This is a genomic window from Candidatus Eisenbacteria bacterium (assembly GCA_018831195.1).
Taxonomy (GTDB): Bacteria; Eisenbacteria; RBG-16-71-46; order CAIMUX01; family JAHJDP01; genus JAHJDP01.
In genome coordinates, this window is record JAHJDP010000034.1 from 1 (window position 1) to 57,671 (window position 57,671).

At 57.0% G+C, this 57,671-nt stretch carries 41 protein-coding genes (1 of these 41 running past the window's edge); 11 read left to right on the forward strand and 30 right to left on the reverse strand.

Features of this window, described 5'->3' with window-relative positions:
* The 3 genes from KJ970_07010 to KJ970_07020 form a co-directional block, all read right to left on the reverse strand.
* Positions 1-609, reverse strand: a 609-nt coding sequence (locus tag KJ970_07010) for a hypothetical protein (protein MBU2690662.1), incomplete at its 3' end; no start/stop codon positions are given.
* The gene (locus KJ970_07015) at positions 606-1,040 is read right to left on the reverse strand and encodes a phospholipase D family protein (GenBank protein ID MBU2690663.1); all 435 of its coding nucleotides are present in this window, start codon (positions 1,038-1,040) and stop codon (positions 606-608) included. The genes KJ970_07010 and KJ970_07015, both read right to left, overlap by 4 nt.
* A 332-nt stretch (positions 1,041-1,372) precedes the next feature.
* Positions 1,373-3,103 (reverse strand): sodium:alanine symporter family protein, encoded by a 1,731-nt coding sequence (locus KJ970_07020; GenBank protein MBU2690664.1) that lies wholly within the window; start codon positions 3,101-3,103, stop codon positions 1,373-1,375.
* A 128-nt stretch (positions 3,104-3,231) separates the two neighbouring features.
* Here KJ970_07020 and KJ970_07025 point away from each other — a divergent pair, with 128 nt between their 5' ends.
* The gene (locus KJ970_07025) at positions 3,232-4,293 is read left to right on the forward strand and encodes a universal stress protein (protein MBU2690665.1); all 1,062 of its coding nucleotides are present in this window, start codon (positions 3,232-3,234) and stop codon (positions 4,291-4,293) included.
* Between the two features lie 128 nt (positions 4,294-4,421).
* Here KJ970_07025 and KJ970_07030 read toward each other — a convergent pair whose 3' ends face one another.
* Entirely contained in the window at positions 4,422-6,410 is a 1,989-nt protein-coding gene (locus KJ970_07030; GenBank protein ID MBU2690666.1) for a S9 family peptidase, read from the reverse strand.
* A 286-nt stretch (positions 6,411-6,696) separates the two neighbouring features.
* Here KJ970_07030 and thiH point away from each other — a divergent pair, with 286 nt between their 5' ends.
* Genes thiH through KJ970_07050 form a run of 4 tightly spaced genes read left to right on the forward strand, consistent with a single transcriptional unit; the run spans position 6,697 to position 11,646 of the window.
* Positions 6,697-8,067 carry a 2-iminoacetate synthase ThiH gene (gene thiH / locus KJ970_07035; GenBank protein MBU2690667.1) on the forward strand — a complete coding sequence of 457 codons (1,371 nt, stop codon included), beginning with the start codon at positions 6,697-6,699 and terminating at the stop codon, positions 8,065-8,067.
* A gap of 23 nt (positions 8,068-8,090) precedes the next feature.
* Positions 8,091-9,698, forward strand: coding sequence for a HAMP domain-containing protein (locus KJ970_07040; GenBank protein MBU2690668.1), 1,608 nt, complete (start codon positions 8,091-8,093; stop codon positions 9,696-9,698).
* A gap of 25 nt (positions 9,699-9,723) precedes the next feature.
* Positions 9,724-10,269 (forward strand): archaemetzincin family Zn-dependent metalloprotease, encoded by a 546-nt coding sequence (locus tag KJ970_07045; GenBank protein MBU2690669.1) that lies wholly within the window; start codon positions 9,724-9,726, stop codon positions 10,267-10,269.
* 18 nt (positions 10,270-10,287) lie between these two features.
* Positions 10,288-11,646 (forward strand): sigma-54 dependent transcriptional regulator, encoded by a 1,359-nt coding sequence (locus KJ970_07050; protein ID MBU2690670.1) that lies wholly within the window; start codon positions 10,288-10,290, stop codon positions 11,644-11,646.
* Positions 11,647-11,780: 134 nt separating this feature from the next.
* On the opposite strand, the gene nrfD is transcribed toward KJ970_07050, so the two are convergent.
* From nrfD to KJ970_07075, 5 genes are all read right to left on the reverse strand, one after another.
* Entirely contained in the window at positions 11,781-13,025 is a 1,245-nt protein-coding gene (gene nrfD, locus KJ970_07055; GenBank protein ID MBU2690671.1) for a polysulfide reductase NrfD, read from the reverse strand.
* A complete protein-coding gene (locus KJ970_07060; protein ID MBU2690672.1) occupies positions 13,018-13,773 on the reverse strand; it encodes a 4Fe-4S dicluster domain-containing protein in 756 nt (251 codons plus the stop codon). The genes nrfD and KJ970_07060 overlap by 8 nt, the downstream gene beginning before the upstream one ends.
* Before the next feature lie 38 nt (positions 13,774-13,811).
* Complete coding sequence (locus KJ970_07065) at positions 13,812-16,046, reverse strand: molybdopterin-dependent oxidoreductase (protein ID MBU2690673.1); 2,235 nt, start codon at positions 16,044-16,046, stop codon at positions 13,812-13,814.
* A 15-nt stretch (positions 16,047-16,061) separates the two neighbouring features.
* Complete coding sequence (locus tag KJ970_07070) at positions 16,062-16,631, reverse strand: cytochrome c family protein (protein ID MBU2690674.1); 570 nt, start codon at positions 16,629-16,631, stop codon at positions 16,062-16,064.
* 105 nt (positions 16,632-16,736) lie between these two features.
* The gene (locus tag KJ970_07075; GenBank protein ID MBU2690675.1) at positions 16,737-17,747 is read right to left on the reverse strand and encodes a hypothetical protein; all 1,011 of its coding nucleotides are present in this window, start codon (positions 17,745-17,747) and stop codon (positions 16,737-16,739) included.
* A gap of 374 nt (positions 17,748-18,121) precedes the next feature.
* Between KJ970_07075 and KJ970_07080 the strand changes: the two genes are divergently transcribed.
* Positions 18,122-18,391, forward strand: coding sequence for a hypothetical protein (locus KJ970_07080; protein MBU2690676.1), 270 nt, complete (start codon positions 18,122-18,124; stop codon positions 18,389-18,391).
* Between the two features lie 412 nt (positions 18,392-18,803).
* Positions 18,804-20,288: a hypothetical protein gene (locus KJ970_07085; protein MBU2690677.1), complete on the forward strand. Its 1,485-nt coding sequence runs from the start codon at positions 18,804-18,806 to the stop codon at positions 20,286-20,288.
* A gap of 95 nt (positions 20,289-20,383) precedes the next feature.
* On the opposite strand, the gene KJ970_07090 is transcribed toward KJ970_07085, so the two are convergent.
* The 3 genes from KJ970_07090 to proC form a co-directional block, all read right to left on the reverse strand.
* Positions 20,384-21,529, reverse strand: coding sequence for a right-handed parallel beta-helix repeat-containing protein (locus KJ970_07090; GenBank protein MBU2690678.1), 1,146 nt, complete (start codon positions 21,527-21,529; stop codon positions 20,384-20,386).
* Positions 21,530-21,646: 117 nt separating this feature from the next.
* A complete protein-coding gene (locus tag KJ970_07095; GenBank protein MBU2690679.1) occupies positions 21,647-22,786 on the reverse strand; it encodes a prephenate dehydrogenase/arogenate dehydrogenase family protein in 1,140 nt (379 codons plus the stop codon).
* A gap of 82 nt (positions 22,787-22,868) precedes the next feature.
* On the reverse strand, positions 22,869-23,690 hold the full coding sequence (gene proC, locus KJ970_07100) for a pyrroline-5-carboxylate reductase (protein ID MBU2690680.1): 822 nt from the start codon (positions 23,688-23,690) through the stop codon (positions 22,869-22,871).
* Positions 23,691-24,152: 462 nt separating this feature from the next.
* Here proC and KJ970_07105 point away from each other — a divergent pair, with 462 nt between their 5' ends.
* The gene (locus KJ970_07105) at positions 24,153-26,429 is read left to right on the forward strand and encodes a T9SS type A sorting domain-containing protein (protein ID MBU2690681.1); all 2,277 of its coding nucleotides are present in this window, start codon (positions 24,153-24,155) and stop codon (positions 26,427-26,429) included.
* Between the two features lie 185 nt (positions 26,430-26,614).
* Here the strand turns inward: KJ970_07105 and KJ970_07110 are convergent, their stop codons facing one another.
* The 14 genes from KJ970_07110 to KJ970_07175 all read right to left on the reverse strand — a co-directional run bounded on the left by KJ970_07110 (position 26,615) and on the right by KJ970_07175 (position 49,150).
* Positions 26,615-27,679, reverse strand: a complete 1,065-nt coding sequence (locus KJ970_07110; GenBank protein MBU2690682.1) for an FAD:protein FMN transferase — start codon at positions 27,677-27,679, stop codon at positions 26,615-26,617.
* A 95-nt stretch (positions 27,680-27,774) separates the two neighbouring features.
* On the reverse strand, positions 27,775-27,984 hold the full coding sequence (locus KJ970_07115) for a hypothetical protein (protein MBU2690683.1): 210 nt from the start codon (positions 27,982-27,984) through the stop codon (positions 27,775-27,777).
* Positions 27,985-28,076: 92 nt separating this feature from the next.
* Positions 28,077-28,655 (reverse strand): electron transport complex subunit RsxA, encoded by a 579-nt coding sequence (locus KJ970_07120; protein MBU2690684.1) that lies wholly within the window; start codon positions 28,653-28,655, stop codon positions 28,077-28,079.
* Positions 28,655-29,302, reverse strand: a complete 648-nt coding sequence (locus tag KJ970_07125; protein MBU2690685.1) for an electron transport complex subunit E — start codon at positions 29,300-29,302, stop codon at positions 28,655-28,657. Before KJ970_07125 ends, KJ970_07120 begins: the two co-directional genes overlap by 1 nt.
* A 3-nt stretch (positions 29,303-29,305) precedes the next feature.
* On the reverse strand, positions 29,306-30,046 hold the full coding sequence (locus tag KJ970_07130; GenBank protein ID MBU2690686.1) for an FMN-binding protein: 741 nt from the start codon (positions 30,044-30,046) through the stop codon (positions 29,306-29,308).
* The gene (locus KJ970_07135) at positions 30,043-31,062 is read right to left on the reverse strand and encodes an RnfABCDGE type electron transport complex subunit D (protein MBU2690687.1); all 1,020 of its coding nucleotides are present in this window, start codon (positions 31,060-31,062) and stop codon (positions 30,043-30,045) included. Before KJ970_07135 ends, KJ970_07130 begins: the two co-directional genes overlap by 4 nt.
* Positions 31,062-32,396, reverse strand: coding sequence for an electron transport complex subunit RsxC (gene rsxC, locus KJ970_07140; protein ID MBU2690688.1), 1,335 nt, complete (start codon positions 32,394-32,396; stop codon positions 31,062-31,064). Before rsxC ends, KJ970_07135 begins: the two co-directional genes overlap by 1 nt.
* Complete coding sequence (locus KJ970_07145) at positions 32,390-37,105, reverse strand: 4Fe-4S binding protein (GenBank protein ID MBU2690689.1); 4,716 nt, start codon at positions 37,103-37,105, stop codon at positions 32,390-32,392. The genes rsxC and KJ970_07145 overlap by 7 nt, the downstream gene beginning before the upstream one ends.
* Positions 37,089-37,919, reverse strand: a complete 831-nt coding sequence (locus tag KJ970_07150) for a 4Fe-4S binding protein (protein ID MBU2690690.1) — start codon at positions 37,917-37,919, stop codon at positions 37,089-37,091. Before KJ970_07150 ends, KJ970_07145 begins: the two co-directional genes overlap by 17 nt.
* 48 nt (positions 37,920-37,967) lie before the next feature.
* Entirely contained in the window at positions 37,968-40,511 is a 2,544-nt protein-coding gene (locus KJ970_07155) for a ferredoxin (protein MBU2690691.1), read from the reverse strand.
* 54 nt (positions 40,512-40,565) lie between these two features.
* Positions 40,566-41,519, reverse strand: coding sequence for a 2-oxoglutarate oxidoreductase (locus KJ970_07160; protein ID MBU2690692.1), 954 nt, complete (start codon positions 41,517-41,519; stop codon positions 40,566-40,568).
* Entirely contained in the window at positions 41,519-43,390 is a 1,872-nt protein-coding gene (locus KJ970_07165) for a 2-oxoacid:acceptor oxidoreductase subunit alpha (GenBank protein MBU2690693.1), read from the reverse strand. Before KJ970_07165 ends, KJ970_07160 begins: the two co-directional genes overlap by 1 nt.
* A 637-nt stretch (positions 43,391-44,027) precedes the next feature.
* On the reverse strand, positions 44,028-47,552 hold the full coding sequence (nifJ, locus tag KJ970_07170; GenBank protein MBU2690694.1) for a pyruvate:ferredoxin (flavodoxin) oxidoreductase: 3,525 nt from the start codon (positions 47,550-47,552) through the stop codon (positions 44,028-44,030).
* Positions 47,553-47,884: 332 nt separating this feature from the next.
* Positions 47,885-49,150 carry a hypothetical protein gene (locus KJ970_07175; protein ID MBU2690695.1) on the reverse strand — a complete coding sequence of 422 codons (1,266 nt, stop codon included), beginning with the start codon at positions 49,148-49,150 and terminating at the stop codon, positions 47,885-47,887.
* 259 nt (positions 49,151-49,409) lie between these two features.
* Here KJ970_07175 and KJ970_07180 point away from each other — a divergent pair, with 259 nt between their 5' ends.
* Together KJ970_07180 and KJ970_07185 are read left to right on the forward strand one after the other, a co-directional pair.
* Positions 49,410-50,006 carry a cytochrome c family protein gene (locus tag KJ970_07180; GenBank protein ID MBU2690696.1) on the forward strand — a complete coding sequence of 199 codons (597 nt, stop codon included), beginning with the start codon at positions 49,410-49,412 and terminating at the stop codon, positions 50,004-50,006.
* Positions 50,007-50,193: 187 nt separating this feature from the next.
* Positions 50,194-51,009, forward strand: a complete 816-nt coding sequence (locus KJ970_07185; GenBank protein ID MBU2690697.1) for a hypothetical protein — start codon at positions 50,194-50,196, stop codon at positions 51,007-51,009.
* On the opposite strand, the gene KJ970_07190 is transcribed toward KJ970_07185, so the two are convergent.
* A complete protein-coding gene (locus KJ970_07190) occupies positions 51,006-51,836 on the reverse strand; it encodes a site-specific DNA-methyltransferase (protein MBU2690698.1) in 831 nt (276 codons plus the stop codon). The genes KJ970_07185 and KJ970_07190 overlap by 4 nt on opposite strands.
* A 121-nt stretch (positions 51,837-51,957) precedes the next feature.
* On the opposite strand from KJ970_07190, the gene tadA reads away from it, so the two are divergent.
* Positions 51,958-53,955: a Flp pilus assembly complex ATPase component TadA gene (tadA, locus tag KJ970_07195; protein ID MBU2690699.1), complete on the forward strand. Its 1,998-nt coding sequence runs from the start codon at positions 51,958-51,960 to the stop codon at positions 53,953-53,955.
* A gap of 43 nt (positions 53,956-53,998) precedes the next feature.
* Here the strand turns inward: tadA and amrB are convergent, their stop codons facing one another.
* The 3 genes from amrB to KJ970_07210 form a co-directional block, all read right to left on the reverse strand.
* Positions 53,999-55,567, reverse strand: coding sequence for an AmmeMemoRadiSam system protein B (gene amrB / locus KJ970_07200; GenBank protein MBU2690700.1), 1,569 nt, complete (start codon positions 55,565-55,567; stop codon positions 53,999-54,001).
* A 287-nt stretch (positions 55,568-55,854) separates the two neighbouring features.
* Positions 55,855-56,913, reverse strand: a complete 1,059-nt coding sequence (locus tag KJ970_07205; GenBank protein ID MBU2690701.1) for a calcium/sodium antiporter — start codon at positions 56,911-56,913, stop codon at positions 55,855-55,857.
* Positions 56,914-56,959: 46 nt separating this feature from the next.
* A protein-coding gene (locus tag KJ970_07210; GenBank protein ID MBU2690702.1) for a glycosyltransferase crosses the window boundary here: on the reverse strand, positions 56,960-57,671 show its 3' portion. The gene runs 290 nt beyond the window's last position; the window shows 712 of its 1,002 coding nt (coding positions 291-1,002); its start codon lies off the right edge, out of view; it ends in the stop codon at positions 56,960-56,962.

Below are 57,671 nucleotides of genomic sequence, written 5' to 3' on the forward strand. Positions count from 1 at the left end.
TCCCGGAGCCGGTGGAACGGAGAGGACTTCAGCCTCTCTGCTTCCCGCAAGGCCGTCGATTTCAATATGGATCCGGCTGCCGGGCAGAAGGGTCATCGGTTCCCGCTGGGAAACGTAGATCCGGGCTACAAGATCATCGATCGTTTCCACTTGGCACATGGCTCCGTCGCCGAGACGCAGCCGGCCGGATATCGGCGTGGCGATATCATGCGCCAGACGGAAGAGACTCTCGACAGGCAAATTGAGGTCGCTCTCTTCAAGACCCGCGGGGGCGATGCGGGCGACGATTTGACCCGCTTCCACCTGCACGCCCATGGAGGCATTGGAATGGATCGCCGGCGGCAGATGCATCGGGACCGCGATGCTGACGCGCGCCGGTCCCCCCACATCATGGCTCTCCACTTGCAGGGTTCCGCCTTGACGGTGATCGATTATCCGGCTCTGCCACCCTGACCTTGCTTCGCGCAGCTCCCATTTTTGAGCCGGAAGAAGTTCACAGGGGGCCATAACCCTGGCTCGCCCGGGAACAAGAATCGCCAGCAGCACCAATCCCACAACGGACACAAAGATCAATAAGAGAGTTTCTCGTGTCGAACCCGCCCTTTTCACTTCTCATCCTCCCCCTGCAGGGGTTCAGCCGCCTGCCAAAGACTCCGGAATATTTCTTCGTAGGATGCCACAACAGAAGGTGTTCGGCTCCAGAGCAGAACTTCGAAATTCCCAACCATGCCGCTGGAGGTCCAGTTGCTCGAACCGGTAAGGAGATCCGAACCATCTGCCAGTGCGAATTTTGCATGCAGTTTGCCGGAGCGGGGCGGCCAGATCCTCAGCTGCATTCCCCGGGAGACGAGGGCCGCCCACGGTCTCTCATTCTCATCGACCGCTGCTTGTCCGTCCATAACCATTTCCACCACAACGCCTTGCTTGAGAAGAGTTTTAATCCACTGGGCCGTCTTCTTATCGGTGAACTTGTACATCACGATGCGCAGTGTATCCTGGCAACTTGCTAGAAAATGGCGGGTTACGGTTCTTGGATTCACGGCCTGGGAGTGAAATACAAGGGTCTCTCCCTCTCGGGGTTCCGAAAAGTCTGGATTAGATTCTGCTCGTATCATGCTTGACCCAAGAATGAGAAGGAAGGAACAAAGAAAAAGGTGCTGTCGCGGCACCCGGATTAAATCGATCATCTCGTATGGCAACTCCATCCGGCCTGCTGTGGTCTATCAGCCCATGTCATCTGATACACCTCAGTTTCCTAACAAATCATAGGACAACTCCGGGGGGATGGCAAGCGATCCCGGCCCAGGGTTGATCCATCGGCATCGAGGGATGTCGACTTATCTTGCATCACACCTTGATGTTACCGGAGAGGTTATCGGCTCACCAAGGGCCGGTGGGGCTTGTCCTGCCTTCCTTTGATGGGCAGATGCGTCCGGCTGAAGTAATCCTGTGTCATCGCCCGGACCTTGCCGTTGAGCGCGACCAATGCTATCAGATTCGGGACGGCCATGAGACCGAGCGCAAAATCGCCATAGGCCCAGACGATCTCGAGGGATTTCACGGCGCCGAGAAAAACAAATCCGACAAAGAAAAGTTTGTAGAATGGAACCCATCGGACACCAAAGAGATATTCGACACAACGATCGCCATAGTATGACCATGAGATGATGGTGGAGAGGGCGAAGAGAAAAACACAGAGGGTCACGACGAGATTGCCCCAGTTTCCAAAGGGGGCGAGACCCCGCTGGAAGGCCCATGCGGTAAGGGCCGAAGAGTTCTGCAACATGGCGCCTTTGAGCATTGGTATCGCGCCGGCCCAGGGTCCATCCGTCAGAACGATCGAACCATCCTCACTCACTTCAAGAGATCCGGAGACCTCCTCATCGCCGACGATAAGACGGATATTGTCAACGATGCCGTCGTTGGCGAAAAAGGCCAATCCCTCGGGAACGCCATCTTGTACATTAACGGAGCCAATGAAAGGCTCCTGCTGCCGGATTTCATCCTCGGTCATGGGATGGAGCCTGTGGACTTCAGGAAGGGCGCGAACCTGGATGCGGCTGAGCGGCGCGATCGAATCGGGTTTGCGGTTATCCCAGACGCCGGTGCTGAGGATGACGAGACCGGTAAATGTACAAATGACTATTGTATCTATGAAGGGGCCGATCATAGCGACGACGCCTTCACGCGCCGGCTCGGTCGTCTTCGCCGCGGCATGCGCGATCGGCGCGCTTCCCTGGCCCGCTTCGTTTGAGAAGAGCCCCCGTTTAACGCCCCAAAGCAGGGTAAGGCTGAAGATACCGGCGGCCGTCCCGCCGAGACTGGCCCGCGGTGAAAAAGCCTCGGTGAGGATTTGAGCGAAAACGCCCGGGATCTTACCCGCATTGATGACGAGGATGGCAAGCGCGCCGACGGAGTAGATAATGGCCATGCCGGGCGCAAGACGGCTGGTGACATTGCCGATCCGCCGGATGCCGCCGAGGATAACCAGGGCGACCAACGAAGCGAGGATAAGACCGACGATCCATGACGGCGCGCTGAAATCAGCGGCGGCGCTGACCGACACGGTATTGGCTTGATTCATATTGCCGCTGCCGAAGGAGGAGAAAACCCCGCAAACGGCAAAGAGGATGGCGAGGAATTTGAAGTTTTTGCCGAGGCCCTTCTCAATGAAATACATCGGCCCGCCGGAGGCTTTGCCGGCGCCATCGAAGGTGCGATAGCGCATCGCGAGGGTGCATTCGGCGTATTTTAGGGCCATCCCGAAGATGGCGGTGATCCACATCCAGAACATGGCGCCCGGTCCGCCGTAATGAATGGCGGTGGCGACGCCGGCGATATTTCCGACACCGACGGTGGCCGAAAGCGCGGTCGTGAGGGCTTGGAAGTGATTGATATCCCCCTCGTCATGGGGATCGTCATATTTCCCGCGGATGACATCAATACTGTGCCGGAATCCGCGGAACTGAATCCCACCCAAACGCACGGTGATAAAGATACCCGTCCCCACCAGAAGAACCACCAGCCAAGGAAGTTTCTCCGGCGTCGACCAAACAAGGGTGTTGCCATGTTCGACGATATCTTCGAGGATATTCCAGGTCATTCCGGCGAAGGATAATACATTGATCATGGGTTCGGTCCGTTTCTCTTTGTCCTATCCGAAGCCCCGCGCTCGAGGCGGCCGCCTGTTTCAAACATCCGTCGACCCCGGTCCTCCTCCTCGGGGGGACAGTGAACTTTATCGCGGCTTGGGGGGTGGCGAAAGGGGAAATTGCTTTTCATGCGGCCGCCGTGGCGGGGGAATTGTTTGTCTGTATCGAGCCTGAGGGGGCATACTGGTTCAGTTGGACGGAGATGGAAGGATTTACCGCTGGGATTCCAGCCATGGAAGAGAGGTATCGGATCATGTTTAAGAAAATCCTACACCCAACGGATTTCTCACCGGTCGCTATCCAGGCTTTCGAGCAGGCGGTTTCCTTGGCTCAGCGATTCGGAGCGGAAGTGCAGGTGGTGCACGCCCTTGTGTTGCATGGCTATGATCCTGCCCTCATTCGCAAAGGCCTCCCGCTGCTCGAGAAAGCCTATGAGGCGATCGAATCCGAATTGGTTCCCACCATGAATGAGTTGGCGGGAAAGGCAAAAGAGATACAAATTAACACGGTCTTTCAAAGGGGATTCTCTCCTTGGAATGCCATACTGAATCAGGCGGAAGAGTATAAGCCGGATCTGATTGTGATGGGCGCTCACGGCGCCGCTCCGGTCCGGCAATTCTTCCTGGGAAGCGTCGCCGAGAAAGTCGTTCGAAACGCTCCCTGTCCGGTCATGATTTTGAGGAAAGGACAACAGAGAATAAGCGCCTACCGGCGGATACTCCTGCCTGTCGATTTCTCCGAAGCTTCGAAACCGGCGATGGAATGCGCCATTAATCTCGCCCGTCATGACGGAGCGGAGGTCGCTCTCCTCCATGTTTTTCAGGAAGTGATGCCGCCATCTTTCTACGCGGCCGGTGGCGCCTTTCAATGGGACCCTGATCTAAAGGATCGATGCAAAGCTTCGATGAACGATCTACTCAGCGATTACCCATTGGAGGGATTGAGAATCAAGAAGCTCGTGCGCGAAGGGAAGACCTGCAAGACGATTGTTGATGTGGCTGAGGAGGAAGAAGTAGACCTCATTGTGATGGGAACCCACGGCCTCTCGGGGCTTCCCCATATCTTTCTGGGTAGTGTCGCGGAACGCGTCTTGAGAAGGGCCGATTGCCCCGTTCTCACGGTAAGGGGAAAGAAGATATAGTCTCTGCGCCGAAGGATCCTGCCGCTGAAACCAAAAGAAACCGGGGGTTCCCTGCAGAGGAAACCCCCGGGCGCCTATGATTGGGGCTTTTGCCGGGGAAGGCCCCGCCCTCAGGCCGTGGCCGGCGTCTACAGGTACCGCTGAAACCACGCGACGATACGGTTGAGCCGCTCCAACCGGTTCATCGGTTTTCCGCCCCGCGACAACCCGTGGAATTCACCCTCGAATTGTACAAGCTCCACTGTCTTCTTCTGCAACTTCAGTGAGGTAAATAGTTCCTGCGCATTGATGAGCGGGCACCTCAGATCATTTTCGCTGTGGATGATGAGAAGCGGGGTCTTCATCTTGCCTGCATAGAAATTCGGCGAGTCTTTCAAATACCGCATCGGATTTTCCCACGGATAAGCCTTGTATTTATACTTTCTGCTGTACCCGAAATCAGACGAACAATACATCGTGTACATATTTCCGGCCGATCGCTGTGTCACCGCCGCCTTGAACTTGTTGGTGTGTCCCACAACCCACGTGGTCATGAACCCGCCATAGCTGCCGCCGAGGATTCCCAGGCGCTTTGAATCGACATAACGCTTGCGGGTCATGGAGTTCACGACGGCCATACAGTCGTCGTAATCGACCGTTCCCCATTTACCGTCGATGCAACTGCGGAATTTCGTTCCGTAGCCATCGCTTCCCCTGGGATTACAGAAGGTGACAACATACCCTTTCGCCGCCAACAGATGCATCTCATGAAAGAATGTGTAACCATATTGGCACATCGGGCCGCCGTGAACCTCAAGCAGCATCGGATATTTGCGCTCCGGCTTGAATCCCGGCGGTTTCAGAACCCAGCCCTGAATTTTCGTCTGGCCGTTATGGAAGAGGATCTCTTCAGGTTCGGTCAGCCGGCACGAATTAAAGACGGCCTTATTGACATGCGTCAAACGCCGCGCCGCGCCGGAACCATTGAGCGGCAGGGTATAAATATCGCCGGCATCCATCATTCTGGCCATGGCGACAGCGGCCTGGTTGCCATCACGATGAACGGAGACGCCGATCACATTGGCATCCTCGACAAATTCCCGGCGGAGCTTGCCGGTTTTAGTGGAGAGGGAATAGAGGCGTGTGCCGCCGCGCTCACTTGAGTAGATCAGAAGGCGCTCTTCGCCGTCGTCGGTATAGGGAAGCAGGATCGCGCCGGCCGAGGCCGAGGCCGTGTCGGTGACCATCATATTGAGTGTCCAGTAATCAAGTTTGGGGGTGAGGTTCTTTTCCCTTCCGCCGGAAGCAGAAATCTGGAAGACCTGCATGGGGTGGGCATTCCACTCCCCGTCTTTGGCGTAATTGCCGAGATAGTAAATTGTTTTGCCGTCATTTGACCAGGTTGGAATCTCGCAGCTCCCGAACCGGGTCGTGAGTTTCCGCAGGCGCTTGCCATCGGCGTTGGCGAGATAGAGATCGCTGTTTTCGTAATGCCAATCAGCGTCTTCCAGCCGGTTCGAGATGAAGGCGATCCGCCGGCTGTCGGGACTCCAGGAGGCGCTGCTGTCATCATCCTCGCCAAAGGTGATCTGCCGCGCCTTGCCGCCGGCGACACCGATCGTCCAGAGATGCCACCGTTCAGCCGGCCAGTACCCATCCCCATCCAATTTGTGGGTGAGCCGGGTGATATGTTTGTAGGTCGCTTTGAGTTTCTTCTTCTCCGGATCCTCTTTGGGTTGGATCCGGTGGCCGAAAAGAATCTTCCGGCTGTCGGGGGACCAGGCCAGATCCCGCACCGGCCCGCCGGCCAGGTTGGTCAAGGGCCTCGCCTCACCGCCATCGGCGGGCAACAACCAAATTTGGCTCTTATCCTCGCGGTTTGAGATGAAGGCGATCCAACGGCCATTGGGACTCCAGGCCGGTGATCCGTCGATCTGTTCCCCGGTGGTCATTTGCCGGGGCCGCCCCCCCTTGGTCGATATGCTGTAGATGTGGGAGAGATACCGGTTCTTTTTGGCATCGGTCTTCTTGACGGCAAAGGCGATCTGTGACCCATCGGGCGACAGACTGGGGGAACCGGGCAGGGCGATACGGAATAGATCCTCTGCCTGGATAAGGCGCTGGCGTGGTTGCGGCATGCTGACCTCCATGATAAGTGGGCGATGATATTATCTCCCATAGGTTATCCCATAATATGAGGGGTCACAATCACCGGGTCGGGTGATGTCGCCGGCCGGGGAAGAGCCGGGACCGGGGCGGAACGAGGCTGAATGGGATGAAACGAGACCGGAATGAGATGAATGGGATAGGATGATGAACGAGAGAGGGCCCTCTTGGTTCGATGGACTAACTTGCGTACAATGGCGGGAGAGCCGCCCTTGTGACGGATCCCAAAATGATAGATCAGACCCGGATAGGGGAAGAATGATGGACGAGAGGGGTTCAAAAAATCCTGTGGATGATTCTTCGACCGGGCCGCCCGTCAGGTTGAAGGCGTCCTGGGCCGATACGCCATCACCGTGGGGTTTCCCGTGGGAGGAGCTTACCGAAAGACCCGAATGGTATACCCTCTTCCCCGACCAACCGCCGTTCAATGCGGGATCCCTTCTCAAGCTCCGTCTCCTCCGCAAAAAACCGGAAGATTGCCCGCGGGTTTTGAGGGGATCGGAGCCCTGGCCGGGGAATCTCCTGACATCGGCCCTGGCGCGGCATATGGATCAGGGGCCCGCGCTGTCAAAGGAACGCCGGGCGGCTGTTGGGGCGGATGAGGTCGAAGAGATTCTGGACGGGCTTGCCGCGGGCGAGACGCTTTCCAATGACGGATTGGAGAAGCTGCTGGCCTCCGCGGCTGATCCCTACCGCTCCCGGCTCGTGGAACAGGCCACGGCTATGACCCGCCGGGTTTTCCACAATGAGATTCTCCTTTACGCGCCCTTGTATCTTTCCAATAGCTGTACAAATTTGTGTGTTTACTGCGGCTTTAACTATAAAAACCCGCTGCCGCGCGTTACACTCTCTCCACAAGAAATCAAAAACGAAGCGATGGCTCTGGCCGCTTCCGGCATCCGTCATGTTCTTCTGCTGACAGGCGAAGCTCCAAAAGAAGTCCGCGTCGACTACATCGAAAATGCGGTACGCATTGTAAAACCCCACTTTGAAACGGTTTCGCTTGAAGTTTATCCCATGTCCACGGATGAATATGCCCGGGTGGTGCAGAGCGGCGCGACGGGTTTGACTCTCTATCAGGAGACATATGATCCGGAACTCTATCATGAAGTCCATCAGGGCGGCCGAAAGCGGAATCTTCTCTGGCGGCTCGAGGGGCCGGAGCGGGCGGCTCTCGGCGGCATGTCGAAGATCGGGATCGGCAGCCTGCTAGGGTTGGGTGACTGGCGGCATGAAGCCATGGCGTTGGGGCTTCACACCAGGGCGCTTCTGGATCTTTTCCCCGGCATCAGTATAACGGTCTCATTCCCGCGGTTGCGGCAGGCGCCGGGGGGGTACGAGCCCCCCCATCCGGTTGAAGATGAAGATCTCATCCATATGATGGCTGTGCTGCGTCTCTATCTTCCCCAGGTCGGATTAGTTCTCTCGACCCGCGAATCCGCGGCGTTCCGGGACGCCATAGCGCCGCTTCTCGCCACCCAGGTGAGCGCCGGTTCGATGACGCACCCCGGTGGATATGCCGCATCGCGGAAAGAAGAGGCTCCGGGGCGTCAATTTGACATTATAGATTCGCGGTCTCCATCGGAAGTTTCCGCCTATTTATTACGGCAAGGGACGAGGATTATTTGATGCCCACAAGAAAGAAATTTTCCATGTTTCGGGGACTCGCTCTGCGATTGATCATCTATCTGACCACGGTTGTTGTCATTGCCGAAGGGATTTTTGCTTTTGTTAATGTCGATACGCAAGCGAAGCAGCTTTTGGATGAAATGGTTCTGAGCGCCGATTTAGTCTCCGAGACGGTTGTCAGCAGCACCTGGCGCGCCATGCTGGAAGACCAGCGGGACAATGCCTATGAGATGATGAATAATGTCGGCCAGCAGAATAATATAGGCAAAGTCAGGATCTTTAACAAAGAAGGTCAAATCATGTTCTCCACCGGCCCCGACAGCGGGCAGGTGGTTGAGATGAATGCCGAAGCTTGCGATCTCTGTCATGCCGTCGAACAACCTCTGGTTCGTGTCGATATGCCGTCCCGGTCAAGGGTCTTTCACGAAGCCGGCGGCGGCCGGATGATGGGGATGGTGACCCCGATCTATAATGAGCCGGCCTGCAGCCAAGCCGATTGTCATGCCCATCCTGAGGATATCACTGTTTTGGGTGTCCTGGATGTGACGATGCCTTTGGATCGGATTGAAGAAAAGGTAGCTGATGTTCGTTTTCGAGCGGTCCTTCTTTCAGCGATTTCAGTCATCCTGCTGTCCTTCTTTATCATTTTCTTTACGCGCCGTCTTGTGGCGATGCCGGTGCGCCAACTCATCGCCGCGACGAAATCGGTCGGCGCGCTCGATCTTGACAAGCCGGTCACAATCGATACGGGGGATGAATTGGGCGCCCTCGTGCAATCGTTCAACCATATGAGGGAGCAACTCCAGGCTTCGCAGCAAGAGATCAACAATTTTACGCATACGCTCGAACGCAAAGTGGAGGAGAGAACAAAACAACTGCAGGCCACAGAGATGAAGCTGATTCAGAGCGATCGATTGGCCTCCTTGGGCCAGCTGGCCGCCAGTGTGGCCCACGAGATCAATAATCCCCTTTCCGGAGTCCTGAATTTCGCCAAACTTATGCAGCGAATCCTGACGGATGAGGGAATACCGCCGGACAGGGTCGCTGAATTCCGGACTTATCTCGATCATGTGGTCACCGAGACGGCCCGTTCCGGGCGGATTGTCACCGATCTGCTGGCTTTCTCGCGGAGATCGACCCCCCAGAGAACACCCCATGATCTGAATGAGATTATAAAAAAGACCATATCCGTCATCTCGCACCGGCTGGAACTGGGCGAGGTCGTACCGGAGCTTGATCTCAGCGATAGCCTGCCGCTGGTGACCTGTGATTCCTCGCAGGTCCAGCAGATCGTCATGAACCTCGTTCTCAACGGCGCCGAATCGATGATTGATCCCGGTGCCGTGATTATAAGAACAAGGCTCGATTCAGCCGGGGCCAATGTGATTTTGGAAGTGATAGATTCCGGTGTGGGCATCCCAAAGGAGCATCTCACGAAGATCTTTGATCCGTTTTTCAGCACAAAAGAGGAGGGCAAGGGAACCGGCCTCGGATTGGCCGTTGTTTACGGAATTGTGAATGCTCATGGAGGGCATATCGACGTCGAGAGCAGGGTAGGGGAAGGGACGACATTCCGTGTCACATTGCCGTTGGGCGACGTGCCACGCGAGAGATTCGGACCAGAAGCCTGAAAGCCCGGATCACGGCTTAATCCCCATGTTTTACCTGTTGCCAGTGGAACAAATCGAACCGGCCATCCAGGAGGAGATCGTCCGGTTCGTTGTGCGGATTTTCAGATGCGAGACAGCTGTTCTCGCCCCGATGGATATGCCGGAAGAGGCGTTTGATCCGGACAGAAAACAATATAATGCAACGCTCATTATGCGGGATATTATCGGAAGGTGCCCGGCGGATACGGTGAGATTGCTGGGGGTCACCGAGAAAGACATTTTTATCCCGATGCTGACATATATCTTTGGTCAGGCGCAGGTCGAGGGCCCGGTTGCATTTCTGTCGCTGGCCCGGCTCCGGCAGGAATTTTACGGCCTGCCGGCCTATCACGATCTGCTTCTTTCAAGGATTCTCAAGGAGACATTACATGAGCTGGGCCACACATTCGGATTGGTCCATTGTCTCGACCCCGAATGCGCCATGTCCCTCTCAATTAATGTCGGGGATATTGATAACAAGATGATCGAGCTTTGTGGAAGTTGCCATGTCCGTCTTCAAGATAAGCTTGATGATTTAGGCTGCAGTAAGTAGGACCAAGAGGAGCGAGTTATGAACAGCCAGTGGAAAATCCTGGTGGTGGATGACGAAATGGCCATGCGCGAATCCTTGGCGGCTTGGCTGAGAGAGGACGGCTATACCGTCGATGTCGCCGCCTCCGGCCGTGAGGCGTTGGAAATGGCCCGGGTGACTGAATATGATATCTCCTTTATTGATATGAAAATGCCGCCGGGGATCAATGGCATCGAGACAATGATTGAAATTCGCAAGGGGAATCCGGAAGCGACCGTGGTCATTGTGACCGCCTATGCGACCGTTGATACGGCCATCGCGGCCATAAAAGAGGGCGCCCGCGAGTATCTTGTTAAACCTTGCAATCCCGAAGAGATCTCGCTTCTTGTCGAGAGAATCATCCGGTTGAAAAACCTCCAAAAAGAAAATGTCTATCTTCGAAAAAAACTGACAAAGCAATACAGTTTTCAAGACATCATCAGCAAGAACGCGAAGATGCACGATATCTTCGAACTGATAGGGGAAGTCGCCGTTCAGAGAAGCACCGTCTTGATTCAGGGCGCCAGTGGCACAGGGAAGGAACTGATCGCCCGGGCGATCCACCAGGCGGGGAATAGGGCGGACAAACCGTTTGTCGGAGTTTCCTGCGCCGCCCTGGCTGAGACTCTGCTTGAGTCTGAGTTGTTTGGGCACGAAAAGGGATCTTTTACGGGAGCCATTGCACAGAGGATGGGGAAGTTCGAGTTGGCCGACGGCGGCACGATCTTTCTCGATGAGATAGGGGATATCTCGCCCAAACTGCAAATGGATTTGCTGCGGGTTCTGCAGGAGAGGAAGTTCTTCCGTATCGGCGGGACGGAAGAGATATCGGTTGATGTCAGGGTGATTGCTGCGACCAATAAAAATCTCCAGGAAGCGGTGGAAATGGGCACCTTCCGGGATGACCTCTACTATCGCCTCAATGTGATCAATATCCAAATTCCACGCTTGCGGGACCGCACAGAAGATATCCCCCTCCTCGCCCGTCATTTTATCGAACGGCTCGCGATCGAGACCGGCAAACCGGTTCGGGACATTTCCGCGAGCGCTCTAAAACTTCTGCTGGATCACAATTGGCCGGGGAATGTCCGGGAGCTCGAAAACGCGATCGAGCGGGCGATAGTGACTTGTCGGGGGACAATTCTCGAACCGGGCGATTTTGATTTCCTGCAGCTTACGGAAGTGAAAACGCAGAGGTGGGATGTTCCGACCGACATGCCGCTTGAACAGGTGGAGAAGCTTCTTTTTGAAGGTGTTTTGGAACGGACAAACGGCAATATAAAAGAAGCGTCGGATATCCTGGGTATCGATCGTTCAACACTCTATGCCAAGATCAAGCGGTACAATATACAGAGATAGCCATGCGGAGCGATGGCCATAAAAGAAATTTGTATAAAGATGGCTGTATAAAAAACGACTGTACAAAGATATCGGTACAAAGAAACCTTTGCAAAGATGACCGGTGGCGGCTATACCATCTTAATTTCCCGGGGTTAATCGTTTCGGCGCGGCGCCTGCAGATCCTTTTCTCTGGGAAAGAGGGGCAGGTACCGAAATGAAAGTGAGTAGAGGATGACCCCATAGGCGATGACGGCGCCGACGATCGCCCATTCCTGCCATGTCGGCCAGTAAATCATGAATCGATCGAATGACAAGACCGGCACCGATTGAGATTGCAGGGTCACGACGAATCGATTAAATGCGATTCCAAAACAGGTGAGAAACCCGCCGAGGACGAGCCATTTTGTCTGCCGTGTCCTATTGCGGTTCAGCAGGATCGTTGCGGGTAAAAGGCCGAAGATTGTCAGCTCGGCAAAGAGAACCCATGTGCCAAAGGGCTCATTCCGGTAGAATTCGGCGACATCGAATCCGCTCGACGGCGCGGTGACGACGATCCAGGCGATCGTGTCTATCAGTTTGGCAATGACATAAACCGACATGAGGATGCCCGAAATGCGGCCCAATCTCGAAAGGACATCCCTTGAGACCAGCCGCTTGTTCGACAATTTAGAGACGATCATTGATATCAGCATGATAAATGAAGGCCCGGAAGCGATGGCGGAGAGGATAAAAAGAAAGAAGGTTGTCGGCCAGATGGCGAATCCTTCGCGGAAGGCGAAAGGTTTTCCATTCAAGACGCCGAACATCCCGCCCAGTGATCCCTGGTGGAAAAATGAAAGGAAGGTTCCCAATCCGGCGAAAAGAAACATGATCCTATGAAGATTGAACTCGAGCACCAAGAATAAGGGGATCTGTTTCAACTTCCGGTTCCTGAGGATGATGGGAATATACTCTATAGCGAGCACCATTAGATATATCGAGATGCAAAAAGTCACCTCGGTGAGCATCGAGTGGACGTTTGCGTGCCAATAGGCATACCAAAACCGGATCGGTTGGCCGATATCGACGGCGAGCGTAATGATGGCGCCGCTATAGCAAATAAAACCGACGATCACCGCGGTATTCAGAACCTCTCTCATCTCTTTTTGCTTCATTAAATAGGTGAGAAATCCGAGGAAAAAGGCGCCGGCGCCGAGGGCAATAATGATGAGATCCAGAACGATCCACAGCCCGAAGGCGAAACGGTTGTCCATATTCGTGTGAAAGAGGCCTTGGCCGAGACAAAGTTTCATCGCCCAAATGCCGCATCCCAAAATTAAAACCCAGGGCAGGAGCCATGCGAGGAAGCGCGGAAGGGAGGTTCGTTCAACCTCACTCGATATAAGACCCTTATCCATTTGATTCACTCTCCGAATCACGATAGATATCTTTTCTGAGCATTTCCAGCCGGCTTTTTCCGACATCCTTTACCCAATCCTGGCGGGAGAGATAAAAGACTTTTGGAAAAGTCCGTAATGATTCCAGCAAGCGGAAGGCATGGGGGCTCTTTGACAGCTTGGCCACTGGATCCTCGCTATCCTGGAGATCGCCGAAGTGGATCGCGCGGGTTGGGCAGGCCTCGACGCAGGCGGGGATATATTCGCCCGGGTTCAGATCCCTGCGGCCCTCAGACGCTGCTTTTTCGCGCGCCCGGTGGAGCCTGCCATGACAAAAGTTGCATTTTTCCGCAGTGCCCCGCATGCGGGGGGAGACATCGGGATTCAAGCTCTTTTCCATCCCTTTGGGCCAAACCGGATCCCACCAGTTGAAGGTCCGGGCGTGATAGGGGCAGGCGGCCATACAATACCGGCACCCCATACACCGCTCGGGTATTTGGCCGACAATACCGGTCTCTGTGTCATAGTCGACAGCCGTTACCGGGCAGACATGGATGCAAGGCGCATGATCGCATTGCATACAGGGCACCGGAATGAAGACCGTTTTGAAATCGGGAAAGGTGCGGCCGTTGCCGCACTGATACACACGCAACCATGTCAGCCCGCGGTTGTCCTGAGCTTCAACCGGCGGTGTGGGGAGATTGTTCTCAACGGCGCAGGCGACCATGCAGGCGCCACAACCCGTGCAGCGATCGAGATCGATGACCATCCCATAACGTTTATCTTTTGGTTTCTTCTCACTCACAGCTAAATCATCCTCAGGGCTGCCCGGCTCACCCGCCGGACTGACCGTTCCGTGATGGCACAAAGTTGGAGAATATCCGGCCCTTTTCCGGATTTTAAATCTCCAAGGGAAACAGGATCAGGTCCGGTGGCGACCCTGACAACACCGGGCATCACCGATTCGTTAAACAATATCCACACCTGCAGGCTTCCGGCCGGTGTTGAGAGCTCCCCGGAACTTCTGTTTTTAAGTCCGAGTTTCCGCCCCGTGGCGGGATTGATCTGAGCCTGCGCCGGGAAGGGACGAAGATTCGATTCCCGATGGAGTTTTGTCAGGACCGGCGGCACGGCGCCCCCACCCGCGATGCCGGAGGAGCCGTGGGGCATGAGAATCAGCGGATACTCTTTCTCGGATACGGTCAGCAGCTCCAACCTTCCGTTGGTTACACATTCGATGGCGGGGCGCATCCGGCCCTCTTTCCCGAAAAATCGGAAGGATGTGACCGGGACCGGTTCCGCCTGATCAATCCAGCAGCCTCCGCGGTTCAGTATGGCGCGGAGTTCCTCGGCATCACGGAGTTCATTCGATGGTTTGATTTCCGTTGCTGCGGGATCGAAAATGCCGCCCCGGCCGCTGTTATAGAGCGCCTCAATACGATCTTGAATCCGGCGTTCCACCGCTTCATCACCCGACGCTCCCGGCGGCTGTAGACCGGCCGCAATGGCAATGTTTGCCAGGATCGTTCCCGGATGAAGGGCAAAGCTCGGGGCCGGATTGATGGAAGGTGCGAGGCCATAGGTATTTTTCATCGCCAGGATTTGGGGCGGGATATCCTCAAGCCATTCGCCCGGCGCCGGTGTCGGAAGGAGCAGGTCGGCCATTTCCGCAATGCCGGATAGGAACGGCGTCAAGCAGACGATGCGGGCGGAGGGGGCCAATTTTCTCTCAAGCAGTTGTTTCGGCCAGGCGAATCCGGGATTGGCGCCGTCAGCGATCAAGAGATGGATCGATTCATCGGGGAGATCCCAGATGGAGCGGGGTTCCAATGTCCATGGATGCTTTAACGCTGAATCCTTGCCGACGGATGCGGGCAACGCCGGACGCGTGAGGATACTGCCGCGTCGCCCTAATCCATTCAGGAGGCAATTAAGCCCCCAGATCGCCGCTTCTTCGCCGCTACCGAGCGGCCCGCCGCCGGCATCCCCTGCGCCGATCGCGATGGAGGGTTGCTGATGAGCTAAATCCCGCGCCGTTTGCGCAATCACCTGCGGCGCAAGTCCGGTGATGTCGCTGACCCTTTGCGGCGTGAAATGCCGGACATAACTTCTGAATCCGGGTTGTGGGCCGTCTTCAAGATCCAGAACGGCGGGTCCCGCATCCTTATTGTATAATTCCTCGTCAAGAATGACGTGAGCCAATCCCAAAGCGAGGGTCGTCTCCGTGCCCGGTTTGATCGCAAGCCAGCGGCCGGCCTTCGCCGCGGTGGGGGATTGATTCGGCTCCACTTGTATAACACCCGGCGGGTTGCCGGCCCGAATGCCGGTCAATCGAAGCGCCAGCTCGGGGACAGGACCCGCTCCTGTCCATCCGTCATAAAGCGGCGCGCCGAAACTGAGAATCATGCGGGAATGAAGAAGATCGTAACCGGGGGCGCCGGCAAGGTCATCCGCCATCTCTTTAAATACGGTTCCGGAGAGATCCCTGCCTGATGGAATGGTCAGGTATTGTCCGCCGCCGGCGAGTTTTAGAAAGTCAGTGTACAGATCCGAGATGGCTCTTCCGGGCCGCAAGTCCAAGACCGCGAGTCCGTCGCACTTGCCGGAAGCTCTCAATTCGGCGAGAATCTTCCCGGTTTCGGCGATGGCGGTTTCGGTCGCGATCGGAGTCCAGGCATTTCCACGGCCGGAGCCGTTCCTCTGAATCGCCCGTTCAATCCGCGCCGGATGAAACCGGAGCTGCGCCGCGCCGAGGCCGATGGGGCAAATTGTCCCGCGGCTGACCGGATGATTTTGTTGAGCCCACACTGAAACGGGATTCTCTCCGACCATCCGCACGCGTACACCGCATCCTTCCGGACAGAGTGTACAGGTTGTAAATTTGGTGCTGATCGGACCGCGCAGGGTCCTGGCCATCCAAGACCAATTTTGCGTCCAGATCGTCCCGTCAGCGATGAGTTTCCAAGGTAGCGGAGAGATGATTGATCCGGCGGCGACCCCGCCAAACATTTTCAGAATTGTCCGCCGTGTGATCGACATCATTCAGGCTCCAATAGATTACTTGTGGCAGTTGAGACAGCAGTCGTCGACGCCCTTGTCTTTATGGCAGTCTTCGCAATCGTCCATCTTCATTGAGCTCCATGGATCAGGCCCGCCGCCCGATATCCGATGGCCCCAAATATCGCGGCTGTAGGTGCTGAGCCGATTCCTTTCGAAGGGGCGGAGGGTTTCTGTCGTTCCATGATCTCCATGACAGCGCCGGCACTCGAGCTTGGCCAGATGGATATGGGGGGCGTGAGAGAAGTAGACATTTTCCGGCTGCCTCGAGTAGACAAGCCAGGGAATCTCCAATCCCTTGGAGATATAGGAACCCGCCAGCTCGATTTCATCTTTCGACTCACCGATGGGCGCTTCATGGCAGCCCATACAGTTTTCGATTCCGGGAATCCCCGTGAAGCTGCCATCATCGCGGAAGGAATGGCATTCCTCACAGGTGAGGCCAACATCTTCGCCCGTGTGCAAAGCATGATTGAATGATAGGGGTTGTTCGATACGCTCGTAGAGAACAGCGGGCAGCCAAAGCCATCCAAGGGCGAGGCCTCCCAGGAGTCCAAGTAGGAAGGCCATCTTGCCGAGGTGTCTTGTCACGAGTGACCGCCGCCCCCCGGAAGGTTGTGAGGAATCCTCTGGGACAGAAGTCTCGTCCATCTTCCCTGCCGCATTTCTAGTCGACTAATGTCGATAAGGCAGCGAGAAAAACTCGCTGTGTAATCTGACCAATCCGGCGCGATCCAATGTTCCAGCGAGGTTGCCGGCAATCCAACCACCGTCTTGCATTACATGTCCAACTTCCGGATGATGCTTGGAATGTTGATCCTGCATGAATTGTGCAATTCGGTTCGTCTCATTCCGCATCCAGCCTGTGGCCTCTGATCCGGTAAACATATTTTTGTCCGGGTCACCGCCAATACCTGGAAACTGGATACCTTCAAAGAGCCAGCCTCGCCCATAAGGATCTTGGATCAAATCCGACGGATCAACCGTCAGATGCGCGTTGATCTCCGTCACGTTGATAGAACTGGGGAAAACCAGATCAAAATCAACGCCCGATATACCGAACCTGACGACCGGCCGGCCTTCTCCTCGGTGTGAAGGGAAGGAAACCTGATCGACCCGGCCCAGTACCTTCACGAAAAAAGCATCCACTCCGACATAATACGATTGGCCGTCACTGGAATCCACCCACATATGATTGGGTGTGAAAGATAAATCGATCGGCACCGGGATATCCTCGACATACTCAACCCTGACCCCGACAGGTGCAGTGAGCGCCTGGGAAGATACGCGTCTTTGCGGTGAGGTGATCGATCGCGGCTGCAACCCATCGGAAGATCCGGAGTCCGTTCTCCGCGGGAGATCCTTCACTTGCGGTCGAGCCAGCGAGAGATACAACTGGCAGTAGCGATGACCGTCTCCTGTGCATCGGGATGTCCGATCTTCTTCACAGGGAATGAGTTTCGGGACCGAGGAAGCTGAGCAATACTGAACCTTTTGCTCGCAAAGGAACGGGCATCTCTCTTGAGGTTGCATCCCCTTATAATGTGATTGAGCCAATGTACATTTGGAATAATCTCTGCTGGAACATCTCTCATCTTCAGGCTGAGCATGGGTCTGGGGGATCATCTTCAGCCGACAGAGTTGACAGTATTTTACACTCATCTCTTTCAGGAATGGACATTTCATGACCTATCCTCCTCCAGATTCCAAAGTCCGCCTTATTCCACTGCAAGACTGATACCAAAGAGGGAGCACCGGCTGCTGTTCCCCAGGAAAGCTTATCCCGAGGTCCTTTCCGGCGTTTTTACCTATCCGGAAGATGTTGATGGGATCCCGGCATGATCTCGAATGTGTTGGATTCCCCGGCACCGTGTTGGGATTTCCTACACAAAAAAGAATGGATGCCTCTTTAAAAATTCAACGTGCGCCGGGGAGGAGGTCTCAATAGGCCTTCATACCGCATTAACTGATCCCTTCACTTTTTTTTCAGAATTTGGCAAGGCTTATGCATAACCTAGGGATCGTAAGTTTGGACAAGACCTGAAACGGAGGGTAGTAAAATGGATACCAACACAATGACATTCAGTGAGCTTCTCTTTCACGGCCGCTATCACATCATCGGCGGCGTTCTCCTTCTCGTCTTCCTTGGCGCTTTTCTCTGGGAAGGTGTGAAAGAGATCAGATCTTCTCTCGCGCAGCGGCGGTCCGTCACCCGCGAAGTCGGCTTCGGCGTTCTTCATGAGGATCTGCTGGTCGGTCAGACCATGACCGATGGCGGCGAGCCGGTTCAGAGTGAGAAGGCTCGGAAAGAGAAGAAGAAGAAGGCTTAGGTCTCTGATAGATGCACCCGTAGTTGCCTTTTGTAGCTGTCTTTTGTGGCCATTGAGAAGCCGCCGGGAATTCCCGACACTGTGAGAGCGATGAGTAAGGCGTTTATTCAGGTCTTGCCCAATCCCAGTGCGGGGTGTGCCGACGGCTTCTTTCGGCTTCCAGCGGTCTCAGGCAGTCTCTAGCGGCTTTTCATCCCCAGGCTCGTCCTTAAGCTCATTCCAGACACGTTCCCGGCTCGTTCTCAGGCTCATTCCAGACACGTTCCCGGCTCGTTCCCAGGCTCATTCCCCTCTCTATTCCAGACCCATCGAATATTCTAATTTTATACTCTTGATTTACTAATTTTGGTCGATTATTATCACACCAGTTAGGATATGCTGGATTCAGGATTCAGTCTATGGGGATCAAGCCATGATATACTACCACAACTACTTACGACGGATTCTCATTTCAGCGACCATACTCATCCTACTCGCCGGATGGGTGCCTTCGTCGATGGCCGCCGATCGATTGGGCGACCATGTCATCTTAAGTTGGAATGATCTGGGTATGCATTGCATGAACAAGGATCACCAGAATATCTCCATCCTGCCGCCGTACAATAACCTGTGGGCGCAGGTCATCCAGAGGGGCGACGAGCTGACCCTGCCTTCCCTAGTGACGCAAGATGTCACGGTAGAGTACTCAATCCCCGGAAACACCTATTCAGTTGGGAAGACCGATTTTTGGGACTACGCGTACAAACTCTTTGGCGTGAATCTGCCGGATGATATCGGTCTGACCGGCAAGGGCCTGAATGATGTGATGGATCCGCATGGAACCCACTTTTCCGCCGAAGGGATCCCCCTCACTCCCTTCACCGACGCCGACCCCACGAATGAAGATCCCTATCAGCAGGCCCTCGTGATCGCCAGGGACTTGCAGGGAGTTGAATTGGCCCGAAGTGAGCCGGTCATCCCCGTTTCCACTGAGGTGGGCTGCGTCAGCGCCAGCTGCCATAGCAGCGAAAGCAGCCTTCTGAACATGCATGAGGAAGAGGGCGGGTTTAATCCGAACAATACGCCGATCCTCTGCGCCAGCTGCCACGCCGATCCGGCCTTGGGAACGCAGGGGATACCCGATGCCGATTATTTCTCAAAGGCCATCCACAGCGCGCACAAGTTCATCGATGAGCTTTATTCCGGTATCGACGGTTGCTACAAATGCCACCCAGGTGAAGAAACCGGATGTCTGCGCGGAACGATGGCGAATGATTACAACATGATCTGCCAGGATTGCCACGGGGATATGGACCACGTTCAGCAAACGATCAGCAACGGCCGCACCCCCTGGGTCGACGAGCCCTCCTGCCGGGAATGTCATACGGCCACCTATGGTGAACCGGCCGGCCAGCTTTTCAGGAACAGCACCGGGCATGGCGGTGTGATGTGCTCCGCCTGCCATGGCAGCCCGCACGCGATTTATCCCAGCCGGGAGGCGCGGGATAACGCCAACAATATCACCTTGCAGGGGCATGCCGGCATACTCAGTGATTGCACCGTCTGTCATGGCCATGTCCCCGCCGGCCCGGGTCCTCACGGTCTCATCTCATCCGATGTCACCGCGTCCGAATTGACTGGATCGGTGCGTTCCCTGCAGGTGCATCCCAGCCCGATGCGATTCTCCTGCACGATTGAATTTGCCGCGGACAACGCCGAGTCGGGACGTTTGCTCGTTTTCGATGCGCAGGGCCGGACGCTACGGATGCTCAGACCCGTCGCAAAGGGGAATGGAATATTCAATGCGACATGGGATGGGATCGGCCGCGCGGGGCGCAGGGTGTCACCCGGTGTCTATTTCATCCGTTGGGAAAATGGGACGCAAAGCGCCGCCGGAAAGGTGACGGTGACCGGATAGGTCTTACGGCAGCCGCGCATGTCGCAATCGCCGGATGGATCCCGGCCTTGGTTCGGTAAGAATGAATCGACTCGGGGAGCTGAAGCTCGGGACGGCTATCGCCCAAGCTTCAGCCTCCCCCAGCTTATCGACAGGGTGGGGGAGGGGATGGTGCAGCCCGCGCCCAAGGCCCCGATGAGCCGGCCGCAGGGGCTCGATTCCGGAAGACAAGGAGAGCTGCCCGCGAGTGTATAATTCCCCAAAGGCGTCGGCGCTTCATCGCACGGCTCCGGTTCGCAAAAGAGGGGATCTTCCACGACCTGAAGACTGTTCACAATAAGCTGATGATTGGTTCCTTCGATCCCATCCCACCGCAGCGCGTTGCAGGTCAAGGAAAACCCGGACCATTTCAATTGAGCGTCTTGCCCGCCGACGGCGGCGCAATTCCCTCTTAGGATCACCCGTTCCAACTCCACCGGAGTACTGGTCAAGAAGCAGTAGAATCCTCCACCCCGATAGGTGGCCTCATTCCCGGAAATAGTGCAGCCAAGAAAGACCGAGGCGTCATAGGTTGTATAGATGCCGCCGCCCGACTCGCCCCGGTTCCCTGTGATGATACAATTCTCGAATGTCGGCTCCGAGGAAGAGATAAATATGCCCCCGCCCCTGTAGAGCGCTTCATTCGACATGAAGGTACAATTCAAGAACGAAGGCGCCGATCCATTGATACAGTAAAGCCCGCCGCCGTGATCGGCGACATTGCCCGTGATAACGCAATCCCTGAAGGCAGGGGATGAGGCGGAGCATAAGATGCCGCCGCCGAAGATATCGGGGTAATCTCCCGATGACTCTCCGCGGGCGATGGTAAATCCCTCGATGATCGTCGCTGCACCCACATCATTGGCGTAAAGAACGGTTCCCTCCCGCTCGCCATCCAAAACGGTGGCGGAGGGGCCGCCTTCACTCAGCAAGGTGATGCCGTTTTTCAAAATGTATTTCGCGGAGCCCAATTCGGTATCGTGATTCCTCTCCCGATAGGTCCCAGGTCCCACCAGAACGGTGTCCCCCCAAGCAGCGACCCCGATGGCGGATCCGATGGATGGATAATCTCCCGGAACGTGGTAGGTCTCGGCGATCGCTCCGGTGGACAGAAAGGCGGGAAGAAGCAAAGACGGAAGTGCGGATAGAAAGAAGGATGAAAATGCGCACGGAAATATCGCGACGGCGATAGGTCTCCGGGGGTTTTGTCTCACTCGCTTCATCGTAAACCACCCCAGTGCAAGAAAGGCTCTGCCAAGTTTCCTGCTTTTAAGTGTAAGGGGTCAGATCCGCCGGGAACAGAGCAGGCTGACCATTAGGTCAAGTTCAGCAGCCCGTAGCTATGGGAGTTTCGGTAGGGAGTTCATCGCCTCCAGGAGGGCGGTGGCAAATCCGTCGCGATCATCATTCTCAACGAGTCCGGTCAACCGCCTCAGCGTCTTCGAAAGTGCCTCGTAAACCTCTCCCCGGAAAGGGTTTAAACGCTGGATGGCGAAATAAAGGTGGGGATCTTCTTCGAGAACCGATCGCGCCGTGGCCACCTGGCGGATGAAGGTTGTGGAGGCGGCCCGCCCCAGCTCTTGGGGGTCGAGGCCCGATTGGGTGAGGGCTGAAGCAAAAAGCATCCCGGTCAGGTGAGCCATCCCGAGCAGCCATCCCATCAGCTGATCGTGGCGATCGAAGGGCAGGCTCACCAGATCGAGATAGGGATGGGCGAGAAGCTCCTGGATCATCCGTCTCTCTAACGCCTCGTTTTCCCCGACGGCATGAACCATTGTGAGGGGCTCATAGGGATTTTTTGAGGGGCCGAACATCGGATGCAGCGAGATGGTCATCGTTCCCGCCTTGCGAAGGGCGTCGAGATCTTTTTTAAGATGGGATTTAATCGAGGTGATTTCAAAAATAGGAGGACCGGGGGGGGCGCCTATCATTTCCTGCAGCACCGATGCCGTCGATTCCAAAGGAACCGAGACAAAGAGCGCATCAAAATCCGCGACCTGCTCTACATCTTGCAAGTTTCCATATCGGCCTTTGACCTTCGGCAGAGAACGCCACGCCGGATCAACACCCGTTGTTGTATGACCGATCCCCTCGAGAAAATGCCGCAGCCAGACACCCATCCCGCCGGCCGCCCCGAGAATCAAAATTTGCGCGCCGCCTTTGGCTCTTCGCTTAACGCCGACCCGGTGCTGCCGCTCAACCGAAGCATTGATAATGGCGGTGAAGATCGATTCCATCACCTCAATCGAGATACCGCAATGTTCCGCTGCTTGCCGCGCCCGGCTGAGGACCCGCTGCTCGACCTTGTGAACGACGACGGGTTGATTCATCTCCGCTTTGAGATTGCCGACTTCGGCGGCTAGATTGAAGCGCCGTTCAAGAAGCTCAAGCAAAGCCCCGTCGAGATCGGCGATCTCTTCCCGGAGGCGCCCCAGCGCCTTCTCGGGTGAGGGGCTGCTGTTCTGTTGGTCTTCACTCATCTCAAACTCATCTCCCGGTGGCGGATTCCGGTTCTTATCATTTCTCCGGTTGATCCCGCTTCTCGAAGCCGGACGCCTGCCTTCACTTTGCGGGGCGGCTGTAGAGCTGCGCCGCCTTCTCCGCGGAAAGGACAATACCGCGGATCATCGATGAGCTGAAACCTTCATGTTCCATCTTGTTCAACCCTGAAATTGTACAACCCCGTGGTGTTGTGACCTTGTCGATCTCCTGTTCGGGGTGTTTCTCGTGGCTCAACAGCAATGAGGCCGCCCCCTTCGCCGTCTGCGAGGCGATGAGCAGGGAATCATCGGGATGAAAACCAATCTCGATGCCGCCTTGGGAAGCGGCGCGGATCGCCCTCAAGAAGAAAGCAATACCGCAGGCGCAAAGCGCCGTCGCCGGGACGATCTGGTCTTCTGCCATGACAAGGGTTTTCCCAAGGGGATCAAAGATCTGCTTGGCGATTTCGATGGCGTGCTCGGAGCCGGGCAGGGCGGCCAGCGCCGTCATCGATTCCTGTATCGCGATGGCGGTATTCGGCATCGCCCGGACCACGGGGAGTTCCTTGCCGATGAGGGAGATGATCTCCACGATGCTGACACCCGAGACGATGGAGATGATGACATGCCGGGATGGATCGAGGGCCGGTGAGATCTCGTGAATCAGACCATCGAGATTCAGAGGGTCGACGGTGAGGAAGATGAGGGCGGCGCTTGTTACGGCTTCAACATTATCTCCCGTGACGTGAAATCCGCGATCAGCCAAAGCCTGCAACCGATCGAGTTTCCTGCGCGTGATGGTGATCTGCTCCGGTCGATACTGTCCCGATCCGACCAGACCCCTCGCGATCGCCGTCCCGATACTCCCGCCGCCCAGCACCGCAATCCTTTTAACGGTATTCATGCATCGTCTCCATTCATCAATTCCATTCTCCAGCTCCAGCCGGCGACTTCATCAATTATCGCTGGCCTCCCTCCATCGTCTCCGTCCTCTCAACTAAGGATTGATCGGCGGACCGACTTGTTTTCGTAACTCTTGAGGCGAGCCGAAGCGGAGGATACGGTCAAGGGTCGATCTCGTATCTTGTATTATAGAAACAAGTTATAGAGTCCAGCCGGCGAGACTTTTTCTGGAGGTGATCGGATGGCCCTCGCCCGGTTCAGGATCCCGAAGCGGATGAGTCATCATTGAATCCTATATCCGGACGCATCGATTCTTTGCTGGTATAATAACAGCGAGGAATTACGGGGGTTTTCAGGGTACTGGAGGGTTAATATGCCTCGCATTCTGCGCAAAAGGGGACTGACCTTCCCAAATCGGTATTTCAGAGACTCACTCTCCACGAGAAAGAGGCCGGTCCCGGATATGAGAAAAACATTCATCATTGGCCTCTTCATCATTCTCTGCCTTTGCTCCCCGGCTCTCGGATCTTATACAATCAACCTCGTTTCTGATACGCCATCTGAAGTCGTTCTGACCTTCTCCCTTGACGCGTATGACATCCACAGGGTAGAGACCGGGAGGGGCTCATTTCAGGTGATTGATTTGAAGGATGCCGCTTATCCACATGAAATCGGAATTCCTGATCTTCCCTATGTGACTCGAGACATCATCATTCCTGATCCCGCCGGCATCTCCTTGGACATTGTTCATGTTCAAGTTATCGAGAAACCGGGCGGCATCATCCTTCCTTCCGCCGGGCCGGTTCCGCGGACGGAAGATCAGATACTAAATCCCCCGGCGCCCGGGATAACGTACCAACGTGATGAGGAGAGTCCCGGCCGGTTTGCCCAACTCGGTGATCCCTATGTATTGCGGGATTTTCATGGGATTACCGTCATCTTCCGCCCTTTTCTCTATAATCCTGTTCAACAAACGTTAAGGATTGCCTCTGTCATCACGGTGAGGATCCGTATGGATGAAAAACTCCAGGGGATCACCCCAAACACCTGCCACCGAACCATACCGGGAGCCTTCGAGGGGGTTTATCAGACTCATTTCCTGAACTATGAAAATTATAGGAGCCGGTATCCGACTATCTCTGAAGAAGGACGGATGATTGTTATTACGACCGCGGCGATGGATCAGGAGGTTTTTCCCTTTATTGAGTGGAAGAATCGCAAGGGAATCCCGACCGCGCTTTATCTTTATCCGAACGACACCGGGAACACCCCGGCTCAGATAAAGACGTTTATTAAAAATCTCTATGATTCGGCTGAAAGCCTCTGTTACATCCTCATCGTGGGGGATGCCGAGGATGTCCCGCCCGCCATCGGTACCTCAGGATGGGCCAACGGGGCCGCCGCCGATCCCGTTTATACATTACTGGCGGGGGATGACCAGTATCCCGATGCTTTCATCGGCCGATTCTCCGTGGAGGATGCGGCTCAGGCCGGAACAGTCATTTATAAGAACCTTCAATATGAGATGGCGCCCGATCCTGCGGCCGATTGGTATCATAAGGCGGCCGGTATCGCCAGCAACGTGGCCTTTGATCCTTATCCCGAGGATTGGATTCTCATGGAAGGTCTCCGTGTGCTGATGCAGGCTTACAATTATTCTGAATTTACAACGATCTATGATCCGGGTGCGGCGGCCTACCAGGTCACCACGGCGATTAATGACGGCAGGGGATGGGTGAATTATCTGGGTCATGGCGGTCCCACCGGCTGGAATACCTCGGCTTTTTCGAACACGCATGCCGCGCAACTCCAAAACGATGCCATGACCCCGGTCATCATTTCCGTCGCTTGCAGCAATGGAGACTTCGAGGGGCAGACCTGCTTTGCTGAAGCGTGGCAGAGGGTGGGAACACCTGAAGCGGCGAGGGGATCGATCGTTTTCATGGGATCCTCCGTCGGACAGACGACGGCGGCTTGGGTGGGGCAGGAAGAGATCATTCATCGCTTGGTCGAGGATGTCCACCATACCATCGGAGGACTCACCTTTAACGGCGAGATGAAGGCGATCAGCGACCACCCCGGATTGGGTAATGGGACCGGATCGGAATGTGTTCAATCGTGGCATCTCTTCGGCGATCCCTCCCTCTTTTTCTACACCGATACGCCTGGAGCGATGACCGTCGCGCATGATGAAGCGATTCCGATCGGGGCGACGGGGGCGGAAGTTCTCGTGGAAGATGCCGAGGGGCCTATTGAAGGGGCTTTGGTGGCCTTCTATGGGGATGGGATTCTTTACGGCTCCGCCTATACCGATCTGACCGGCTTGGCCTATGTTGAGTTTGCCGAGGCGCCCAATAGCGCTGGTTTTCTGGAGGTCAATGCCACCGCCTTTAACAAGATCCCATCCTTTGGGTCGATTGAGGTCAGAGCATCGGATTCAATACCAACCCATTCCTCTCAGGTCATACAAAGGTTCGAGGTGCGTCCGAATCCGTTCCAGGATCAGATAACTCTCCGCTACGGATTAGCTGCGGAAGGAGATTTTCATATTGGTGTCTATGATATTTCAGGGCGCTTGATCCGAACCTTGTATCATCGTAACCAGACACAAGGTTCCCATGCGCTGAAATGGGATGGTTTGGATGAATTGGGAAATTCAATCCCGGCAGGGATTTACTTTATCAAAGCGAGTCATTCGGAGGGCGGAGCAGCAAAGATCAAGTGTCTGTATATCGAGTGATCATTTTGTCCAGCTCCGCTATTTTCAGTCAGCTGGTTCTTACAACCTCCGACTCAAAACAAGAAGGTGGGATCTGCCGCGGGCCGATCCTATAACTCCTTGTATGGCAGTATATTGCAGAGTCCAGCCGGCGAGACTTTTTCTGAGCGGGGCCAGGTGATTCCTCCCGCCGGCGATCCCGGCCCTTAGGGTGACAGGCGTGGTAGCTCATGCGTCACGATCAGCCGATTTTTCATCCCCGATGTCGTATGAACTTCATTCGATGCGTCAATCAGAACAGCTTCTACATCCGGAAGTGTCTCGGCCAGAGCCAGCGCCGGATCGACACCCATCACCATGAAGGCCGTCGAGAGGGCATCGGCGAGGGTGGCGTCGGAGCTGATGACGGTGGCGCTGCGGAGTCCGCGGGCCGGCCGGCCGGTTCGTGGATCCAGGATATGGTGATAGCGAATCCCATCCAAAATGAAGAAACGTTCGTAATCGCCGCTCGTCGATACTGAGGCGTCGCTGACTTCCATGGTAGCAAAATAATCGTCGATCTCTCCGCGCGGATTCCGGATCCCGACCCGCCACTTCCGGTCGCCCCGCATCCCGGAGGCATAGACCTGCCCGCCGGCTGAGAGAAGAAATGAGGTGACGCCCTTTTCCTTTAACAAAGCCGTCGCTCGATCGAGAGCATAACCCTTGGCGATGCCGCCCAGGCCGATCTTCATCCCCTCTGCGGGGAGACGGATTGTTCCCGCCGCGTCATCAACCTGGAGCTGTTTGTAATCGACCAGGGCGGTGCGGGCGCGGATAGCCTCCACATCGGGTACGAAGGGATGCTCCGCCTTGAAATCCCAAAGCCCCCACAGAGCGGCCCAGGTTATATCAAAGGCGCCGCCGGTGAGATCGCCCAATGCCAATCCCCTTTGGATCACGGCCAGTAGATCCTCAGGGATGGGGACGGGATCACCGCCGGCGTGCTGATTGACGACGGCAAGGGGAGATCCCTCGCGCCACTCACTCATCCGCAATTCGATATCGTTGAAAAGGGTAAAGACGGCCTGAGCCTGTGCCGCCGCCGCTTCGTTTTCCGGAACCATCACCTCGATGGTGGTTCCCATCATCGGTTCGGCGAAGATCTGATAGGGGGGGGCTTCAGATGTGTCGGTCCTCTCCGAGGTGCAGGAGAGGAGGAGGGTCGGCAGAGCGAGAATGATAAGAGCGATACGAGCTAATAGATGGGAATTCATAAGATCTTTCGACACATCCGGCCTCCGAGGGCCCTTTGATCGTAAAGGAAATGCTCAGCGGTTCTGATCCATAGGGCGTCGTCTGACGGCTCCAATGCACAGGGATTCGCTTAGCGGTTCTGATCCATCCGGCATGTCTTGCCGTCATCATCCACCGTGCAGTCCTCGCCGCAGCACCCGCAATTCCGCTCGATCGTGGGCGCTTCCGGATCATGGCGTGAAATGAAGCGTTGTACAATGATCCATCCAGAACAGAGGACGGCGAGACCGATGATGGCGAGAATATGAACCGGCATATCACCCTTCATTAGGACCGGCACCTCGCCGGACTCCTCAAAACCTCAAGCCCGCTGCTGAGCCTGATATTGTTAAAACCTCAGGCGCCGCTGCTGAGCCTGATAGTGTCAAAATCTCAAGCGCCGCTGAACAGGCCTGCGAATCCCATAAAGGCCAAAGAGAGAATACCGGCGATAAGGAGATTCATCGCCGTGCCCCGCACGACGGCGGGGATGTCGGAAAGCTCCGCTTCCTCCCGCAATCCGGCCATCAGAACCAGGGCGAGGGTCAAACCCGCGCCGGCGCCAAGGGCGAAGACCAATCCCTGCGCCAGGCCGTATCCCCGATTTGTCTGAAAGATGGCGAGACCCAGGATGGCGCAGTTTGTCGTAATCAGCGGCAGGAAGATACCCAGGGCGCGGAAGAGGGCCGGGCTCAGTTTTTTGATCACCATCTCCACAAACTGCACGGTACTGGCGATAACGACGATGTAGCTGATCAGCTGCAGATAGGGCGCGTGGACCAGAATGTAGGTGTTGAGGGTCCAGGCGCAGATCGAGGTGATCACCATGACGAAGATATTCGCCAGACCGAGCCGGAAGGCGACGATGAGGCGTCCCGAAACACCGAAGAAAGGACAGAGGCCGAGGAAATAGGTCAGCGTGAAATTGTTAATGATCATGGCGCTGATGAAGATCCAGAAGAGATATGCCATTAGGCCGTCCTCCTCGCCAGCGCCTTAGCCCGGTTCAGGCGCCGCTGTGTCATGGCGTTGAAGACAAGCAGGATCAGACCCAGCATGATGAAGCCTCCCGGCGGCAGGATCATGATGACCCACGGCTCAAAGCTGGGGCCGAAGAGATCAATGCCGAAGAGCGAGCCGCTGCCGAGGATCTCCCGGACGGAGCCGAGACAGAGCAGGGCGAAAGCAAATCCGATGGCCATCCCCAGAGCGTCCAGAACCGACATCCAGACGGTGTTTCGCGACGCAAAAGCCTCCTGCCGGCCCAGAATGATGCAGTTGACGACGATGAGGGCGATAAAGGCGCCCAGCGCGCGGTGCACATCGGGGACCAGCGCTTTCAACGCGAAGTCGGCGACGGTGACGAAGGTCGCGATAATAATGATATAAGTCGAGATCCGCACCTGTTTGGGAATATAGTTCCGCAGCAAGGAAACGAGGAAACTCGAGCCGACCAAAACAAAGAAGGTCGCCGCTCCCATGGCGAGGGCGTTGATGGCGCTGTTGGTGACGGCCAGCATGGGGCACATGCCAAGAACTTGCACAAAGATCGGGTTTTCCTTCCAGATCCCTTTAACAAATTCGGCGTAGGCCGCGCCCGGATCTTTAATTTCGGCCATGAATTATTGCCCCCCCTCGTTGGCTGGAGGATGGTCGTCGTTCATCGAAGGCGCTTGGCCCTCGGCCGGAGCCTCGCCACGGGCCGCCGGCGGTTCGCTTCCCGGTTCCGGCAGCAGCGGGACCCATGTGGCATTCCCCGCGTTGAGGATTTTGACGACCGCTTTGGATGAGATCGTGGCGCCGGTAATCGCATCAATCTCATTCGCGGCCGATTTTGCGCCCTTCTTGACGGCGCGGATCTCCGGCTCAACGCTGAGCCGCTGGAAGTTCTGTTTAAAATCGGCGTCCTTGATAATCTTGTCGCCCAGCCCGGGTGTCTCGCGGCTTTCGAGGATCTGAAGTCCGACGACTGTTTTTTCCGCCGGATTGTAGCCATAGATCAATTTGATCACATCCTGGAACCCCGAGCCTTCATGCGGGATGGCGTAGCCGAGGAATTGCGCGTCGGCATTATAAGCGGCATAGATCGCCGCCGCGCCTTTCGCCTCCTCCTCGCCGACAACGATGAGGCGTCCATCTTGTACAATAAGTTTCTGCATCGTGCTGGACCCTGGAACGACCTGAAAAACAGCCGCCCGCAGAGCCCGCGCCTGATTTTCCGTGATTCTCGGCAAGGTCCATTCATACATCCCGACAATCATCAGGCCGGAAAAGAGACCGGCCAGCCCCAGCGTCATGATCATCCGCAGCGAACTCACCTGGGACGCGGCGGGGGTGGCGTCGGTTTGGCCTGCCTGGCTCATGAAGATCTCCCCCGTCCAAAGGCCCGCGGTTGAATGGATCGTTCAATCAGCGGCGCGGCCGCATTCATAAGAAGGATCGCGTACATCACACCCTCGGGAAGACCGCCGAAGAGGCGGATCAGGACAACGAGCACACCGATCCCCGCGCCGAAAATCCAAGTCGCTTTCGGCGACAGGGGCGAGGTGACCGGATCGGTCGCCATATAAATAGTGCCGAAGAGCAAACCACCGGAGAGAAGCATGAACCACGGGGCCGGATACTGCTGCGGCGCAATGAGAAAAAGGAGCGTCGAGAAGACCGCCACCGACAGCAGAATCGAGACAGGGATGCGCCAGTCAAAAATCCGCCGGGCCAGCATAACAGCGCCGCAAAGGATAATGATGAGGGCGCTTGTTTCACCGAGCGAACCGCCGGTCTGGCCGATCAGCAGAGCCTGCCAATCGGTCGACTGATGCTGAAATTTCATGAGGGCGAGGGGCGTGGCGGTCGTGACGGCGTCGGCGGCGCCGTGAAGAAAGGGGAGGGCCAGATTCTGCCCGCGGATCGAGAGGAATTCGTTAAAGCCGCCGTGAACCGACCAGGAGGTCAGGGTTGTGGGAAAGGAAGCCTGAAGAAAGGCTCTTCCGACAAGGGCCGGATTGAAAAGGTTTTGCCCCAGTCCGCCCCAAATGAGTTTGCCGAGACCGATGCCGACAACGCCCCCGATAAAGGCCATCCAGAGCGGGATGCCGGGCGGCAATGTGAGCCCGAGGAGAAGGCCGGTGAGGATCGCGCTTCCATCACGCAGGGTGACCCAGCGCGGCCGCTGCGATCCCAATCCCCATTCGGTGGCGATCGCGCCGAGGATCGCGGCGAAAACGACCAGGAGCGCGCTGAGGCCGAAGAAATAGATGGCGGCGATGAGGACCGGCAGTACGGAAAGGATCACCTCGAGCATCAATCGGGGCGTCGATATTTCCCGTTTGAGGAAGGGGGATGTTTGTATAAGAAGCCTATGATCAAGAGAAGGGGCCATCACTTTGCCTTCCGCTCACGGAGGGCCCCCTTGGCCACTCGGATGAGTTGAATAATCGGAATATGCGAGGGACATGAAAACGAGCAGGATCCGCACTCCATGCAGTCCATAATGTGCATCTTCTCCATCTCTTCGTACCGGCCTGCTTTGGCAAGACGTCCCAGCAGTGACGCGTTTAGAAAGTTTGGACAGGCGTCCAGGCATCGCCCGCAGCGAACGCAAGCATATTCGGTCGGGAAATGAGTTTCCACCTCTGTGAAGGCGAGCAGGCCGGATGTTCCTTTTAAAACCGGAACATCGAGGCTCGCGAGGGGCATCCCCATCATCGGCCCGCCCATCACAACCAATTTTGTCTCGGGGAGGAGGCCGCCGCAATGATCGAGAACGTCCCGCACCAGCGTGCCGATCGGAATCATGAGATTCGCCGGCCGTTTGATACCCGGTCCGGAGACGGTCACCATCCGTTCGATCATGGGGATGCCGCGATCGAAATAATCAGCCAGCGCCGCCATCGTGCCCACATTGTTGACGACGATATTGACATCGAGCGGAAGCTTGCCCGCCGGCACCTCGACACCGAAAAGGGCCTTGATGAGCATCTTCTCCGCGCCTTGCGGATATTTAACTTTGAGGGGCACGACATGGACCGGCCGGCCGCCGGTGGCGGGGCGGCGCAGCGCCTCAACCGCATCGGGCTTGTTTTGTTCAATGCCGATCGTTGTCGATTTAACCCCGAGTTTTTCCGCGACGATCTCGATCCCGCGGAGGATCGCATCGGCCCGCTCCACCATGATCCGGTGGTCGCACGTGAGGAAGGGCTCGCATTCGCATCCGTTGATGACGAGCCGCTCGATCTGCTTTCCCTCCGGCACGGCATATTTGACATGCGTCGGAAAGGCCGCGCCTCCCAGCCCGACCAAGCCTGCCTTTTGCACATGATCGACAAATTCTTTTGAGCTCATCGAACGCCAATCCAAGGGAGGCTTTGCCGCGAGTTTCTGTGTTGCGAAGGGATCGGCTTCGATTTCGATCGCCGGCTGAAGTTGTCCGTTGGGATGGCGATGCACCGCGATCGACGTGACGGTTCCGGACACGGGGCTGTGCAGGGCCATCGAGACAAAAGCGCCCGGCTCGGCGATCAGCTGCCCCCGCCTGACCGTTTCACCCGGACGGACAATCGGCTTGACCGGTGCGCCGGTGTGCTGGCTCAGCGGCAGGATATACCGTTTTGTGAACGGCATCCGCTCGACCGGCATGCATTCGGTGGCCTTTTTGTATTCCTCGGGATGGATGCCGTGCCGGAAAGTCGGTAATGTTAAAGATAAACTCACGATGCCGCATCCTCATCCTGTCCGTTGCCGGGTGATCGCCGATGTCCGGCCAATGCCATCATCCGCTGCTGGAGGCGCTGGGCCATCTCGGCGCGGATTTCATCGCCGATGTCGTTGATCCGCCCTTCATAGTCATTGCGGAGAGCGGCCAGCTGCGCTTCATGATGAGCCTGAACTTCCGCTGCGGCCTCTTCCTTGACCCTCTGCGTGAAGGGCGTGACAAGACCCGCCCACTCCTGAAGCATCCGCCAGATATCGAGGCGCCATTGGGCAAAGGCCACCGCTGCGGGTGAACATTTTAAACGTCTTTCCGCGCTCTCACGGGTGGCATCTCTGTTTTTCCCCGCCGTCTTCACCACAACGAGGGGTGTTTTCCCGAAACGCTGAAGCGCCGGCAATCTGAGGTAATCGATGATGGGAGTCGGAGATGGATCGCTCGCTTGGAGATCGCTGAAATGGTGGACGAAACGGCGCTCCGTCACCATCCAATCGAAAACGGTGGTGAAGGATCCCTCTTTGCTCTGGATCCCATCACCCTGGACCCCCTCGGCCTGGGTCCAGTCGGCTTTCATATTCTGATTGCCGGAAAGATCAAGCCGGGCGCCGAAGACGCCTTCGGCGGCGGGATCATAGGTATAAAGCGGGAAGGCCCGCGAGCGTACCGCCAGGCCGGCGTGTTCCACCGCGATATCTTCCGCGAAGCCGTGCCGATCCGGTTTCGGCGCATGAATGTGAATCAAGGCCGGGCCGGGATGGCGGAGAGCCTTCAGGACCCCCTCGGTGAGATGGGCGCCGTGCGCGATCGATGATTGTACAATATAGGCGTTGCGCTGCATCAGTCCCAGGATCCCCGGGTCGCCGCCGGCGCCTCCAGTAGAGAGGCCCGGGTTGAGGGCATCCATGCCGGGATCCAGATTCTCAGCAAGATCGGACAATAGAACGACCTTGACCGGGAGATCCGAACCGAGCAGAGAAGCCAGTTGCGCCGCGCTTTCACCGCCCAGAACCCGTCCGTCGCCGACAAGGATCAAGGACGGGCATAACGACCTTTCTTCAGGTGTCAGATCGCGCCAGGTTAACTTTTCCAACCCCCGCACAGAGCGAATCGCCTCGAGCGGCTTGTCCAGCTCCAAGAGAGCCCGCCGAATGTCCCGGAAATCCTCGAGCACCTCATCGAGGAGCCCCTCGGCCAGCCCCTTGGCCAATTCCACTGTTTCGCCGCTGTCATCGAGGACGATCGGAAGGGCGTAGGGATTATAGGGGAACGATCCGGCCCATGAGGTTGTGGAGCCCTCCGCCACGGCCATCGCCGCGCGGGCGCGGCCCATCCCCGCCGGTCCCTTTTCCAAACGCCATCGATGATCAACCAGCCGCTGTGCTGAATCGACAAGCCGGCCCAGCCTTTCGCCGTCGACCTGCTTTGTTTTGCAGGCTTCGTTGATCTTTTCAGCAAAGGCGGCCAGATCGAGATCCTGCCGGCCCAGGGAATCCAATCCCGATGAGAGCAGCTGGAGATCTTCGGTGGGAAGGGCGTCGGCCAGTGTTTCCCGGATCTTCGCGGCGAGACGATCCTGCAAGGATGCGATCTTCTTAAGATGATCTTGAAGGAGGGGCTGAAGATGGTACTCCGCCGCCGCCAGCACCCATCGCAGGGCGGTCTTTTCGCCGGATCCGGCTTCGGCGCCGTCGCCGCCGGCGGGAGAGAGGCTGCAATGGCGTGATAACAACATCGCTGCGGGCTGCCCGACATCGGGATGATGCGACAGCCGGGAGATATTTTCACCGCTCGTATCGGGAAGCTCTTCCCACACTTTGCGGAGGGCCTGCGCCGCGGCCTGCCGATCCGGCGTTTGCGGTCCGGCGGTCATGGCGCCCGGCTCGCAGGATGTGATGCAGGCGGAGCAACCCTTGCACGTTTCCGGATTGATGACGACGGAAAGCAGACTCCCGCTTCCCGGCGCTTTCTTTTCAGGTTCCTCAAGGAAGGGAATTGTACAAGCCACGGGAAGTTTTCCGACAGCCGCGGCCACCGGTTTGAAGGCGCTCTCCAGCTCTTTCCGTCGCTCCGCGGAGGGGGCCATCTTTTCCATCAGCCAGTTGAAGGCCGTCGTGAGGGGTCCGCCCAGTGTTTCATCCGAAGGCGCCTCGGCCTTCCCCTTAAGTAGCAGGGAGTGGGTTCGCGCGGCCAGCTTTGCAACAACCGGCCGGAGGGCATCGGCCTGATCTCCCCGAGCCTTGGCCATTCTGATACCGGCCTCCAGCAGTTCGACGGCGCTCAGGGCGATCGGCCCGATAGCCCCTTCGGGGCACACGGACCAGCAGTTCCCGCAACCGGTGCAGGGCGCCGGATTGAAGTGGGGCATAATCTTGCGGTTTTTAGAGAGATCCCGGAATGTTGAAGAGAGGGGCGGAACGGTTCCCAGAGCGAGGTAGGGGTCGGGTGTGATCTGCTCTTCTTCGTCCTTTTGATAGAGAACCCCCACCTGATCCCAAAACCGGGAAAGGTTGTCATCATCGGCGTCGATCCGGCCGAGACGGCGCACCGACATCGGGATTTCGGGATCCGCCTCGACCGCGGCGGCCCTCTCCGCGATGCCCGGGTCTTGAATCAGTTGTACATTCTCCATGCCGCTCCGGAAGCTGTCGAGGCGACTGGCCCCTTCCGCGTCATCCTGCTCATGCAGAAATTCTTCATAGGACGAAAGAATTTTTCGCGGTTTTAAATCGCTGTCCCGTTTCGCCAACAATCCCGTCAAGGCTCCCAAAATCCGTTCTGAAATCCTTGAAGGGAAATCGCCGGATGCGGGATCAGCGGATAAGGAATCGCCCGATGCGGGTTCATTAGCCGGCACGGCATAAAGATCGAGTTGCCACTCTTCTCTCTTTTGGTGGAGAGCGGGGGCCAAACGGAGAGGCTCTTCTTCCCCTCCGCGGGTGACGACAAGCAACGCGCCGCCGACAGCCATTCTTGGAAGCGTGACGTTGAGATCAGAATCCGTCACGACCGCAACATCGATCGGGTGATCATCACCCGGCTCGAGGATCGAATCCTCCCCCAAAACGATGCGGTCTATGCAGACACGGTCCCGCCGGTCCCAGATCAATTCGGGCCGACACCGGGCCCCGCCGCCAAAGGATTTGTAAAGCAGGGCGGCCGCCTCTGCCGCGATGGCGCCGGTCTCTTCTCCTTCATTTCGTATAAAGGCCACCGAAAGCTTCGCACCGCAACCGGCGGCCTTATCCGCGGAGAGCACTGATGTGGAATGCACGCCGAGTTCAGCCACATCCGGGTAATCCCGCCGGACTCTTTCGAGGAGGATCTCTCGTTTCGGATAGGAGGAATGGGCGGGAAGAAAATCGATCCCCAAATAAACGCGGCTCCGCCCCCCCTTGGCTACTTCATGGATCCATTTCTCAAGGTCGGCTTCCCGGAGCGGGAAACCGCCGATCCCATAGATTGCGGAATGGAGATGCGGAGGGGGGCCGCTCCATGATGGGGCGCCCTCACGGGACGGCGCCGCGGATCCATTCTCGATTGCTTCATCGATGAGGGCTCGGAGTTCCCGCGTGAGCGGGGGATCGGTGGAGAGTGGGGTATCGACGCGTTCCAGAACAATCACCCTCTTCTTGCCGCGTAGGATCGCGGTCAGTTCCCTGGCGGGGAAAGGGCGAAGGGTTCGGATGCCCAGCACGCCGATCTTCATCTTTTCCCGGTCCCGGAGTCTTGACGCGACGCGCTCCAACGTTTCGACCGCCGCACCCTGGCCGACGAGAAGAATTTCCGCATCGCCCTCTCTAAAAACCGATATGGGATCCAAAAGGCGCCCGGTCTTTTTCGCAAAGGACGCCATCGCTTCGTCCAGGCAGCTTGAGAGATGATTGTAAAAGAAGGGCCGCCGGGCCGCCATGCCGAGTCCCCACATATCGGCTTTTTTATAAGCGCCTTGCAGGGCCGGGCGGTCGAGATTAAAACGGCGGGGGACGCGCCGGCGCATGGGGCCGAAGAGCATTTCCTGTGACGGCGTCGGCGCCGGGATTTCATCCTGCGGATTGCCGGTGAATTTGCGGATCGTTGCGGGACCCAGAAGTTGTACATTTTGAGGCGCCAGGGCCGTGAGATGTCCGTCCATGGCCACGAGTCCTGGAATGAGAGCCCGCTCGGCGACGCGCCGGGCGATAAGATTGAGATCGACGGCTTCTTGTACATTGCGGGCAAAGAGCAAAAAGAAACCGGTGTCGGCCGCGAGGTGATAAGCGTCATGTCCTGATCCGGCGGACGCTCCGTTGGCGGAGAGGACCCGGCAGGACATATTAATGACGAGGGGAAGGTGCCGGCCCGCGGCGAGGGTCATCAGGTCGAGGGCGGAGGCGACATCGGATCCGGCCATAAAGATCGCCGGGCGGACACCGGCGAGAGAGAGACCCATGCCGGTTGATAGGGATCCGCGGGAACGGCCGGACGCCATGGTTATCAGCGATCGGCCGAAGAGGTTCACCTCTTCCCGGTTTCTTTCGTTGTTCCACGCGCGAACAGCCCGCGCGGCGGGGAAGGAGGCGGCATTGGGAAGGGCGCCGGCCAGGCAGGCCTCGGTCATGGCGACGGCGGTGGCGCCGTCAAGCAGGGCCTCAATTCCTTCCTTGGGGTTCTCTGCGAGGTCTCTCTTTGGGCCGTCTCCACGAAATCGGCGCAGGAACTCAGTGAGACTTGGCATAACGTCTCCCGATCCCGGACAGAGGATCTTCGGTTATAAATTGTCGTCCGGTGACCCACTGGATCGCACCCGTGGGGCAGCGGAATGTGGCTTCAGGTTTCATCCGGATCGAACTATTGTAGCTGACCACCGGCAGGTTATTCACCGTCGCTATGAGACCGGCGGGCGCGTCCTGAACGCACCGGCCGCAGGCGTCGCAGGCGACACGGCATAGCGCCAAGGCCTCTTCTCCGGCCAGGGGCACGCTGCACTGCACCAGGAGAGGTTTATCCAAGGGCAGGATCTCGAAAAGATTCCTGGGGCAAACCTCAACGCAATCGCCGCAGGCGGTGCATTTTTCAATGTCTACTATCGGAAGTCCGTCGGCATTCATATGAATGGCGTCGAAAGTACAAGCCGTGTCGCAATCGCCCAAGCCCAGGCATCCCCAGGCGCACCCTTTGCCGCCGCCTGAAACGATCGCCGCCGCGCGGCAGGTGCCGTATCCCTCATAGGCGGCGATTTGAAGGGCCTGGGAACGTCCGCCCGCGCAATGCAGGCGGGCGACGCGCTTCTCCTGAGTGCCGGGATCGACGCCGAGGAACTCAGCGATCGCCTCGACGGCGTCAGGGCTCGAAACGGTGCATCCTCCGGGAAGCCGGCGTCCCTCGAGAAGGGCCTCGGCGAAGGCATGGCAGCCGGGTTCCCCGCAGGCGCCGCAATTGGTGCCGGGGAGCATCGCTTCGACACTCTCCAAACGGGGATCCTCCGGGACATTCAAAAAACGGTATGCGACAGCCAGGACTCCGGCAAAGAAGAAGCCAAGACCGGCCATGATCCCCGCGGCCATGATGACGCTGCTCAAGCGTCCTCCCTCCACTCGTTAAACGTTGAATGGCTCCGCGCGCCGGATCAAATCTTCGAGATTCGGCTCATCAGGATTTAATGGTTTTCCGGGATGGATGCAGCGACCCGGGCACTTTTCCGCGGCAGCCACCAGCTGAGCGAATGTGCCGGCATGTGGATCGCCGATACGAACCTGTTTATTTTCGTCATAAACGAAAAGCAGCGGATTGATAACAGTGCAATCATTGCAACTTGTACAAAGCGGTGTGCCGACCCAAGGCTCATCGAAGGATATATCCTCCTCCGCCTCCGCCGGTCCGGCCGCTTCCGCCCGCGTCTCAGCCTCTGCCGGATCAGAGGGAGCCGGCGCGGTGGGAGCTTTCGACCTCGCCGGCGCCGCCGGGGACGCCGCCCTCGGGGTCGATAGCGGCGCCGTCATGGCTCCGGCATCCAGATCCAGGAGCATGGCCGCCAGGCCGCCCATCGCCTCCGAGGCGGCTTCTTCTCTCATCCTCTTAAGTTCATCGGCATGCGTTGCCTGCAGTTGCTCCCGCTCGACGCGATACTTTGCTTCTGCTTCCGCTTGCGCCTTCCGCGTCGCCTCTCGGACATATTCGTTGCGGATCCCAGCCAGTTCTTGAAGGGTGCGCCAGTAATCCAGCCGGTCTTTGCAGGCCAAGGCCAGGCGCCGGGTGATGGCGAGGCGCTGCAAGCGCCCCTCGTGATCAACGCCCCAGACAAAGGGGATTCGGACAATAGCTTCATCCCGCTCAAGATCGAGGTAGTCGGCGATCGAAACGAGATCTTCGCTGACGATAGGTTCGGGGATAGCCTTAAAATGGCGGCGAAAATCGGGCTCCAACAGGGCGAAGTCGGCGAATGTGAAGGCCGCGGTGATGGAAATTTCTTCGCCACCGGATTTCCGGCAGGTGAGATTGTGGATGGACCAGTTCTCTTCAGCATTCGGGTTCCCGCTGAAATGCAAGCGGCTTGCCCAGCTGGATCCGGATTCAGGATTGTAACGGAACAGGGGATGAGCCCGGCTCTCAATGGCGGCGCCGGCATGAAGCCAGGCATCAAGCCGGCCTTGCATCCGGCTTGAATCAAAGCCGCAGGCGATGAGGTGCAACGAGGCGTGGGTTGCCGCGAGTCCGGCGAGATACCCTTCCATAAGATGATCGGGACGGGCGGCGGAGGATTGTTGAACCAGCGCTTCCCGGTGTCCGATTCCGAGGAATCCTAATTCCAAATGGTATCCGTGAAGGGCCTTTTGACCCCGGGCGGCGGGATTCTGTGCCGGGTCATGCGGGACCAGGACTTGAATCGGCTTTCCGGAAAGAATCAATTGTGAAAGTGAAAGCATTCCTTTTCCGGCAAGGCGCTCTGATGACTCCAGCGCTATAACAACCGGGAGCAGTAGGAACTCCTCTTTCGAAAAGGATTCCCAATCGAATTCCGCAAACCAGGGATCGTGATGCTCAGGATGGTAGGATCCCTCAATCTCCAAAGTAGCGATGCGAACGGCTCGGAATATTTCGGTAAATTGGGCCGCATGCCGCTGAAAATGTATCAGGGCGCCGGCGCAGGGGTCGGGCTCCTCAATCAGCCGTCCATTGCACTCATCCTCGGAAACCGGCAATGGCAGCGATCCGTCATGGACAATCGCGACGATCGGATCGGAGTCCTGGGCCAGATAGCTTTCAAGCAGCCCCAGGACATGCTCAATCCGCCGTTTTCGTTCCGGCGCCATGAGCGGCGCACCCCGCCAGGAACCAAGGACACTGGAGAGCTTTCGCGGATCCACAAAATCGGCGCCGGTACCGCCGAGCTCCCCGCGCAGAGCCTCCGGCATTCTGGAAGCAGGACCCTTATGCCGTTCAATAGTGAGAAGCTCCTTCAGATGATGGCGAAGCTGTTTTACATTATCTCTGAAGGCGGCGCGGCGGGGATTCAGTTTGTGATGCGCCGCGTGAATCAGAAGGCGCAGCGATGAAGAGTCCGTGAAGGAGAGAAACCATCCACCCTGGGGCGCTTGTTTGAGAAATGTTTCAAGATCGGCTCCGAGGTTTTCGGCGTTCTCTCCGGCCAGCGAAAGATTTCTTTTTAGCTGTTCCCCCGCCTGCGCCAGGACCTTTCCCGCCGGATGGAGACCCGGTTTCTTGTATAACGCCTCACGGATGTCGCGCTCGAGACGCAGCAGATTATCGCGCAGGATGCGGGCTTGGCCCGGATTCGGCGCGAAGGAATCAAGGGTTTCCGAAAGCAATTCGGAGAGGGGAAGAATCAATCGCTCTCCATCACCGCTCTTTGATGGGTAAAGATAAAGAGGGTAGTTTGTCCGGACCCGGGAAGCATCTTTGAAGCGATAGAGAAGAGCGGGGGAGAACTCCTCTGGTGATGAATCGCCGGAACCGGGTTCATCATTGAGGGAGAGATGAAAGTGGCGAAGCGCGTTCAGGCTCTCGGGGTCCGCCTCACGGCCGGAGTCGGACCCGGTGTCGGGCAGGAGGGGCCGTTCCTGCATTCCAGCCGGGGATCCGGCTGGTGGCGCTGATTCGACTTCGGGATAAGCAGGGTCCATTGAAGGTTCCTCTTTTTTTTCGGCGATTTTGGTCACGGTATCCTCGATAAAATGTTAAATGGCGAACCGGTCCAGTTCTTTTTCGAGGGCCGTCAATTTGTCTTCGACGGGCATGTCCATGCCGACCGCCGTGTGATCGTTGTAGCACGGCCGGTCCGGGTCGCAGAAGAGCAGCCCGATAGGCAGAGGGTCGTGTTCCAGAGCCAGTTTTTGGGCTCCCGCGAGATCGAGAGGGTTGTGTTCCTGCTGGGTTTTATACATTTTGGCGACGGCGGGGTCCACTTGGATGCCCTTGTCATGGGTCAGCAGGTTCAGATGTGAGGGGTCCTGCTGCATTTCATCGTACATTTTCCCGGTATAGGTCGGGCAGCGCTGCAGAATCCGGACAAAGCTGAATCCCTTATGCTTGTGGGCGGCCTGGAGAGTGGCCAACAGATGCGCCGGGTTCCAATCGACCGTCTGCGCCACGAAGGAGACATTGGTGACGCCCAGGGTGACGCCAAGAGGATTCAATGGCGGCAGCCAGGCGCCCTCGGGGTGCGTGTTCGTTGATAGCCCCTTGGGGCTGGTCGGCGAGGTTTGGTTTTTTGTCAGCCCGTAGACATGATTGTCAAAAAGCATCACCGTCATGTCCATGTTGTATCGGATGGCGTGAACCCAATGCGCCGTCCCGATCGAGCAACAATCCCCATCACCCGTCGCCACAAAGAGGGTCAGGTCGGGGCGTCGCGACTTGATCCCGCAGGCCACCGGAAAAGCCCGCCCGTGAAGCCCATGAAAACCATAGGTATTCATGTAGTGAGGGAAACGACTCGAACAACCGATCCCGGAAACCGACACGATTTTCTCGGGGGGAATCTGCTCGTCACGGCAGATCCGCTGCACCGCGGTGAGGATGGCAAGGTCGCCGCAACCCGGACACCAGCGGGGTTCGCCGCCCTCGTAGTCTTCTAATGTGAAATACCGGGGGGATACATCCAATGGCCAATCCGCTTTAAGCCCGAACATTATACGTCTCCTTTCATCGCGTCATGTATCCGGATGATCTCTTTATATACAAGTCCGGGCGGCAAGGGTTGACCTGGCACGGTGGACCAGAAGTCGACATCGACCGCAGTCATCGCCCGCAAAATATAGGCCAGCTGGGCGGGGCGGCGGTTTTCCGGTGTGATCCCCGGTTGATCGAGCTGATCACTGTAGTTGATTTCGACCGTCATGACTTTGCGGAAGCGCGCAAAGATCTCCTTCAAGCCGGGTTCCAGCGGGGACAGAAATCGCAGGTGGAGGGAGGAAATCTTCCGTCCTTCGGCGCGGATCCGGTCGACGGCCTCATCAATCGATCCCAGCGTCGATCCCCAGCCGACGACGAGCAGGTCACCTTCCGGATCGCCGTGAATCTTCGGCGGTTTCAGTGTCTGTTGCAGGGTCGCCATCTTGCGGCTGCGCATATTGCAGCCGATCTGGTTGGAGTACGGATCGTAGGCCACCTTGCTGTAATTCGTGTGGGCCAGCCCCGTGAGGACATATTCGCCGCCTGGCTGTCCCGGTATCGGCCGCGGCGACAAACCGGTTTGTTCATCCCAATCGTAGGGTGGTGTGTTCTTATCCCAAGGGGATTGATCCAATGGAGGAGGGTACCACTCGGCATTGACTTGTGGACGGGGGTAGGGTTGGACCCCTGTGGCGAGATTCGCGTCGGTGAGAACCATGACCGGCGTCCGGAAGGCCTCAGCCAACCGCCGCGCTGTTATCATGAAATGAAAACACTCCTCGATCGTCGCGGCCGCCATGATGACTTTGGGGGCGTCACCCGGCGCGCCGAAAGCGGCTGCCAACAGGTCCCCCTGTTCCACCTTCGTCGGAAGCCCTGTGCTCGGCCCCCCGCGTTGAACCACGACGATCACCAGCGGAATCTCGGCCATGACGCCGAGACCGATAAACTCGGTTTTCAACGCCATTCCCGGACCGGAGGTGATGGTGCAGGTCGTCTTGCCGGCATAGGAGGAACCTAGAGCAAAACCGATGGCGGCGATCTCATCCTCGGCCTGATGGAGACAACCGCCGACCTTGTGAATGATACTGGCTATGTAGTGAGAGGCCGATGTCGCCGGGGTGATCGGGTACATGGCGACGGTCTCCATCCCGGCCGCCATGACGCCGAGACCGATGGCCTGGTTTCCATTGGAGACGATGAGGGGCTTGTCATTCGGCCAGGGGGGGATCTCGTAACAGAGATCCAGGTTTTCCGCCGCGAAGATCTCTCCCGCTTCGAGAAGTCTGTGGTTCAGCGAGATGACTTTCTCGCCCTTCCGGGAGAATATCAGCGCGATCTCATTTTTCGCCTCTTCGAGTCCCCGCTGATAGATGTGGCAGAGCATGCCGAGGACGAACATATTTTTGCCGAGCAGGGGGTTGGGTGTGATCTCCCGGCAGGCCGCTTCCATCGGTAATTCGTGTACGATATAACCGCGGTTTTCGAAATCCTGCAGGGCGGCCGCATATTGACCGCGGATCGCTTCGATCGGATCATCGGCCCATTTATTTTCCAGAATGACGTGGGTTCCCTTTTTGTAGGCGCCTTGGGCGATCCGTCCATAGAGGACCTGCTCGTTAAAAGCGACGACCAAATCGGCCTCATCACCCATATTGGTCATATCGGTGGAGCCGATTCGGACTCGGATGCCGCTGGCCCCGGCTGGTGATCGGGAGGGCGGCTTGATTTCGGCAGGGATGATCTCCACGGTCCAAACGCCGTTCCCCTTCTTGGCGCTGACCATGCCGAATGTCTGTCCAGCCTTTTGAGCCCCTTCACCGGAGTCACTCACGATCTCGACAATATGCTCGCCAAGTCGTACAGGCGCCCTGTGTTGGGTCTCCATGGATTTTCCCTCCTTGGGAATAACCGAGGTCTTTGAAGGTGTCGTCATCTGGTTCGTCCCCCAGAACTCTGTTCACAACAGAAGGGCATCCTCACTTTTCCAAAACCATCAGGACGATTCTTCCAGGCTCTTCAATATCTCAAGCGCCTGGAAGTGTCCCAGGTGTTCATGGGAAAGGGGATGCTTCTTGGTTTCTTAGTTTTTTGAAAGGTCTCCCGCCGTCTGCTCTGCGTCTCAGGGCGGAATGTGAGCCGTGCAAGAGAGGCTTTGGATCAGAGGACTTCAGGTGGCCTTCGGCCCTGCTCAGGATCTCAGTGAGATTCGGGGAGTCCTCGAAGATCTGGTCCCTCGCGCCCCGGGCCGGGTGCACGGCACGCGAGCTGCTCTCGGACAACGGATACCTCCTGCGGCCGAATCCGCGTCGCCAGGATCCATAAGGTGTAGCGGCCTAAGCTTTTGTCTATAAAGATCGGCCCCTTCTAAACGACGCTTCAAAGGTCATTGTATATGCCGCAAACATGGTTGCCAAGATACAACATCATCATGCCTGCATGCAAGTGGCCCTAATACGCACACCCGGTCCATCTTCTCGATGAAACCGGGTGTGAGCCCTCTGCAGCCATGTTCAGCGCCAGCATTACTTTTTATCGCTGGATTTCCCCGAAGCCATATATTGGTAGAAGTCCCATTGAGTCTTGACCTCATCCTCCGCCAGTTTCAGGAGACGCTGCGCTTCCTCGGGTCTGCTGTTCCTCAACATTGTGTACCGTGTCTCATTATAAATGTAATCCGTCAGATTGAGCGTCGGCGGCTTGGAGTCGAGGATGAAGGGATTCTTGCCCTCGAGAGCGAGCATGGGGTTGTAACGGAAGAGGATCCAGTATCCGGATTTTACAGCCTTCTCCTGCTGCTGCAGCCCTTTGATAAGATTATAGCCGTGAGCAATACAATGGCTATAAGCGATGATAATGGAGGGTCCATTAAAGGCCTCGGCTTCAAGAAAGGCCTTCACGGCTTGTCCATCATTCGCCCCCAGGGCAATGCGGGCCACATAAACATTTCTGTAGTTGGTGGCCATCATCGCAAGGTCTTTCTTGGGAGTCCCTTTTCCCCCGGCGGCGAATTTGGCGACGGCGCCGAGCGGTGTGGCCTTCGACATCTGGCCGCCGGTGTTGGAGTAGACCTCCGTGTCCAGGACGAGGATATTGACATTCCGCCCGGAGGCCAGGACATGATCCAATCCGCCGTAACCGATATCATAGGCCCATCCGTCACCGCCCAGAATCCAGACACTGCGCTTGACCAGCGAGTCAGCGAGGCTGAGAAGATCTTTGGCCGCCGGTGATCCGATCCCCGCGAGCTTCTCTTTCAACGCCTTGACACTGTCGCGCTGCTCTTCGATCCCCTCCTCGGTTGACTGATCGGCGGTGAGGAGTTTCTCCGCCATGCCCGGCGGAAGCTGGCTTGAGAGACCCTGCAGCAGCTCGCGGGCATACTCGGTCTGCTTGTCGACCGCCAGCCGCATCCCCATACCGAACTCGGCGTTGTCCTCGAAGAGGGAGTTCGACCAGGCCGGACCGCGTCCGTCGGCGTTGCTGGTGTAGGGCGTTGTCGGCAGATTGCCGCCGTAGATCGAGGAACAGCCGGTGGCATTGGCGATGAGAGCCCGGTCTCCGAAGAGCTGGCTCAACAGCTTCACATAGGGTGTTTCGCCGCAGCCGCCGCAGGCCCCCGAGAACTCAAAGAGCGGCTCGAGCAACTGCACATCTTTTACCAGACTCATTTTTAATTTCTTGCGATCAGCTTCTGGAATTTTAAGGAAGTAATTCCAATTCTCCCGCTCCGACTCTCGCAACGGCACCTGATCCGCCATCTTGAGCGCCTTTTCCTTCGGAGGGCAGACATCGACGCAGAGGGTGCAGCCGGTGCAGTCTTCGGGTGCGATCTGAATCGTATAGAGCCATTCGTCAAATCCCTTCCATTTGGCAGGGATGGCCTTGAAGGTCTCCGGCGCCTCATCCTTGTATTTCTTCTCGTAGATCTTTCCGCGGATCACACTGTGAGGGCAGACGAGGACGCATTTCCCGCAGCGAATGCAGTTATCTTCCAACCAGATCGGAATCGAGAGGGAGATGTTCCGTTTTTCCCACTTGGTCGTGCCGGTGGGGAAGGTCCCATCGATGGGCATGGCGCTGACCGGAAGCTGATCACCGCGACCCGCGATAATCTCGGCGGTGACCTTTTGTACGAACTCCGGCGCCTCAGCGGGAACGGGCAGCCGCATCATGATGGTGCTGGTCGACTTCGCGGGGACCTTGATTTGATGGAGATTCTCCACCGAACCGTCGACGGCGGCGTAGTTCTTCGACACCACCTCTTCACCCCGGCGGCCGTAGGTCTTTTGAATGGTCCGCTTGATCTCTTCAACCGCCCTTTCCAACGGCAGGATGTTGCTGATCGCGAAGAAGCAGGTCTGCATGATCGTATTGATCCTGTTGCCCATCCCCGTCGCTTTGCCCAGCTTGTATCCGTCGATCACATAGAATTTCAGCTTCTTCTTGATGATCTGTTCCTGGATATGGAGGGGCAGATGATCCCAAACCTCGCCGGTCGGCATGGGGGCGTTGAGCAGGAATGTGGCTCCCGGCTCGGCGACCTGGAGAACGTCCATTCTCTCGAGGAATGAGAACTGATGGCAGGCGACGAAATTCGCGCGGCTGATCAGATAGGTCGAGCGGATTGGATTGGGTCCGAAACGAAGATGGGATACGGTGATCGATCCGGCCTTCTTGGAATCATAAACGAAATAGCCCTGAGCATAATTGTCTGTGTTATCTCCGATGATCTTGATGGAGTTTTTGTTCGCCCCGACCGTTCCGTCGGCGCCAAGGCCGTAAAAGACGGCGCGGACACCCTGGGGATCTTCACTCGAGAACTCCGGATCGTAATCGAGGCTTGTGTGGGTGACATCGTCATTGATTCCGATGGTGAAATGGTTCTTCGGCTTTTCCTTTAACATTTCATTAAAGACGCCATTCACCATGGCGGGTGTGAACTCTTTCGAAGAGAGGCCGTAGCGCCCGCCCCGGATCATGGGCATTGTTCCGCCCCGTTCGGCGAAGGCGGTTACAATATCGAGATACAGCGGCTCGCCGGGGCCTCCCGGCTCTTTGGTGCGATCCAGCACCGTAATCGACTTTGTGCTCTTCGGCAGCGCGCTCAGGAAATGCTCGCTTGAGAAAGGCCTGTACAACCGGATTTTGAGCAGGCCGACATTCCCGCCGGCCTTGTTCAATGCCAAAACCGCTTCATGGGCCGCTTCGGCGCCTGAGCCCATCATGACGATGACTCGTTCGGCGTCGGGGGATCCGATATAGTCAAAGAGATTGTAACGGCGGCCGATTTTCTCGGCGAAATTGTCCATGGTTTTTTGTACAATGCCGGGACACTCGAGGTAGTAGGGGTTGACCGTCTCGCGCCCCTGGAAGAAAACATCTGGGTTTTGGGCCGTTCCACGGATCACGGGATGATCGGGGGAGAGGGCTCTGAGGCGATGCGCGTGAACGAACTCATCATTGATCATCGATCGAATTTCATCATTGCTGAGAGGCGTGATCTTCATCACTTCGCTGGAGGAGCGGAAGCCGTCAAAGAAATGAATAAAGGGTACCCGGCTCTCCAGCGTCGCGGCATGAGCGATCAGCGCCAAATCCATGATCTCTTGGATCGATCCGGACGCCAGCATGGCGAATCCGGTGGAGCGTATCGCCATGACGTCGCTATGATCCCCGAATATGGAGAGGGCCTGTGCGGCGAGGGAGCGGGCGGCGACATGGAAAACGGCCGGTGTCAGCTCCCCGGCGATTTTATACATATTGGGGATCATGAGCAGCAGACCCTGAGAGGCGGTAAAAGTCGTGCTGAGCGCGCCGCCCTGAAGAGCTCCATGGACGGCCCCGGACGCGCCGCCTTCACTCTGCATCTCGACAACATGGGGAATCGTTCCCCATATATTTTTTTGACCTTTCGCCGACCACTCATCGGCGAACTCCCCCATGGGTGATGACGGGGTAATGGGATATATGGCGCAAACCTCACTGACGCGGTGAGCGACATATGAAGCGGCTTCATTCCCGTCGATCATGATTTTGGATCCAGACATCCGTTTGCCTCCTTGACATCATACAAACCCGCACCACCAACCCAGCCCTCAGGCTTCCCGGGGCCCGGCCCTTGATCGAGAGTCCCGGACGCATTTCCCGGGCCGATCCATGAGTGCGGTCCAAATTTCGACCGGGCGCCCCGGCTGATGTTAGTACTTCTGCCACAGTTGGAAAAGATGTGGCATCGTCGAAACGGTATTAATTTAAAGAAAATTAATAGAAGTGGCTATCCTCTGCCGTCGAGGGCTGGGAGAACTTCAATTCCTGCGGCCGGTTATGGGAATTCGGTCAACCTTCGACCCGATGGGCCTCGATCTGCGTCCGGCTTTTCTTACGAAGCCTCACCTTTCGATGCCTTCCAGTCCTTCAGCTTTTTATTCAGGGTCCGGTAATACCCCGCGGAGTAAATCTTGGATAGCGTCTTCAGCTTCATCTCCTTGAGTTTGTATTTCCCGGGTTTATCGACGAGCCACTTCCCCTCTTCAGGGAGCATGACCAGGCTGACATGGATGTTCGGCGCCACCCCGATGGGTAGGTTGTTGTCCATGCAAGTTTCATACAGCCGCCGGAAGATTGGAACCATGTCCTCTGTCTTCGGGGGGGCGACATCCGCATAATCGGTTCCGATGAGCGGCCTGAAAACACAAACGGTGGGTATCGCACCGACGGATGTGATCCACTCGATCGCCTTAATGGAGGATTTCGGCTCCTCCAAACCGACGATGATCTCGCCGTTGCTGACCCATGGATCGAAAGAGACGCCACCTTTGCCCATTTTGGCGCAGTATTCCACGGCGTCGAGGTAGCCCTTAAGCCCGTATTCACGGGCTTTGCCCGGGCAGACCTCTTCGAATCGCTTGGGATCCCAGATTTCAAAGCAGAAGGAGACGCGATTCACACCGATCTCCCGCATATGATCAAAGCGGGACATATCGGGATGAGGCGGCGTCTGAATACCGATCAACAACCCGGTCTGCTTCTTAATTTCTACAATGTAGGGTTCGAGGATGTCGAGGAAGGTATGGCCCGAATAGTGTCCTGTATTGAAATCGATATAGGTGATATTCGATTCTTCCCGGGCCGCCCAGATGACCTCCATCACTTCCCTGACCGATTTTTCATCCGCATCGTCGACACCGAGATTGAGACCAACCGAGCAGAATTTGCAATTCGTCTTGGGCTTCTCGGTCCAGTACTCGCAGACTTTGGAAGGATAGATGCCGAGATAGGTGCCCTGAAGAGAACCGATCTTTGTCATCAGCTTGCCGGTTGAGGTTCGCTTGTCATACCAATTGGGGCGGGGCGAAAGGCGGATCGGGGAGATCAGCTCGTTATCCCCATCCCGCCGGATGACATAGGTGTCGTTCTCCCTATAGAGGATATAGGGGGATGATTTGGCGAACGTCTCAGCGACGGGGATATTCGTCCACAAATCACCGGGGAGGACCGCCTCCAGGCCGCTACCGAGGCCGGCGCGGGTTCTCATTATGGAGCGGCCGCCGTCCTTCTCGATGAAACAGGATTCATCCATTCGAATGCCCTTGCAGTAGAGATCGAGTTTCAGTAGTCCAGGATTGTGGCGGACATCGGTTTCCATCGAGTTTCCTCCTACGGCGACGTGTGAGTGGTGGCGGCCTCTACATCTATCATAGCAGTCTTTGTCCCAAATCTAAATATCGGCCGGGGAGAGGGGAGAACCTTGGCGGGATTTCAGGGTAGAAAGGTCGGATCCCGAGGGCCGGGGGCATCCGATCCGATCATGCTCCTTGATTATGATCGGCTTGGTTTTGATGATGAAGGGTTCGAATCCGGAATGAAGCCGGAAACCATTCGGAAGTGGAGAAGGAGGGCAGAAGATGAAGGGGTTCCGTATCCTTGGGTCGGTTGTGCTGTTCCTGGCAATCCTGGGGCTGTTCCTGTGGACATCTTCCGGGGTGAAGGCCGGGGATGAGATCAAAGCAGGTGAAGAGGTCAAAGCGGCTGAAGGGGTCAAAGCGGCTGAAGCGGCCTTCACCTATATCGGGTCTGAGAAGTGCAAGATGTGCCACAAGGGAGAAACAAAGGGCGCGATTTTTGAGAAGTGGCTTGAAACGCCTCACGCCAAGGCTTTTGAGAATCTTCCGGCAGCTTCTCAAAAAGATGAGAAATGTCTGGTTTGTCACACGACCGCGTTTGGAGCCGGCGGCTATGTCGTCGGCGCTGAAGGCGCTGAGGCTTTTGCCGGCGTCGGTTGCGAGGCATGCCATGGTCCGGGAAGTGAATATAAGAGCATGAAGATTATGAAAGATCGTGCCCTGGCCCTCAAGGCCGGCATGATTGTCCCGACGGCAAAAGAATGTGCAGCTTGTCACACGGCTGAGATTCCGAAGGCCTGCTGGGGCGGCGCCGAGGCGGCACCGAAATTCGATTTCGCCGTGGCTTCCAAGGCTATCGCGCATTCGATACCCAAGTAGGTTTTCACTTGAATTCAACAGAATGTTTAATTGGGACGGCGGGGGTTCTGCTTCCGCCGTCTTCAATTTAATTATGAAATGTATCTTGTTTGGCTTGATTCGTTTAGAGCGGCACGGTAGATTAGTTTCCTGACGCCGGGCACCCGAGGGCCTGGAGGCAGGTGCGTCTGGAGGGACATCTCAGGGAATGGAAGCGATTCTGAGTCAGGAGACGCGGAGTAAAAGTAAAAGGAAGGGCCGCCAGGAAGCCGCCCGCATCAATCCCCTTCCCCCGCCGGAGCGCGAGGAGTGGGTTTGCCGTATCTGCGGCTGGCACGCGATACAGGAATCTCAACCCGAGGAGTGTGCTCTTTGCAGCGCGGGCCCGGGAGCCTTCATCCAGGAATACGAGATGGAGGTTTCTCCCGAATCCGAAGTGCAGATTGAGGCCCTCGACGAGGGGCTCTGGAGTCTGAAAAGCGCCTTTGCCTGGGGGCATGCCAGCTATCTGCTTGAAAAGCCGACAGGTCCCATCCTCATCGATTGCCCCGATGTTTTCACCCCCGAGTTGGTTGATTTTTTAAAGACACGCGGCGGCGTTCATCAAATCCTGTACTGCCACCATCATTTTCTGGGGGCGGGGCAGCGCGCGCGCCAGCTCTTCTCGGCGGAGACATTTTTGCACGAAGAGGATAAGCATCCCAAAATCGTGACCGTTCCGGTCGATAATTGGGTTGCGACAGAGGAATCGGCGATCAATGGGCGCGGTGGTGAACCGATTCGAGGCCTGTTGGTGGGCGGGCATACGCCCGGCTCGACCTTCTTTCACTATGACGGGATGCTCTTCACCGGTGACGCCTTCAGCGGTTGGACGGGACCGCTGGAATGGTATTACACCGAGTTGACCGCTGTCCAAAGTGCCCGCAAGAAACTGGCCGATCTTCCCATAAAGGGGATCTACTCTTGCTGCGGGCATCTGACACGCGGCGCATCGCGCCAGATACTCGGGAGCAAATCGCGCTAAGACGACTCTGCGGCAAGGCGTTTCCCGGTGATGGCCAAGGCCTTTTTTGAGATGTCACAGGTTATCCAATAACGCTGGGATGACTCGGCCGCGACGGCTGTTGTTCCTGAACCGCAAAATGGATCGCAGATCAGATCGCCCGGGTCTGATGCGATCTGCAAAATTCTCTTCAACAGAGCCAGCGGTTTCTGAGTTGGATAGCCGCTGGCTTCTGATTGATTGCCCCGCAGCGCCGGGATCTCCCATACATCCCGAAGATACGTTTCACGGTACAGACCTTCGCTGTCCCGCTCAATTTTGACATTTGAAAATCCGTAATGATGGCGCAGGCGGGAACGTTCCGTTGACCGGTTGAAAGTGTATCCGTCTGTTTTGGCGTAATAGAGGATCGTGTCATGCTTCCGCGCCAGATGCCGGCGGGGGACACCCCCCGTGCGATAGGCCCAGATGATCTCATTGACGAGACGGGATACGCCGAAGATACGATCCAGGATGATTCGGGCATAGGGAGCGGCCCGCCAATCGAGATGGATAAAGAGCGATCCCTTGTCGGAAAGGACCCGGTGACCCGCTTGAAGGATCCCTTCGAGCCAGCGGAAGTAGGCCTCTCCCCCCGGGTCGTCATAGCGGCCGGTGCGTGAGACCTTTTGCCGGCCTGTTCCAAAGGGTGGATCGGCATAGAGGAGGTCGACTGAACCCACCGGCAGGGCGGCCAGTAGAACCTCCGCCGGCAGATGATAGGCAAGACCCCGGACGGTATCCTTCCCCGGCTGGAGAGATGGAGATTGGGCCACGGAACGGAGTCCAATTTTCAGTTTTTGGTCCATTTTCTTATGCCTCTTCGATCCTCAGGGAAATCCATTCGCAGTCGATACTTACTATATATCCGGATTCCTGTCATGACGTGTGAGGATTCCGCGTGTCACACCGCAACAAGGGGGAATTGGCATGTCCGATACGATGCCTCGAGGAGAAGAACTGGTCGCGCAAGGCTATCTCACCCGAAACCAGCTGGAAACGGCCTTGAATCGTTCGAGGGAAGCACCACATCTGAGCCTTGAGGAGATCAGTCTTCAACAAGGGTTCATCAGTGAGGGAACCTTCAAGGAAATCATTTCCGAACCACCCGGGAATCTGCGACCCCGGCTTGGGACTCTTCTCGTGCAGCAGGAATTGGTGACGGAGGGGCAGCTGGCCAAGGCCTTGGCGATACAAAGCCGGACCGGTGGGCTTCTTGGGCAGATCTTAATCCGTCTCGGGCACCTCAACGAGGATCAGCTCGTGGAGACGCTGGCTTCCCAGTTTGCTTTACCCTTTGTCCCCATCGGGCATCTGCGACCGAACCGGTCCCTCCGCCGGGTTCTCAACTCGACCTATGCCCTCCGCAACGGGGTCGTCCCGATCGGGTTGATCGGCCGGCGGCTGACCGTCGCCCTCTCTGATCCAACCTATCGGAAGCCGGTGGAAGAGCTGGCTTCCCTTACGGGATATGATATCGATATTGTTCTCTCGACCCACGCCCAAGTAGAGCAGCTCCGCGCCTATCTTTATGGGGATGATGAACCTGATGTGGCATCGACCGGCACGGAATCCCATTCCACGACGATCCCGGTCACCAACAGCCCCGTGGCGAAGAGAGCTCCCAAATCGCAGATGTCGACCGATGCGCTTCTCATGGCTGTTTTTGAGAAGGGGGTGCAGGAAAACGCGACGACCGTTCATCTCGACCCCAGCCCGCGCGGGCCCCGTCTTTACTTCCGTGTCGAAGGGGAACTTCAAGACTACAGCGCCGGTGAACTGGGAACACAAATCGCCCTTTCCTACCGGGCGATTGTGCACCGGTTGAAAACATTGGCGAAACTCGATCTCACCGAGAGGCGGCGTCCCCAGGTCGGACAGATCAAATTGGAACAGGGCAAACGGGATGAAGCCCGAACGGTGGAATTCTATCTCAATGTTATGCCGACGCGTGAGGGTGAGGCGATCACCATCCGGATAACGGAATGCAATGAGGTGAGAAAATCTCTTGATGATCTCCAATTCTGCAGTGATGTCCTTCCCCGTCTCTATGATATTGTACAAGCACCTCACGGCATCTTCCTTTGCACCGGCCCCTCTTCATCCGGCAAATCGACGACATTATGGGCCGCCGCTGATTTCTTAAACGCCAAGGGGCGCAAGGTAGTCGCGATTTCGACACGCCCCGGCCCGGTCATCTCCAATATCCTGCGGGTGCCGATGCCGCAGGAGGGATCGCCCGATTTTCCGATCCTGCTTGAGCATGTCGATAAGCTGGATCCCGATGTGATACTGATCGATGAAATTCAATCGTCCGATACGGCCGAGTGGGTTGTCGAATGGGCTCGATCGGGACGGAAGGTCTTGGCCTCGCTGCGGTCAATGGGCTCGCGCGCCGCGATGGGCACCTTCAATCGTTTGGCGGGGGACGAATTGGGGTTGGGTGAACATTTATCGGGTCTGGTCGGCCAGAGGCTTCTGCGCGCCGTCTGCCCCGATTGCTCAAAGGAATACTCACCGGATCAGAAGATCATCGCACGGCTTGGAGATCTCCTGCCCGCCGAGGCCCAATGGCGCAGCGGCGAGGGATGCGCGCAGTGCGGCTTTACCGGCATCCGCGGACGAATCCCGGTGGTCGAGATGTGGATCCCCGGACCGACGCGGAATGTAACCCCGTGGTTTCAAGAATCGCAGGACGAGGCTGGTTCGGGGGGATGGTCCTATACTCTGGGCGGCGCGCCGCGCCCGATTATAGAAGCGATCACCCAAGTGGTGGATGCGATCGGCGCCGCGGCGAGGGGAAAGATAACATTGGAAGAGGTGGTCCGGTCCTTTGACTTCTGGGAACTCGGTGCGACTTCGACCCTGATGCCCTCTGGACGAGCGGCGTTGCAATCCGGGGAGCCGGGCGGTAGGGCCGCCGCTTAGATGGGCGCAGGACCGGGCGGTTGGATTGGATCGCCCGGCGTACTCAATCAGATTCTTCGAACAACTGAGCCTGAAATGTGTAAAATATCGTTTCAGGCTCTTTCCATGCCCTTTCCCGCAACCCTGCCTTTTGTGAAAGATGGGTCAGCGTCGTGTGAAGATCCCATCCTTGTTCCGTCGCCACCTGCGGCAGGAAGACGGCCCGGTAGGGACCCTGCTCCAGAAGGATGCCGTCGCGTCCGATGACGATCTCTTTGATATCCGCGACCGGTTTCATGGGTGTCAGAACCGAGATCTCAATCCGGACGTGCGGCAGTTCATCTTTGGTCAATGGTGAGAAACGCGGATCGTGAAAGGCGGACTGGATAGCTTGATGGGCGACACCCTCGGCGAGGGGCTCATGCCCGGCGATTGACCCGATGCATCCCCGGAGGCGGTTCCGAAGTTGGAGAGTGACAAAGACGCCCCGCTCTTCTTCGAGGGGGCCCCCGGTAAACTCATTGGGGAGCGGCTTGCTTTTGCTCCTCCCGAGGGCAAAAGTCTCTTCGAGCGTTTGGCGCGCCAGATTGAGAAGATACGCCTGTTCTTCCTTTGAAAGTTTTTTCTCTGGATTTTCGTCAGTTGGAATTTCGTCAGTTATATCTTTCTCAAGCGTATTTCCATCAGGGGCCGCATCAGAACCCGCCTGTTGGAAGAGGATCGCCGCATAGCTCACGGAAGAGCTGAAATCGCCGTTGATATCGCCGGAACGAGTATAATTCAACAATTGCCCTTCAAAATTCAACGGCGGCGTCTGTGCGTCCGCCAGGCGTTTCACCAGGGTGAGAACAATCCCCACCGGTTCGTAGCCGCAAACGGTAATGCCGGTGTTGCGATAATACCTTGTCCATCCCGCCGGATCGATTTTCAGCGCCTGCGCCACGGCGCCCATATCAAGCTTCTTTAGATTTTCGGGGATCTCATCCGAGAAGGGAGTATAGCCGAACCGGTCGCCGAAATGTGTAAAGTCGGTGCTGGCGATGATCAATGTTTCATTGTTGATCCAGGGGAGCAGAGATCCGGCGATCCCGTCCCAGTCGGCCGGATCGGTTCCCTGCACCACCAGATCGACCAGCTTCCATCGACCCCTCAGCACTGTTTGGAGAAAGGGGAGTTGAATCTCATCGGCGTGCTCTTCCCGATGCGCCCCTTTGACGGTCTTGAAGCCGGGACGCGTCAACAGCTCTGCGACCATCAGACGGTCAATCGGCACCCGGCCGAGGGGGGTTTCATAGGCATCGATGGGAAGGGTGGAGATGCCCCGAACCGAGGCATGGTGGCTTGGGGCGAGAAGGATGACACGCCGGATTCGATCTGCCACGGGGCCCTGTAGGGATCGGTAGAGATGCGCCGCGCACGGGCCGGACCACTGATAGCCGGCGTGCGGGGTTACGATCGCCGCCGGAAGGTGTTGCAACTCAACGGGGTCCTTGACACTGTCAAGGAGCTCCTGGATTTCCCGTTGCAAGGCCGGAGGATGAGCGGAATACCACCGCCCGGCGATCGCCGAGGCGCGAACAACTTGAGATTCATGGGGATAAGGAATTTCAGGGTCCTTGTCTGAGCCGCCCATCGTCTGGTCTCCTCTGCCGGACTGTTTTGTCGCAATGAATTCATTATTAAGGCTCCAGCCCACTGGATCCATAGATAAAGATCGTGTGACCGGCAAATGAAACGAAGTTTTGGGTGGAAAAATAGGAAGATGGGATACACCCTACTTGACTCTCGCGGTGATTTCTTGGTATCCTTTAATTGCTAGAATAAAGCTGGGTGCTCAAGGCGTTTTGATAATTTGAGTACCGAGCTCCATTGAGGAATGGGACGGCTTATCGGAGCTGTCCCTTTCCTCGTTTTTGAGAATTAATGAGCTGGTATTTGAAATTCCGGAAAGACGTAACTCAAGATTGTCACAAGGGCATAGACCGCCAGAAGCACAATTCCGAATCCCCGTTTCATCTGATCGCCGGACGCCATAACCCCCACACGGAAGACGATGAGAACACCGAGCATCGCGGGAAAGAGCAGCCGGAAGAAATGAGGACCCGCCTGCAATCCGCCGCCGGTGACCGCGGCCGCGGCGCCCGCCACAAAGAGAACATTCAGGATATCGGCTCCGACGATATTCCCGATCGCCAATTCGCCATGACCCTTGCGGGCCGCCGTCACGGCGGTGACCAGCTCAGGCAGGGATGTGCCGAAGGCGACCAGGGTCGCGGCGATGACACTGTCGGGGACATGAAGGCGCAAGGCCGCCTCGGTTACCCCGGGAATCAGGAGGCGGGCGGAACCGACGACAAGGATGATGGCGCCGATGAGTTTTAAAACGATGAGAAGGTTGGACTTTTGCGCACCCGCTTCTTCAAACGCCTCAAGATTCACCGCACCAGCCTGCCGGGACCAGCGCACCGAGAGCCACATATAGGCGGCCAGAAGGGCGAGAAAGACAAACCCCATGAACTGCGGGAGGTTGCCGCCGGCGACAAAAATACCGCGGGGATTTAACTTGGAGCTGAATATGGGAATGCAGGCGAGAACGAGCAGGAGCCCCGCGCCGAGTTGAATCCAGCCTTGCCGGTTGACGATGCGGCGATCTAATGTTAAAGGTGCGATGATCGCCGCGAGACCGAGGATCAAGCCGGTGTCGCAGATGATCGATCCGACGGCATTGCCGAGGGCGAGACCGGGATTTCCTTGAATGGCCGCAAGGACGGAGACGGCCACTTCGGGCGCGGTGGTGCCGATACTGACGATGGTCGCCCCAATGACGATTTTCGGAATACCCGATCGTTCCGAGAGGGTGACCGCTTCAACGACCAGCCAGTCGGCGCCTTTGCCGAGCAGTGATAGGGCGACGGCGATCCAGAGTCCCAGAAGGGACCAGTGGAGTTGACCGATAAAGTGATTGAGGGCTTCTTCCATCACATCCCTGTGTTGTTGGTTCCGCTACCGCCCGCGAGATGATACTTCAAGATACAATAAGATAATCGGTTGTTTCTCGATAATTCCACTCTGTCAATTGCCGGCGGATCAGATCCCTCGCGCCATGCACACCGACACAAACAAGGAGTTTTTGATGAGCGACCGGCCCCCCTTTGAGGATGGAGAGGTCCTCGACGCGCGCCCCTTGCACCATCCGTCCGACCCTCAACCGGTCGATGTCGAGGAATCCATGGATCGTAATGCCGGCATCATCCAGCGCCCGGGCCAGTTTCCGGCCAAAGGGTCCGGCGCCGCAGATCCAGATCTTTTGATCGCCCAGGATCCGGCTGAGGTGATGCGCTTTGCAGCGGCGAAAAGCCTCGGCGGAGTAGTTATCATGGGTCCGGCTCAATCGGCCCGGAGAATCCCGCCAGGCATAAAGGACCTTTGGAATTTTGGCGAACCCTTTTCCTTGCAGATGAAGACGGAGCCAGAGGTCATAATCTTCGGGCCAACCCATATCACGGTAGCCGCCGGCTTCTTCGAAGGTCTCGCGGCGCATCGCGACGGTCGGATGGGGAATGGGGGATTCGATCCAGATGTCGCGGGCGATCTCTTCCGGTGTGATGACCGAGTTGATCCAGTTTTGATAACGGGAGAGGCCGGGGGCCGGTTCGGGGAAGATGGTGACGCCGGTGGCGATGACATCCCATTCGGGATGATTCAGCAGGGCCTGGATTTGTTCCTGAAAGCGATCC

Bases quoted from the DNA above. Each gene is read 5' to 3' on its own strand.
- KJ970_07020 (MBU2690664.1), bottom strand. From the start codon at position 3,103: ATGACCTGGAATATCCTCGAAGATATCGTCGAACATGGCAACACCCTT.
- KJ970_07030 (MBU2690666.1), bottom strand. From the start codon at position 6,410: ATGCCGCAACCACGCCAGCGCCTTATCCAGGCAGAGGATCTATTCCGT.
- thiH (MBU2690667.1), top strand. From the start codon at position 6,697: ATGATGGACGAGAGGGGTTCAAAAAATCCTGTGGATGATTCTTCGACC.
- KJ970_07040 (MBU2690668.1), top strand. From the start codon at position 8,091: ATGTTTCGGGGACTCGCTCTGCGATTGATCATCTATCTGACCACGGTT.
- KJ970_07045 (MBU2690669.1), top strand. From the start codon at position 9,724: ATGTTTTACCTGTTGCCAGTGGAACAAATCGAACCGGCCATCCAGGAG.
- KJ970_07050 (MBU2690670.1), top strand. From the start codon at position 10,288: ATGAACAGCCAGTGGAAAATCCTGGTGGTGGATGACGAAATGGCCATG.
- nrfD (MBU2690671.1), bottom strand. From the start codon at position 13,025: ATGGATAAGGGTCTTATATCGAGTGAGGTTGAACGAACCTCCCTTCCG.
- KJ970_07060 (MBU2690672.1), bottom strand. From the start codon at position 13,773: ATGGTCATCGATCTCGATCGCTGCACGGGTTGTGGCGCCTGCATGGTC.
- KJ970_07065 (MBU2690673.1), bottom strand. From the start codon at position 16,046: ATGATGTCGATCACACGGCGGACAATTCTGAAAATGTTTGGCGGGGTC.
- KJ970_07070 (MBU2690674.1), bottom strand. From the start codon at position 16,631: ATGGCCTTCCTACTTGGACTCCTGGGAGGCCTCGCCCTTGGATGGCTT.
- KJ970_07075 (MBU2690675.1), bottom strand. From the start codon at position 17,747: ATGAAATGTCCATTCCTGAAAGAGATGAGTGTAAAATACTGTCAACTC.
- KJ970_07080 (MBU2690676.1), top strand. From the start codon at position 18,122: ATGGATACCAACACAATGACATTCAGTGAGCTTCTCTTTCACGGCCGC.
- KJ970_07085 (MBU2690677.1), top strand. From the start codon at position 18,804: ATGATATACTACCACAACTACTTACGACGGATTCTCATTTCAGCGACC.
- KJ970_07090 (MBU2690678.1), bottom strand. From the start codon at position 21,529: ATGAAGCGAGTGAGACAAAACCCCCGGAGACCTATCGCCGTCGCGATA.
- KJ970_07095 (MBU2690679.1), bottom strand. From the start codon at position 22,786: ATGAGTGAAGACCAACAGAACAGCAGCCCCTCACCCGAGAAGGCGCTG.
- proC (MBU2690680.1), bottom strand. From the start codon at position 23,690: ATGAATACCGTTAAAAGGATTGCGGTGCTGGGCGGCGGGAGTATCGGG.
- KJ970_07105 (MBU2690681.1), top strand. From the start codon at position 24,153: ATGAGAAAAACATTCATCATTGGCCTCTTCATCATTCTCTGCCTTTGC.
- KJ970_07120 (MBU2690684.1), bottom strand. From the start codon at position 28,655: ATGGCATATCTCTTCTGGATCTTCATCAGCGCCATGATCATTAACAAT.
- KJ970_07125 (MBU2690685.1), bottom strand. From the start codon at position 29,302: ATGGCCGAAATTAAAGATCCGGGCGCGGCCTACGCCGAATTTGTTAAA.
- KJ970_07130 (MBU2690686.1), bottom strand. From the start codon at position 30,046: ATGAGCCAGGCAGGCCAAACCGACGCCACCCCCGCCGCGTCCCAGGTG.
- KJ970_07135 (MBU2690687.1), bottom strand. From the start codon at position 31,062: ATGGCCCCTTCTCTTGATCATAGGCTTCTTATACAAACATCCCCCTTC.
- KJ970_07145 (MBU2690689.1), bottom strand. From the start codon at position 37,105: ATGCCAAGTCTCACTGAGTTCCTGCGCCGATTTCGTGGAGACGGCCCA.
- KJ970_07150 (MBU2690690.1), bottom strand. From the start codon at position 37,919: ATGGCCGGTCTTGGCTTCTTCTTTGCCGGAGTCCTGGCTGTCGCATAC.
- KJ970_07155 (MBU2690691.1), bottom strand. From the start codon at position 40,511: ATGGACCCTGCTTATCCCGAAGTCGAATCAGCGCCACCAGCCGGATCC.
- KJ970_07160 (MBU2690692.1), bottom strand. From the start codon at position 41,519: ATGTTCGGGCTTAAAGCGGATTGGCCATTGGATGTATCCCCCCGGTAT.
- KJ970_07165 (MBU2690693.1), bottom strand. From the start codon at position 43,390: ATGGAGACCCAACACAGGGCGCCTGTACGACTTGGCGAGCATATTGTC.
- nifJ (MBU2690694.1), bottom strand. From the start codon at position 47,552: ATGTCTGGATCCAAAATCATGATCGACGGGAATGAAGCCGCTTCATAT.
- KJ970_07175 (MBU2690695.1), bottom strand. From the start codon at position 49,150: ATGGAAACCGATGTCCGCCACAATCCTGGACTACTGAAACTCGATCTC.
- KJ970_07180 (MBU2690696.1), top strand. From the start codon at position 49,410: ATGAAGGGGTTCCGTATCCTTGGGTCGGTTGTGCTGTTCCTGGCAATC.
- KJ970_07185 (MBU2690697.1), top strand. From the start codon at position 50,194: ATGGAAGCGATTCTGAGTCAGGAGACGCGGAGTAAAAGTAAAAGGAAG.
- KJ970_07190 (MBU2690698.1), bottom strand. From the start codon at position 51,836: ATGGACCAAAAACTGAAAATTGGACTCCGTTCCGTGGCCCAATCTCCA.
- tadA (MBU2690699.1), top strand. From the start codon at position 51,958: ATGTCCGATACGATGCCTCGAGGAGAAGAACTGGTCGCGCAAGGCTAT.
- amrB (MBU2690700.1), bottom strand. From the start codon at position 55,567: ATGGGCGGCTCAGACAAGGACCCTGAAATTCCTTATCCCCATGAATCT.
- KJ970_07205 (MBU2690701.1), bottom strand. From the start codon at position 56,913: ATGGAAGAAGCCCTCAATCACTTTATCGGTCAACTCCACTGGTCCCTT.